Raw genomic sequence first — 57,671 nt, forward strand, 5'->3', positions numbered from 1 at the left:
GTCGGTACGGAATATACGCATCTGCCTAATTGGGTCTCCTACTGGGCCAATATCGATAAAACAAATCCGCTCGTCAGCATCGTTGATCTTAACCACGACGGCATCGTACAACTGTCTGAAATCACACTCGATGGCGACATGATCGTATTGGCGACGCCCGAGATTGCCGGATTGCCTTATTTTATTTCCGGTTTGGTCGCCGCTGGCGGATTGGCCGCAGCGCTGTCGACTGCAGATGGCTTATTGTTGACGATCTCAAACGCGTTGTCGCATGACGTTTATTACAAAATAATCGACCCTGTTGCATCCACGCAAAAGCGGGTGACGATTTCTAAATTACTGCTGTTAGTTGTCGCGTTGCTGGCGGCGTACACGGCCTCGCTGAAGCCTGGGGATATTTTGTCAATGGTGGGCGCGGCCTTTTCGCTGGCCGGCTCGGCGCTGTTCCCAGCCCTCATGCTAGGGGTGTTTTGGAAAAGAGCCAATCAGCAAGGCGCTATTGCGGGAATCGTTGCGGGATTCGGTATCTGCGTGTTTTACATGCTGCATACGCTTCCTGCATTCGGCGGAACGGTCGCAGGTCAATGGTTTCACATTGCCCCGATCTCGGCGGGGGTTTTTGGCGTACCGGCGGGGTTATTGGCGATGGTCGTCGTAAGCCTATTGACGCCACCACCCGATGCGCGAACCATGGCGTTGGTTGATTACATCCGTGCGCCCTGACGGCAATCAGAACTCCACGTAAAGTCGCCGAAATGGAAAAAAAGCCAAAAGATCATCGAGCCTTGTCGTTATTGCCTTATAAAATTTCAAGCTACTTCGTTGCGGACAAACGCTAAAAATCATATTCCATTTCACAGCGCGAGATTGGCACGACAATTGCTTCAGTAAATGATATAAATTCTCTTCTGTGTGCCGATATTTCGCCTACCGCACGAGGCCGAATCAGGAGTAGAGTTAAGACATATTTTGCGCGTATGCGTTGTATGTAGCTGTTAAGTCTCTCGGAAACAGTCCATGCGACCAATTTATCCAGGTTGTTAAACCTGAACGTTGTCATGGGGTGTTTATTTCGTATTTTGCATGAAAGGAAAATGCAATGGATGCGCAAAACACTAATGACCAACTCGTCTCAAAAAACGCGTTTTCACACATACGCGAAGGCGACACCGCATTTGAAACCGGCGGTCTTCGGGATTTTTTTCAATATCGCGACCTCGGTATAAGCGCCGCTACCGGCGGACAGGTCGTCGCCCAGTTGGTGAAGGCCAATCGCGCACCAGAAGAGGGCACCGGCTGGCATCGGCATGAGGCGAATTTCCACATCGTGTATATGCTCAAAGGCTGGGCCCGCTTTATGTACGAAGATCAGTTAACGCTGGTCTGCGCGGGCGATTGTGTGCACCAGCGCCCCGGAATAGTGCACTTTTTGTTTGATTACTCCCCAGATATGGAATATCTGGAAGTCGCCGGCCCCGCCAACTTCACTTCTATAGACGCCCCTGCTCCATGCGCGGTCCCTAAACCCACGCCTTGGTATACAGAGCTAACGGCGACCTCCCCCATCAATAGCGAGTAACGTCGCATGGCCAAACGTCGCGACACCTTAAATGGTGCAAGGTGGTTGCTACGCAGTATGAATAATGCTATTTTGATAAAACTAAAACTAAACCATATAGATGAAGAGTCAACGCAATTTGTTGCTCTTTTGACATTTACGTCCCAAACTACGACGAAGTAAGGTTATGGCAAAATTTTTCAATGAAATGTACACGGACGGCGGCGATGTCGCACGTCCTCATTATGATGAATTTTCTAATTGGCTCGGACAGCAATCTGCTGAAACCATTGCTAGAAAACGCGTCGAAGCGGATGTCATTTTCCGACGTGTTGGAATTACCTTCGCGGTGTATGGCAACGATGCGGGCACCGAACGCCTGATTCCTTTCGACATTATTCCGCGCATCATTCATGCGGCAGAATGGTCGGTACTGGAAGCGGGACTTATCCAGCGCGTCAAAGCGCTAAATATGTTCATTCACGATATCTATCACGATCAGAACATCATCAAAGCAGGCGTGATCCCGGCTGAACAAATCTACCGCAACGCCCAGTACCGGCCAGAAATGCAGGGCATTTCCGTCGCGTCAGATATCTACGCGCATATTGCGGGCGTCGACATTGTGCGTGCCGGTCAAGGTGAGTTTTACGTACTGGAAGACAATTTGCGGGTGCCATCCGGCGTGTCTTATATGCTGGAAGACCGCAAGATGATGATGCGCCTGTTTCCTGAATTGTTCACCCGCCATAAAATTGCCCCGGTTGATCACTATCCCGACATGTTGCTCGACAATCTGCGCTCGGTTGCGCCAGTGGGCGTCACCGATCCAACCGTCGTGATCATGACACCCGGCATGTATAACTCAGCCTATTTTGAGCACGCGTTCCTGGCCCAGCAAATGGGCGTGGAACTGGTCGAAGGCAAAGACTTGTTTGTTGACGACAACGCGGTCTATATGCGCACTACACGCGGCCCAAAACGGGTGGACGTGATTTATCGCCGAATCGATGATGACTATCTTGATCCTCTGGCCTTCCGCCCGGATTCCACTCTAGGCGTACCCGGTTTGCTGTCTGTATATCGGGCCGGTGGCGTAACGCTGGCAAACGCTATCGGTACCGGCGTCGCTGACGATAAATCAATTTATCCTTACGTGCCCGACATGATCAAGTTTTATATGGCGGAGAAACCCATTCTAAACAATGTTCCAACATTTCAGTGCCGCAAAAAAGACGACCTGGCATATACGCTGGCGAACCTGAAGGATCTGGTAGTCAAGGAAGTCCACGGCGCTGGCGGCTATGGTATGTTGGTAGGTCCGGCATCCACCAAGCAAGAAATCGAAGACTTCCGCGCACGCGTCATCGCTAATCCAGAAGGCTACATCGCGCAGCCAACGCTGGCGCTTTCGGCCTGCCCGACCTATGTCGACGCAGGTATTGCCCCGCGCCATATCGACCTGCGCCCGTTCGTTCTCTCGGGCAAAAGCGTTTCAATGGTGCGTGGCGGCCTTACCCGTGTGGCACTTAAAGAAGGTTCGCTCGTAGTCAACTCCTCCCAAGGCGGCGGCACCAAAGATACCTGGATACTGGAGAAATAGCATGTTAAGCCGCACCGCAGATCACCTGTTCTGGATGGCCCGTTATACCGAACGCGCCGAAAACATTGCACGCATGCTAGATGTCCATCTGCAAACCGGCATGTTGCCGCAGCCGGCAGAAGACGTAGAACAAGGCTGGCGCGCGCTGTTGGGTATTTCCGAATTGCAGGAAGCTTATGACAAACGGCATAAAACGCTGACACCAAAAAATGTCATCGATTTTATGGTGCGCGATCCTGAAAATTCATCATCTGTTTCCGCTTGCCTTACGCAAGCCCGGGAAAACGCGCGCGCTGTCCGCGGAGCGTTGACTACCGAGGCGTGGGAAATTCAGAACGCCACCTGGCTCAAAATGCAGACGTATCTAAAAACCAATTCACTGGAACAAAATCCGGCTGAATTTTTTGAATGGGTAAAACATCGTTCACACCTCTCGCGAGGCGTCACTATCGGTACGATGCTGAAGGATGAAGCATTTCATTTCATCCGCCTGGGTACTTTTTTAGAACGCGCCGACAATACCGCACGAATCATCGACGTCAGGTTTCATAACGCCAAAGATAAGCACCAAAAACAAGCGCAATCACAAACCCAGACGCTAGCTCAGATGCAAGCTCAGATGCAAGATACAGCGCCAGATCTCAATCTGGATCAAGATCCAGAACAAACACGGGAACAAGCACCTACACTAGACGCTAAAGCCGAGCCGCAAATTGACTTTTACTATTGGGCCGCAATTTTGCGATCCGTGTCAGCGTTTGAAATTTACCGCAAAGTGTATCGCGATGTCATCACGCCCGCCCGCGTCGCCGATTTGCTGATTTTGCGCACCGATATGCCGCGTTCGCTAGCAGCTTGTCTTGAAGAGGTGGTCAATAATCTGCGGCACGTTAGTAATAATGCTTCGGCCGATACCGAGCGATTCGCAGGCAAACTTCACGCAGAACTAAAGTTCAGCAGCATTGACGAAATTCTCGATGCAGGCCTGCACGATTATCTGACATTGTTTTTTGATCGTATCTTTGACTTGGGCAACCGGATCAGTCGGGACTTTCTGGTTCCCCTGGCGGCCTGACCAATATGCTCCTGACCATCAGGCACGAGACGATTTATCGCTACACTGAAGAACTGACTTATACAATTCAACAGTTGCGGCTAACGCCGCGTGCCGAAGCGCATCAGCGCACCATTGACTGGCATATCACTAGCACAGGTGCACGCCATCCGTTTGTCGATGCCTTCGGCAATCTGAGTCATATGTTGACGATTACAATTCCACATACCTACGTCCGCATCGTGGCAGAGGGCACTGTCGCGGTCACCCCCTTATTTTTGGGAAGGCTGCCGCAACAGGGGACTTTTTCACCGTTCGTATTCACGGTTGCATCGCCCCTCACACAGCCGACATCAGCGATTATCGCGTTTGCTCACAAGCATCTCATCAAAGGCGCAAACAGCAATCAATTACTTGCGCTGGCACAGGCCATTTGCGGCACCGTGGCCTACCAGAGCGGTAGCACGCTTGTCACAAGCAGCGCGGATGATGCGTTGCGACTAGGCCGAGGCGTGTGTCAGGACCACGCCCACTTATTCCTGGCTTGCTGCCATGTGGTCGGGATACCGGCTTGCTACGTTTCCGGTTATATCGATCCCGGCAATAGCGATCACGCCGAAAGCCATGCGTGGGTCGATGCGTGGGTCGAGCAGGCCGATTTCACAGGATGGATTAGTATCGACGTCACCCATGCGTGCTTTGCGAGCAATGCTTATTGCCGGCTGGCAATAGGACGCGATTACGAATCGGCCGCACCAGTTCGGGGCGTACGCCGCGGCGGAGGTGCAGAAACATTGAGCGTAAACGTCAACGTAATAGCAACAACATAAAGCGCATTATTTGTCACAAAATGTCTCATAAGAAATAATTGTGTAAATAATAAACTGCACACTTTTTGGGAAGTTGAGATCGGTTTTTAGATTAGATGATCGGGATTAAATCGCTATGCTGTAGAATCAATTTTTTTGCATTCCGAGCATTACATCATGACTTATTGCGTTGCTATGCGCCTCAAAACCGGACTGGTTTTTTTGTCTGATTCCCGTACCAATGCGGGTGTTGATCACGTCAGCACTTTTCGTAAGATGAGTGTATTTGAGAATTCGGGAGATCGATTGCTGGTCATGATGACCGCGGGCAACTTATCCATTTCCCAATCGATCAAACAGATTATCTCGGAACACGTCAATCCCGATGGGAAGACTATCTGGAACGCCGAATCGATGTTCGAGGCCGCACAGATCGTAGGAGCGGCCATTCGCTCAGTGTATGAGCGTGACGCCAGCGCGCTTCAGAACTTTGGTATCGACTTCAACGTCGGCGTCATTTTTGGCGGCCAGATCAAAGGTGAGCGATGCCGTTTATTTCAGATCTATTCGGCCGGTAATTTCATCGAAGCGCATGATGAAAACCCGTACTTCCAGATTGGCGAATCCAAGTACGGCAAACCGATTATTGATCGCGTGCTCGCAGGCTCCGAAATCACACTGGACCAGGCTGCCAAGTGTGCATTGATATCAATGGATTCGACCTTGCGCTCTAACTTATCGGTGGGCTTGCCCCTCGACTTGCTGGTGTATGAAAGCGAACAGCTTGCGCTGACCCGCTTCGTTACCATCGACTCAAAAAATGAATATTTCAAGTCCATCTCAAGCGGCTGGTCCAGTCGTTTGAGAGAAGTATTTGATGAAATCGAAGATCCGGTTTGGTACACCACAGCGACCATCGCAGAGTTAGCGTTAGCGCCATTAAAACCCGACTTGCGTCAGGCTTTGGTATCGATGCCGAAAGCCGGCTTCCGGGACAAAACAATGGCTGCACTCCAAACGCTGGCGCAAAGCGAAGCAACCGCGCAAAAATAGCGCTTGCATCATTCGCGTCGCCTGCGAGGGTGCCGGCTTTGCCTCTGAGCTCTTATCTCTGATCTCCCGCCTTGGCCTCTGCCGCCCCCGGTCAGAGGATTCTGTAGCAGCGATGCATCTCCCAGATCGATAACCGTATCGGCTATCTCAATCAACTCGTGGCGATGACTCACAACCACCATCGTCTCGACACGACCCCTGATTCTTTCAATTATTCTGCCGGCCCTGGCAGAGTCGATCGCCGACGTAGGCTCATCCATTAGCAGTATCTTGGTTTGCCTGACCAGCGCCCTTCCAATCGCGATACGCTGCTTCTCCCCGCCGGATAATGCCTTGCCCTGAATGCCAAGATCCAACGCCAAAACGTCGCTGCCATTGCAGCCGCCCAACTCGGTGATTTCTACCAGCGCGGCAATCTCCAGCAACGCATGATCGGGCACCGCCCGCTGCGTCCCGTATAACAGGTTCTCCCGCAAAGTACCGGAGAGGATGATCGGGTGTTGCAGGACGACCGACACTTCAGCGAACAGCGCGTTCTTTTCGACCGAACCGAGTGATTTACCTTCGAAAAAAATCTCCCCCTTTGATGGCTGAATGAACCCGATCAGCATCTTTATCAAGGTCGACTTTCCTGCGCCGGAAGGCCCACGGATAACGGTGAGCTGCTGGCTCTTAATGGTTAAAGAAAAATTTTCCAATATTCTGTTGCCGTCAAATTCCGTCACCACATTCTTCAGGACGAAAAGATCAGTTTTTTGCTCGTGATTTTGCTCATGACTTTGCTCGTGACTCTGCGCGTTTCGCTGTCCCTCAGCGGAGAGCGGCACGCTGTTTGCACCGCCGCAAGCAATTTCGATGGGCAATTGCAGATACGCTAGCGCGGCCCCTAATTGCACAAAATCTTTCCTGATATTGATAAATGACGACGACAAATAGGCCATCGGCAAAGTCAACTGAACGATATAGCCCGTCATCATAATAAAATCGCCTGCGCTTAAATTACCGACAAGATTTTGCTGGACCGTATAAAGCACGAACACGATAAGAATCGCACCGATTCCTAGCGATTGGATCACCATCAACATGCCGATTTGCCGGTTCCCTTGTGTGACCGCGCGTACATATCCAAGTAACTTATTGCGGATGATTTCATCTTCTTTGGGGTAGGCGTTATTCGCCTTCATCTCTTCGATAAAGTGTATTTTTTCGATCAGATGCGAGCTAAGATCGTTGCTCGCTCTCATTGTCAACGCGTGCGACGCCTGACTCTTCTTAGCCAGGAAGAAAGCCAGTCCCAAAATCGCCAGCAGAAGGATCAAAAATAATACGGCAGCACCTACTGAAATCAATTTCGCTAAAATCGAAAATACAAACACCAACTCGATAAAAACCGGAAATAACACCCAAAAAACTGAAAATGTAATCGCACTAAAACTGCCGCAACTGCGCGACATATCCGCAATGAACACACCAGGATCAAGCTTGTTGATCGTTCCCATAGGAAGGTGAATAAAATGCGTAAAAATGGATTTATGAAAACCGGCATCGCACCTGGCCAACACTGCCGCAGAAATAATATTTTTTACCCACTCCATCATCTTGGCAACGGTCCAGCAAATACCGTACGCACTGGCGATCATATAAATCATGAAAACGGTTTTGTGCGGCGCAGTGATCGCATTGGTAGTTTCCCGAAGCAGCAACGGCACCGCGGCGTTCAGTAACGCAATCAGGACGAGAAGTATCGAGGCAGACCCAAAGTGCCGGATGAATTTTGGGTAATTACTTTTGGTAAGCTGCAGTGCGTGGAGATAATTTTTTATGAGCATATTTAATATTATTTTAAAATAAATTATTAAGCGCTAGATTCTATTATCGTGATAACTAAACTCGAATTATTTCCGCTAAGTTTGTTTTTAAACTTTGCACATCTCCGCAAACCACGTTTTCTATTTCAACCCAAGCATGGGCTATGAAGTCATACTTCTGAACTCCTATTACAAATTCAGCAGTTATCTTATTTTTAAGTAATAATAAAAATAACGCAGTTGATATCTCCAAGCAATAGAATTGCCTTGTGAAAAATTTCTCAGCAATGAATATAGAAGAAAGTAACGAATCGACGGCATATCGCGAACTCTCTGCACTATTTAAATGTAATATCTTTATTTTCTCTTTACGCATCATTGTTAGCAAACCACCAACTCCCTTGGCATCTTTTTTGCGTTTTATTTTATAGAGAAAAATGAGAGTTTTTAATAACTGAAGAAAATTTATTTTTTTAGTCACTGGTTTAAACTGATTAGTTAATCTCCACTCATAATTATCCATTCCAATAGCTTGTTCTTTACGCACTATTATTTGTTTTTTCTTTTCCCCCGTATACGATCACGCCATTCGCTATTAGATTTTTTACTACAGATGAATCCATGTGCGTATCGCTATTCATAGCCGCAAGCAATATTATACTTTCATTTTTTCCCAATAAAATATATTGATTTTTAGCTTCAATCAAAATTATAAATTCGTCTTCAAGTAACATATGGTGACAAAAACTAGAAAAAATTAAATAGTTGTTCATTTAAATTTTCTTTCTGAAATCCGTCTATCCCAACTTTTAACAAACAACTCAAACGCGATAATCTTCATAAAATCATAAGGTATTCCGCCTAAACCAATCGACGAAGATATTAGTGTAGATTCAAATTTATCCAAGTCTAAAATTTCATGCTCATATAAATATCCGTTATAAACTAAATCCCTGATCTTTTCCCTTTTAGCATATAGTGACTTTTGAAAGACTCCTGTAACATGCCCCTTAGTTCTACGAAAGATAGCAGCGGAATTACATCTTGCGAATATTTCTTCTCTAAAAACAAGTCGATCTTGTGTAGAGTTAAATAAATCGTATACGGGAATATCCCGCGCATATGAAATAACTGGTGAGCTTGTCAGCGGAAAACTGAGGTGACAATTTTCAAATCGATTTTTTGAGTTACTATTTTCACATAGTGCTTGCTCTATACTATGATTCCTAAATTCTTCCCCATTTCCAAAGTGACCGTATTTCGTGCTGTGTTTATCAAAATATGCAGCACAAATTGAGGGTTTAATATAGCGATTTTTAACGTAACTCGTTTCCGACTTTCTTTGTAGATATTCTTTGATTACTTGAACTAGGCCGACCCGACGATAGCAGGACAACTCAAGCGATTTTTTTAGAAAAAAAGCTAATCCTTTGTCTTTCAAAGCTTCTCTCAGCATGTGAACCGTAGGCGAGGCGTAGAAAACATGATCGCCGCCATGCCCGTTCAATATAAGTGGATATTTGACATTCAGTTTTTCTATTGATTTCTGTATAAAACTGCGTCTAAATTTTTCGAAACAAATAGCTACGGAGGGATTATCTGGATATTTATCAACAGTAATTACTTCGAACAACATGTCAGGGTCAATATCAAATATCACATGCTCAATTCCTAAGCTAAGTGCTATTTTTGCCCCATGATTAACGTCATCATTTGAACTGCACCCATTTGATGCCCATGTTGCAGCCAGAATTTTTTTATCATTGATAGCTGCTACCTCATGAGCCGCGTACATCAAGGTTGTTGAGTCTAGTCCACCTGAAAATTCGATAATAATGCCGTCACATTCGTTGGCATTTTTTCGTATTTCTGCCGCTATTACCGCGTACAGATTAGAACACGGCGACCGGATTTCGTCTAAAAGAAATGTTGTGCTCACGTCCAATTTTTTGGAGGAATAGTCAATCGTTATGGAAGTACCGGGCGGTACTATTGAAACCCCTTTCCAAATCGTATTTAATCGATTGACTTCCCCCAAAAAAATAAAATTAAGTGCACAACTAATATCTATTTCTGGGGCGCAACCTAAAATTTTCGTTAAGTCACTCGAAAATATTATCTGGTCTTCCAAGGTCGAAATATAAAAGCTGCGTGTAGATTCCAGCCCATTTTTGATGATTAACTTCGACTCGTAAATCTCCATATTAAACGAGGTATTTTCATCATATAAGAAGTAGGACAGATTTCTAAAATTTCCATCCGGGGTCGTCAATCTGATCTGAGTATCCTGATAAGACTTGGGATAATTCAAATTATGAATTTCGAATTCATTTGCTATAATTTTTTTCATATTTTCGAGCTTCCAAAATATATTTAGGAAGCTCTATCTGACTCTCGTTCAAGTTCTTATGCAAAAGATCTCACAAAATAAGCTCCCTCAAGTATTGCCCCCCCAGGCGTGCCTTTCGTGTTTTGTGCTGCATCGATAACTACGATGCTGTCCTCGAATTTTTTTTCTTCCTTATTATTTATAGCATCGTCACGTTCAGTCACCAATAAAATATTTAACATAATAAAATATCCTTCTAGTTAGGTTTAAACGGCAAATTTAAAAAAGGCCCATGTATGCGCAATAATGTGCAGCGGTTATCTTCCCAGTGTCCAACCACTAATGAGTTAATTGGAAGCGCAACCAAATTCAAATTCAGAAATTTCCCTCTAAATTCAAATCACAAAGCCTGATAAACACAGTACGCGTTAAATGCAGAAATTAATACCCAGAATTATCTGAAAATAGCCAAGAATTATCTGTACTTAAACTAAGAATAGTCTTGGTTACGCTTGCAAAAATTGGGCAGTCATAGGAGAAGGAGAGATGCGTGCAAGCGCGATGTATAGCGTCAATTTATTTGATAACGCTCAAATACAGAGGAAGCGAGGAGCCCAGATTTGCGTGCAAGTCATGGATAAGGGAGCACTTCGTCCGGAGAGATGCGTAAGGCCTGTAACTTTTTCGAGGCGACTAACAGGCGCGCGAAGCGCGCTGTAAGTTTTTCGATGTGCTTAAGAAGCGCGCGAAACGCGGCGTGCGGAAACTTTAAAGTGTCGGCTGAATTTGAATGGTCGCATGACACTCAGGCGCTCCGAAATGCAGGACGCGCTAAAAACCGGCTTATCCAATAGCTCAATATTCCAGCGCGTATCATTCATGAATAAAAAAGAAATCGTGTTTGGGCCACTTAACGTCAAGTCTGCAAACGAGGCGGCGCCTTTGCCCGATCAAATGCAGGCTGAGTTTTGTAAGATAAATTGCTTATTTAGGAGGAGGATATCCAGAAAGTCTTCGGATCGATAGCTATCAGATGTGATGATCAAATAGTAGTCTTTCCAACCAACCGCTGCCTCGACGGTGCCGACCGGGATACGTTGTCCGGTAGCCTGGCCATTTATCCATATCTCGCTTTTCGGCGCGCCGACGCCTTCACTGCCCCAAATATATTTGATGCAAAATTCGTTAATGGTAAGTGTTCGCATAATTATTTTTATTAAGAAAGCTGACGCGGCGATGAGGGTGCAATGTGGATCGTTACTAATTGATGCACCACCGGCTAACGCGCCGCAACACTTAGCGGCCATGGGCACCAACACAATTGGAGATCGGTAGATTAACAGTGGCATGCGCTACTTGATATGAGATAGCACTGAAAATTACACAGACTTTTCTGTTGTTAGCCGAGATAATTCTATTTTTTTATGGCGAACGTTACCAAGAGAACGACCGGCAGACCAGTCGGTCTGACGTAACCGAAAATGCTACGAGAAGAAAGCGTAGCCAGCACCACCTGGATGTGCGCGGGATGGGGCAAGGCGAATAGCCAGCGGATGTCGCTCTTAACGATCTGAGCGATCTGAGCGATTACGGAGGCAAGCTGACTTAAAAACGGGCCTGCGAAAAAAAGGCCACCGAAATATCGGCAGCCATTTTGACATCAACCTGCTTAACCTGCATAAGCGAATTTACAACACGATTGTTTGCGCTTCGCCTTCTGCCCGGATACGGATTTCACCGATTTTGAATACCGTTTCGCCCGCTGATTGCAGTTGCGCAAATGCCGCGTCTGCATTTTCTTTGGCGACGATTACCGCCATGCCGATACCGCAGTTGAAGACGCGATGCATCTCGTCGTCAGCAACGCCGCCATGCTGTTGCAGCCACGAGAACAGTGGCGGCATGGTCCAACCGTCGCGATGCAGTTCAGCAGTAAGGTGGTCTTGCAACACACGCGGAATATTTTCGACCAGGCCGCCGCCGGTGATATGCACCATGCCTTTGACTTCCATCGATTCCATCAGGGCCAGTAATGGCTTGACGTAAATGCGGGTGGGTGCCATCAGCACATCTGCCAGTGGGCGACCGTGGAAATCGGCATTCAGGTCCGGATTCGCGACTGTCAGAATTTTGCGGACCAATGAGTAGCCGTTAGAATGCGCACCCGACGATGCCAGCCCCAGAATGACGTCACCGGGCGTAATTTTGGTGCCATCGATCAATTTCGATTTTTCTACTGCGCCCACTGCAAAACCGGCCAGATCGTACTCGCCATCCGGATACATACTTGGCATTTCTGCGGTTTCGCCGCCGATAAGCGCGCAACCGGCTTGCTCGCAACCTTGGGCGATGCCTTTGATGACATCGGTGGCACTGGCTACGTCAAGTTTTCCGCAGGCGAAATAATCCAGGAAAAATAGCGGTTCGGCACCTTGCACCAAAATGTCGTTGACGCTCATGGCGACCAGATCGATACCGACGGTGTCATGGCGATTCAGCATAAAAGCGAGTTTTAACTTGGTGCCGACGCCATCGGTGCCGGAGACCAGTACTGGCTCCTTAAATTTTTTGCTAATCTCGAATAATGCACCGAAGCCGCCGATGCCGCCCATGACGCCTTCACGCATAGTGCGCTTGGCAAATGGCTTGATGGCCTCGACTAAAGCGTCGCCGGCGTCCATATCGACACCGGCGTCGCGATAAGAAAGTGAAACATTGGATGTTGAAGTCATGATGTGATTGCCAGCATAGGCGGTAAAATAGAAGAATTCGTCCGCGCATAACAAAATAACCATAAGTATTCACTCTATTAGTGTGCCTACTTTGTCTTGTTACCGCGATAAATACGCTATTTTATCAAACCGATTCAACTATCCCCCAATTACATGCCATTTTCTTTTACCGACGAACAAAAACAAACAATGTTGTGGTTAGTTGTGGGGACGTTGCTCATAGCGCTATTTGTGGCGTTGGGGCCGATCATGGCTCCCTTTGTGGCCTCCGCTATCCTGGCCTACGCTTTGAACCCGGGCGTAGACTGGCTGGCACGGCGACGTATTGGGAAGTTCCACTTACCAAGGGCCATGGCTGTTTTGATTGTGATGTTGATTTTACTGCTTGCTGTTTTGGCAATTATTCTGATCGTAATTCCCGTTTTGCGGACTGAGTTTCCTTTGCTGCAAAGTCAAATTCCAAGCTTTTTGACTAAGCTTGATAATGTGATCGGTCCTCATCTGGAGGACTTTGGCATTCATTTCCGACTTAGTAGCAGCGGTATCAAAGAGATGCTGGCCAAGCAAATGGCGACCAGCGGCGACGAGATATGGGCGGCGGTACTGGCCTCGGCCAAGGTCGGGGGTACGGCAGTGCTTGGCTGGATCACAACACTATTGCTGGTACCGATCGTGTTATTTTATTTGCTACTGGACTGGCACATTTTTCTGGCAAAAGTGGGCAAGCTGGTACCGATGCGCTGGCATGCAAAAACCAACGATATGGCCCGGGAAGTCGATGGTTTATTGGCGCAATACTTCCGCGGTCAATTACTGGTCATGCTGGTGCTGGCGATCTATTATTCTGCCGGGCTGGCGATCGCCGGCTTTGACGTGGCGCTGCCGGTGGGTATCATCACGGGTCTGCTCGTTTTTATCCCTTACGTTGGTTTTGGGTTAGGTCTGATCCTGGCGCTAATTGCAGCAATGTTGCAGTTTAGCGGTTTTCACGGTCTGATTGCCGTAGCGATTGTGTACGGGTTGGGTCAGGTGCTGGAGAGTTTTTTTCTAACGCCACGACTAGTGGGAGAGCGGATTGGACTGCATCCGCTAGTTGTTATTTTTGCATTAATGGCGTTTGGACAGCTATTTGGTTTTGTCGGAGTCTTGCTGGCGTTACCAACTTCGGCGATTATGTCGGTAATCGTCAAACATGTCCGCATGCATTATCTTAGTAGCAGCTTTTATAATATGTAAAATAGACATCTTTCGGATTCTGTAGTGCCTGGCGAATGTGGCGAAGGATGTTAGTCCATTCTTCCGCCGATCTGCATGTGCAAAAACCAATCCCGTTGCTACAGTTTATGCACTTTGAGCGTTTGACCTTCGCAATGCTGCTTACGATGCGGAAGAGTCTGACGTCCTTACGATATCGATCAACGTAATAATGAAAAAGTAGCTAAAGTAGTAACTAAGTAGCAATTAAGTATGAGAAACTCAGCATGAGGCAGTTATTACTCGATATCACGACCGACGACGCTCAGACCCTCGATACTTTTGTCGTTGGCAACAATGCCGAGGTGTTGCAATTTTTACAACAACTGACAGCGCCGTCCGCTTCCGCGATCACTGCCCGCGGAGATCGCTTTGTGTATCTGTGGGGCCAATCCGGCGCTGGCAAAAGCCATTTGCTGCAGGCCTTTGCGCGCGCTACCAACGCGCACCTGATTAGTGCTGCCGACTTAAACGCACATCATGTGGCCCATGCGACCGAATACAATGAGGCCTACAGTGCAGGTTTATTTCACTTTTCGCCCGAAGACACCGGTTATCTGATCGATGATTGCGACAAGTTATGCGCTGACGACCAGATTCTGGCATTTGCGCTGTTTAACCAAATTCGTGAACATGGTGGCTGGCTAATTACGAGCGGCGCGCAACCGCCGGCAGAATTAACGCATACGGTGCGTGAAGACTTGCGCACCCGACTTGGCTGGGGACTGATCTATCAATTGCATGGCTTAAGCGACGAAGAAAAAATCTCTACACTATCCCAGGCAGCGCAAGCCCGAGGTCTTACCCTGTCGAGTGGCGTGCTACCCTATCTCATTACACATTTTCGACGCGATATGCGTTCGTTAATGGAAAAGCTGGATGAACTTGATCGTTATTCGCTGGAAACCAAGCGCCCTATAACCCTGCCGTTATTACGCAGCCTGTTACAACTCGAATCTGAAGAAAAATCACTATGAATCTGGCCCTTTTCGACCTAGACCACACCTTGCTGCCGATTGACTCGGATTTTGAATGGGGTCAGTTTTTGATCCGTATCGGTGCCGTCGATGCCGACCTATTCCAAAAAAGCAATGCAGAGTGGTTTGCACACTATCAGGCGGGGACGCTTGACCCGGTAAAGTATCTCGAGTTCACCTTCGGTACGCTATCGACCTTTCCGCGCAAGCAACTGGATGCATGGCACGCGCAGTTTATGAAAGAAGTCATCCTGCCGAGGATCACACCACAGGCACTGGATCTGCTGCAACAACATCATGATGCGGGCGATCTGGTGGCTATCGTGACCGCTACCAATAGTTTTGTAACCGAACCGATTGCCAAGGCACTGGGCGTCGATTTTCTGATTGCGTCCGATCCAGAGACCACCGATGAAGGCGAAATCACAGGTAAACTGCTAGATACGCCGACCTACGGACCTGGCAAGGTTATTCATACGCATGCCTGGCTGGCGACCATGGATATGACGTTAGCGAGCTTTCCCCGTACTTTTTTCTATAGCGATTCGCATAACGACTTGCCACTACTTTTGCTGGTCACCGATCCGATCGCGACCAACCCGAACGCTCAGCTTAAAGCGCATGCCGACGCCCATGGCTGGTCGATATTGCAATTATTCGACGAATAGAGATAACACTAAAACTAAACACCGCATAAAACCACCCGCAATTGCCTCGGTATGTATGATGCTGCAAACCCGCAGGGTTTGTAATGATGCCGACCAGCGTCGCCTATTTAGCATTTGTAGACGCGGGGCATGTGGGGTGTTTTTTTCGAGGTCGTCTCCCGTCGAGACGACGCCAGGCCAACAACTACTCTAAGCACAATGATCAAAAAGCTGATTCGCTCCATTCTGGGACCCAAAAAAAAGGCGAACGACCATACCAAGCCAGTGGTATTAAGCCCCAAGCAACATGGTATTGACCCGCAACTGGTGTCGCCAAATGCGATACGGGTCACTAGTACGTTGCAAGAGGCCGGTTTTAAGGCATTCATCGTCGGTGGTGCGGTGCGCGATCTGCTACTGGGCGTCAAGCCAAAAGATTTCGATGTCGCTACCAACGCCACGCCCGAACAGGTCAAGCGCTTGTTCCGGCGCGCTTTTCTGATCGGTAAGCGATTTCAGATCGTCCACGTGATGTTTGGTCAGGAGTTGATCGAAGTAACGACCTTTCGCGGTGCCTCTTCAACGGGAGCGCCAAAGGATGAGCACGGGCGCGTGCTACGCGACAATACCTTCGGCGAGCAACATGAGGACGCCGTGCGTCGCGACTTTACGATTAACGCCATGTATTACGATCCGAGTAGCCAAAGCGTCCTTGATTACCATGGCGGCATTGCCGACATTCGCGCTAAAACCTTGCGCATCATTGGTGTTCCCGAGGCCCGCTACCGTGAAGATCCGGTGCGGATGTTGCGCATCGTCCGCTTTGCCGCCAAGCTCAACTTCACCATCGAGCCCGAAACCCGTGCGCCCATTCCTGTCATGGCCACGCTAATCAACAACGTACCGACCGCACGCGTGTTCGATGAAATGCTGAAGCTATTGATGAGCGGTCATGCGCTGGCTTGTTTGCAACAACTCCGAAAAGAAGGTTTGCATCACGGTTTGCTGCCCTTACTGGACGTGGTGCTAGAACAGCCAATGGGGGAAAAGTTTGTCACCCTGGCGCTCGCCAATACCGACCAGCGCGTACTGCAAGGCAAACCGGTATCTCCCGGCTTCCTTTTCGCATCGTTGCTATGGCATCAGGTGCTGGAAAAATGGACGGCCTATCAGGCGACGGGAGAATTTCCTATTCCTGCATTGCACTTAGCGGCGGACGACGTGCTTAACGCACAAACCGACAAGTTGGCACTGCAACGCAAAATTGCGTCGGACATGCGCGATATCTGGGCCATGCAGCCGCGCTTTGAGCGCCGCGTCGGCAAAGCGCCCTACAAGTTGCTGGAGCATATCCGACTGCGTGCCGGTTATGACTTTCTGCTGTTACGTTGCGCCTCGGGCGAACTGAATAGCGAACTCGGCGAATGGTGGACCGCTTTTATGGAAGCCGACGGCAGCGGTCGCGAGCTTTTGCTGGCACAGAAGCCAAAACTGGCCAACGAAGGGCCGCCGCCAAAAAAACGTGCGCGTCGGCGTAGCCCGCGTAGCACCAGTGGCCCCGGTACCAGTGGCAACAGCAACGACACACAAGATGGCGCGTAACGATGGTTGAGGCACCAAGCGTCACCGCCTATATCGGTATCGGTGCGAATTTAGGCGATGCACAGGGACAAGTAATCAGTGCAATAGTGCAACTTGGCGCGTTACCGCAAACCACATTAAGCGCCCAGTCCAGCCTGTTTCGCACTGCGCCGATTGCGTCCAGCGGCGATGATTATGTCAACGCGGTAGTGCGTCTCGACACCCAACTTGGGCCCCATGCGCTGCTGCAAGCACTGCAAGATATCGAACAACGGTTTGGCCGGGAACGTCCCTATCCCAATGCGCCGCGCACACTGGATCTTGACCTGTTGTTATACGGGACGATGACGATAGACGATGCTACATTGACCGTACCGCACCCGCGCATGATGCTACGCGCGTTTGTATTAATTCCGTTGCTACAGATCGATCCGTTTATTACCGTTCCCGGACAGGGCGATGCGCATCAATTTGTCCCGCAAATAGACGATCAGGCAATCGCTAAAATATAACAATTTTTCTTTTAGGCAACCTTTGCACACAATTCGCATCGATATAAAGCCTATGCCGGAAAGCGTTTACACTACGATCAGCGTTAATATTTTTTCGTGATTGCAGAATTTTCGCACCCGACGCGCTCCGCGATTATGGCGTGAGGATGAAGGCTTTAACATTGATGCCGCTCAGCAACGTTACCTGCGAATTGCCCCTTAATCGAAACCACTTTATCGTCCGACTATGAATCTACATAATTACAGGTACGTCGTTGTTGAAGGCCCTATCGGGGTCGGCAAAACAACCTTGACCCAAAAAATAGCTACGCATATGGGCGCGCAGGTGTTGCTGGAACAGCCGGAAAGTAACCCTTTTCTGGAGAAGTTCTATGCCGACCCGGCGCGCTATGCGCTATCGACGCAGATGTTTTTCCTATTAAAGCGCATCAATCAATTGCGCAGTCTGGCGCAAGGCGAAATGTTCGAGGCAACAACTGCGGTTGCGGCAGATTTCTTGCTCGATAAAGATCCGATCTTCGCGAACCTGACGCTCGCAAATGACGAGCTTAAATTGTATCAACAACTTTACGATCAGTTGCGACCCCAAGTGCTGTCACCGGACCTGGTGATTTATCTGCAGGCTGAGCCCGGAACGCTCCTGGAGCGTATCAAAAAACGCGGCATCCCGATGGAAGCTGGAATTACCCCAGAGTATCTGAAGCGCTTATGTGAAAGCTATAGTCGGTTCTTTTACGACTACGAAGCCGCGCCGTTACTGATCGTGAATAACGAACATATGGATTTATCCGGCAGCGATGCCGATTTTGACTTACTACTGGCGCGCATTGATAGCATGCGCGGCAAGCGTGAATTTTTTAATCGCGGAGAATAAAGATGGCAGGTTATTTGCAGGGAGACACACCTCCAGCGTCGCAGGTACGCACCAAACCGGTCACGATCCCGGCGTTGCAGACCATGCGTACAAAAGGTGAAAAAATTACCATGCTGACTTGCTACGATGCTAGTTTTACGGCATTGCTGGACCGTTGCGGCATCGACACAATATTGGTGGGCGATTCACTCGGGATGGTATGTCAGGGGCATTCTTCAACGCTTCCGGTATCGGTGCAGGACATCGCCTATCACACCGCCAGTGTCAGTCGCGCTAAACCCACCGCTTTGATACTCGCCGATTTACCGTTCGGGAGCTATGGCACCCCGGAGATGGCATTTACCAACGCAGTGCAACTGATGCAGGCTGGCGCACAAATGGTCAAACTGGAAGGCGGTGCCTGGTTGGCACCCACCGTTCGGTTTTTGATTGAACGCGGGATTCCGATATGCGCGCATCTGGGCCTCACTCCGCAATCGGTGCATCAGTTGGGCGGGTACAAAGTACAAGGTAAAACTACCGAGGCAGTCGAGCAAATTAAAGCGGACGCGTTGGCTTTGCAGGCGGCCGGTGCCAGCATGGTGGTGCTGGAAGCCATTCCTGCCACGCTGGGCAAAGAACTGACCGCGCTGTTGACGATGCTTACTATCGGTATCGGCGCAGGGCCTGACTGCGCTGGACAGGTATTAGTGCTGCACGACTTGCTGGGAGTTTTTCCAGGGCACAAGGCCCGTTTCGTCAAAGATTTTATGGAAGGCAAACCAAACATTGACGCCGCTATCAAAGCTTATATTGCGGCGGTGAAGGACACATCGTTTCCTGGGCCGGAACATTGCTTCTAAAGACGACGTTTCAACATCATCCTAAAAACAAAAATCCCCAATGGCTTCTGACCGATTGGGGATTTTTTGCCATCATCAGAGATATAAAGTAACAGGTGGACCGAACCGATATCCCCGGAAGTAGATTAGAAAGCCTTCCAGGTTCTTGGGGCACCATTTTTAGCCGACGACACCTCGTGCATCCGGCGTACTCTATCGGCAATCAACTTTAGTCGTAACGCTTAAGACTGCAAGCCATCGCTTTTGGCAAATCATCCGGTTTGCTGGCGGTTACCCCTAAATCGCGCAACAAGCCATCCTGCAAGCCGTAAACCCAACTATGGATAGTCAGTTCCTGCCCGCGTTCCCATGCATCCTGCACGATTGTAGTTTGGCAGATGTTCGACACCTGTTCCATCGAGTTAAGTTCGCACAAGCGATCATGGCGTATCTGTTCGGACAACGCTTCTCCGAGATACCGCTCATGCTTTTGATGAACGTCCTGCACATGGCGCAACCAGTTGTCAGCCAGCCCGACGCGGCGTTTAGTGAGCGCAGCATGCACGCCCGAGCAGCCATAATGACCGACGACAAATACATGCTTCACTTTCAATACATCGACTGCAAATTGCAGGACTGACAAACAGTTCAAATCGCTATGTGCCACAACGTTGGCAATATTCCGATGCACGAATAATTCACCGGGTCGCAGACCCAGTAATTCGTTTGCAGGAACCCGACTATCAGAACAACCGATCCAGAAATAATCTGGAGATTGTTGTGCCGCCAGAGTCTTAAAAAACGTAGGTTCCCGTGCCGTCATCGCGGCAGCCCATTTTCGGTTGCTTTCAAAAAGCTGTTCCCGGGTCAGGACATTTTTGTGCTCTATCATTGTTTTCCATTCAGAGAAGCGCGCAATCGCCATGATTATATTAATAGCTCATGTAAATCCGCATGAACGCCATTTTATCTAAAATGCGGTTGGATTTTTATTTTTTTCATATTGGCAAGCATCATTGAGACGAGAAACCTCGGTCAAGACATTATAAGCCCCATAAAAAAGCCGCGGATCAGTCTCGATCAGCGGCTTTTGTCGATTTGGCAACATCTACAATTTAACGCACGATTTTTCTGGCTCGTGCTTAATCGAAGAATTCCTTAACCTTATCTTTCCACGATTTGCTTTGCGGATTGTGTTTAGCACCACCTTCGGTCGTCAACTCGTCAAATTCGCGCAAAAGATCCTTTTGACGCTCGCTCAATTTAACGGGTGTTTCGACCACTACATGGCAAAACAAGTCGCCAGCGTAGCCTGAACGTACGCCTTTTATCCCCTTGCTGCGCAAACGGAACGTCTTGCTGGACTGCGTGCCTTCCGGAATCGTAAACGAGACTTTGCCATTGAGCGTCGGTACCTCAATTTCGCCACCTAAAGCCGCCTTGGCAAATGAGATCGGCATTTCGCAATGCAAATCGTCACCATCACGCTGAAATACACCGTGTTGCTTGATGTGAATTTCAACGTATAAGTCGCCCGGAGGGCCGCCGTTGGTGCCCGGCTCGCCGTTACCGGAGGACCGAATGCGCATACCGTCGTCAATCCCTTCAGGTATTTTTACCTCAAGCGTCTTGTTACGTTTGATGCGTCCTGCGCCCGCGCAAGTTGCACAGGCCTCGGCAATTACTTTACCGCTTCCATGACACTTAGGGCATGTTTGCTGGATACTGAAAAATCCTTGCTGCATCCGCACCTGCCCATGACCGCCACAAGTCGAGCAGGTGACCGGCTCAGTGCCGGGCTTGGCACCACTGCCATGACACGGTTCACACGCATCCCACGAAGGCACCCGAATAGTGGTGTCGAAGCCGTGCGCTGCCTGCTCCAGTGTAATTTCAAGGTTGTAGCGCAAGTCCGCGCCGCGATACACCTGAGGACCAGCACCACGACCGCCGCGTGCCGCGCCGCCGCCTCCAAATATGTCCCCAAAGATGTCGCCAAAAGCATCGGCAAAACCGCCGCCATTGCTACCGCCACCGCCGCCGCCCATGTTTGGATCAACACCGGCATGACCGTAACGGTCATAGGCCTCACGTTTTTGGGGGTCCGATAGCATCTCGTAGGCTTCTTTGCCTTCTTTGAATTTATCTTCCGCACCTTTACTATCCGGATTACGGTCCGGATGGTGCTTCATCGCGAGTTTGCGGTACGACTTCTTGATTTCTTCATCAGAAGCGTTTTTCGCAACTCCCAGAATTTCGTAAAAATCACGTTTCGCCATGTTTTGGCACCTAACTTATTGTATAAGAACACGTTTGCCGAATGCTACGCGTTGCGGTTAATCGGTTACTAACCAGTGCGGTTTATGACCAGACCAGACCAGACCAGAGCCAGGGCCAGCGCCAGCGCTTAACTTTTGCGCCTGACCCCTTTGCCTTTACGCCCCTGAAATAACTTTCTCAGCGCTCTCGTCCTTACATCATCGATCATTTGACGACCCGGATATTCCGGTCCGACTACGCAACCCCGGGACCAAAATAACCCTCCGCATGCAGCGACACGGCATTTTGTTCTAAGCGAAAACGCCGAACAGAGCTAAAAGCTTTGTCCGGCGCGTCAATGCAGCACTTTGGAAAAAGTCCAAGGCACTGCCCGGACGGGTTTTACTTATCTTTTACTTCTTTAAAGTCGGCATCAACGACGTCGTCTTCTTTCGGCTTGCTTTCCGATGCACCAGGCGCGGCGCTTTCAGCACCGCCGGCAGCGGCTTGCTTCGCTTGCATGTCGGCATACATCTTTTCACCAAGCTTTTGCGCTGCGGTGCTTAATGCTGCTGATTTATTGTCGATGGCGGCTTTATCGCTGCCCTTCAACACTTCTTCCAGCTCCTTGATCGCCGCTTCGATACTTTCTTTCTCAGCCGCTTCCAGCTTATCGCCGTATTCAGCCAGTGACTTGCGAGTTGAATGGACTAACGCGTCACCCTGGTTATGCGTTTCGGCTAGTTCTTTCAAGCGCTTGTCGTCTTCCGCGTTCAATTCCGCATCGCGCACCATTTTTTGGATCTCATCTTCGGTCAAACCAGAGTTTGCCTTAATGGTGATCTTGTTTTCTTTGCCTGTTGCTTTGTCTTTAGCGCCGACGTGCAAGATACCGTTTGCGTCGATATCAAAGGTGACTTCGATCTGCGGTGTACCGCGTGATGCTGGCGGGATACCTTCAAGATTGAACTCGCCCAAGCCTTTATTACCGGCTGCCATCTCGCGCTCGCCCTGAAACACTTTGATCGTCACGGCTGGCTGATTATCATCGGCAGTCGAGAATACCTGGCTGAACTTGGTAGGAATAGTCGTGTTTTTCTTGATCATCTTGGTCATCACGCCACCCATCGTCTCGATACCGAGCGACAGAGGAGTAACGTCTAGCAGCAACAAGTCCTTACGATCGCCGGACAAGACCGAGCCCTGAATCGCTGCACCGACGGCAACCGCTTCGTCCGGATTGACGTCTTTACGTGCATCTTTGCCGAAGAATTCTTTAACCTTTTCTTGTACCTTAGGCATACGTGTCATACCGCCGACCAAAATGATGTCGTCAATGTCGGTAACTTTAACGCCAGCATCCTGAATCGCGATACGGCATGGTGCGATGGTCTTCTCGATCAATTCTTCGACCAAAGACTCTAGCTTGGCGCGTGTCATCTTCATTGTCAGATGCACGGGTGCGCCGTTGGCCATGGCAATGTACGGCTCGTTGATTTCAGTCTGTTGCGACGACGACAATTCAATCTTGGCGCGCTCCGCAGAGGCTTTGATACGTTGCAACGCAATCGCATCTTTACCCAGGTCGATACCGTTAACTTTCTTAAATTCTTCCAGGATGTAATCGATCATGCGTTGGTCGAAATCTTCACCGCCCAGGAATGTATCACCGTTAGTCGACAACACTTCAAATTGCATTTCGCCATCGACATCAGCGATTTCAATGATAGAGATGTCGAAAGTACCGCCACCCAAGTCATAGACAGCAATCTTGCGATCGCCTTTTTCAGTCTTGTCCAGGCCGAACGCCAACGCTGCTGCGGTTGGCTCGTTAATGATACGTTTAACGTCCAGACCGGCGATACGGCCAGCGTCTTTGGTTGCCTGACGTTGGGCGTCATTAAAGTACGCAGGAACGGTAATGACTGCTTCTGTGACTTCTTCGCCGAGGTAGTCTTCAGCGGTCTTCTTCATTTTGCGCAATACTTCTGCAGCGATTTGTTGCGGGGCCAGTTTTTTGTCGCGCACGGCAATCCATGCGTCGCCGTTGTCGGCTTTAGTGATCTCGTAAGGCATCAATGAGATGTCTTTTTGTACTTCTTTTTCGTCGAATTTGCGACCGATCAGACGCTTGGTTGCGTATAGCGTGTTTTTTGGGTTAGTAACGGCCTGACGTTTAGCAGGCGCGCCAACCAAGATCTCGCCATCTTCCTGATAAGCAATAACGGATGGTGTGGTGCGCACGCCTTCCGAATTTTCGATAACCTTAGGCTTGCCGCCTTCCATGATGGAAACGCAAGAATTGGTGGTACCGAGATCAATACCGATAATTTTACCCATGATGCAGTCCTTTACTAAATTTGTTTAATTTTGATATGCTAAATATTGGGAGAAAAATCACGCTTTCAAGCCTTTTCAGGTGTAAATAAGCATCTATTTTTTGATTTTCACGCTGTTTTAATGCTCATTCAGCTTTCATTTACCCACTCTGGCTTGTGACACCTTACTTGCTCTGCGCGACCGTCACCAATGCTGGACGTAACAAACGGTCCGAAATCATATAGCCTTTTTGTAAAACGCTGACAACCGTATTGGCTTCTTGCTCTGCTGGCACCATCGAAATCGCTTGATGCTTCATCGGATCCAGGCGCTCGCCCGATGCTGGTGCGATTTCTAATAAACGGTTCTTGTCAAACGCGGCTACCAATTGCTTCAACGTCATTTCTACGCCTTCTTTCAATGACTCAATCGATGGCGTTTCTAGCTTTATGGCGATTTCCAGACTATCTTTGACCGGGACCATTGCTTCAGCAAAATTCTCAATCGCAAATTTGCTGGCACGGGCGATATCTTCTTGCGCTCTGCGACGCACGTTCTCGGTGTCTGCCTTAGCGCGCAGGTATGCATCCTGCAGTTCCGCGATCTTGGCTTGCGCTTGCGCCAGTTCGATTTCCAGAGGTGACTCGGGTATCACCGCAGCTTGTTCCTGGGCGACGGTGCTCTCGTTTTCAACTTGTGCGGTCTGCTTTTCCATATCTTCCATTCCAAAATCTCCAGCAAAAAATTAATGTCTAAATAAGGTTTTTAACTATTTCGGGCGATTATATTGCGTTGCATTAATAACACCAATGAATGCCGCGAATCAATGCACACGACCCGACCATCGTGCGAGCGCAAGCTACGGGCGAGGTCCTGCGAATTGTTGCGTAGATAATACACAGGTTAAAACACTGGTAACTTACGATTCATAGATCTTATCGAGGCTATTCCTGTCTATGTTTAGCCAAATGGGGATATCCCCTACATTTACAAGGGGTTTACTCGACGTCCAAACACGCGCAGCAACAATTTGTTTCATATTTTACCGCTTAAGGTTTGCTGCAACGCGGCACGAGATTTATGATTTGCTTACTGCTTTAATTTATAAAAATTTAAGACGGTTTAATAACCTTAAGGATTTTATAGGTGATCATCATGAAACTGTCTCTTATTTCCGCCCTTACGCTGGTATATATCACTCTAGCCGCTGGATGGATCAGTTATTCCCATTTGGTAGCCCTGTACTAATATACTTAGCCGCCAGAGAGCCGCGAACACGATGGAAGATAGCTTGTAGCGAAATCTATCTGTTCGCGCCCGACCAATCTCGGGAGCGCAGTTTTCTCGCCATTTACAATACGTTCGTTATATTAGAGGTGACGATTTTTGTTGCCGCGTCACCCCCTCACCGAACTTAATCAACTCCTTTATTGCATCTACGCTTGGATGTGCGTCGCATTTGCTTCGATTCAGCCCTTACACCGTTGCTCCCACCCGCATAGCCTCTTCCTTCTGTACTTTTTCCTGTAATTTTTGCTCTGCAACGTCGCTTGGACTCAAAAGTGTCGGCCAGCCGATTAGTTGCTCCTCTACCACAGTGGAAAGTCCTTTGATCCAATCCACAGACTCGTTCAAGCATGGAATCAGATAAAACTCCTTGCCGCCGGCCTTCAGGAAATCGGCCTTTGCTTCCATTCCAATTTCTTCCAGCGTTTCCAGGCAATCACTGGTAAAGCCCGGGCACATCACGTCCACCCGAGCGACGCCTTGTTTAGCCAGTTTTTCCAGAGTGGGCGCGGTGTAAGGTTGCAGCCATTCTGCTTTACCAAAACGGGACTGAAACGTGACCATGTATTGTTCCTGCGACAGGTCGAGAGCGTGCGCAAGCAAGCGTGCCGTTTTATAACATTCGCAGTGATATGGATCACCTAGCAACAGAGTGCGCTTGGGCACACCATGAAAGCTCATCACTAACTTATCCGGCATGCCGTTCATTGACCAGTGCGCCAATACTGACTCTTTTAATGCCTCGATATAAGCTCGATGATCGTGATAATGCTTTATCAGGCGCAATTCCGGGACATTGCGCACCGCGGCAAAATGGCTAAAAACCGCATCAAAAATAGAGGCGGTCGTGGTCGCCGAATACTGCGGATAAGCGGGCACTATCAGCACGCGATCACAACCATCTGTTTTTAATTGATCCAGCACAGACGACACCGACGGGTTGCCATACCGCATGGCGTAGACCACCTGCACCTTATGACCGCGATGCCCCAGATAACCGCGTAATAACGTAGCCTGCTTTTCAGTATGCACTTTGAGCGGCGAACCTTCATTGGTCCAGATCGCCGCGTATTTTTGCGCAGACTTGCCGGAGCGAAACGGCAGAATGATCAAATGCAGAATCAGCCACCAGATCGCTCGCGGAATCTCCACCACGCGGGTATCCGAAAGAAACTCTTTCAGATAGCGGCGCACGGCGCTGGAGGTTGGCGCGTCCGGCGTTCCCAGGTTAACAAGTACAACCGCCGTTTTGGGCGTGGTGCCATGTACGAAAGGCGGCTCTTTACGAAAGCTCATGCGAAGTTCCTAAAAAATAATCGCGACATGCGGATGCACGCGATTTTGACAGTTCAAGGTGCCGGGTGGTGCAAGGCCGACCATCCGGTAGTGCGGCATGTCCAGCGGCTTGTCCGGCCCGGCATAAAAGTAAAGTAAAAAATGTCCGATAAGCGGATTATTCGTGTCCTCGACGGATCGTGGTAACTTAGGAGCAACTTGATGCAATTAGCGGCAACTTAACAGTGTAATAGTGGTGAAACTCCAGGGGGTTTCTGGTGTTGCATTTTATGATGCGAGCAACTCGCGTGCGTGCTTGCGGGTCGTCGCTGTAATTTCCAGTCCGCCCAGCATTCGGGCGATTTCTTCCACACGGCCTTTAGTATCCAACCCATCAATTGCCGACACCGTTTTGTTTGCCACGCTTTGTTTACTGACCTGAAAATGCTGATTTGCCTGACTGGCGACCTGTGCCAAATGGGTCACGCACAATACCTGCCGGGCTTGGCCGAGACGTTTGAGCAAACGCCCCACTACCTCTGCAACACCACCGCCAATACCGCTATCAACCTCATCAAAAATCAACGTAGGTGTGGCGGTCGCGCTAGAGGTAATCACCGAGATTGCCAGCGCGATCCGCGCCAGTTCACCGCCCGAAGCCACTTTTGCCAATGGCCGCGGCGCTACCCCAGCATGACCTGCGACCAAAAATTCAACCTGCTCGATCCCATATATGGCCGGATCACAAGGATTTAAGGCGACCACAAAACGACCGCCGCTCATACTCAGCTCTTGCATTGCTGCGGTGACGAGATTAGTCAGGCCTTTGGCTGCCTTAAGACGGGCCTTTGAGAGTTTTTGCGCCAGTCCGAGATAGATCGCCTTCAGCTTTTCTTCTTGCGCACGCAACGCGTCCAGATCACTGGCATCGGCCAACTGCTGTAATTGGGCTGAGAGTGTCAACAATTCACGTGGGATAGCGTCAGGCTCCAACCGAAACTTGCGCGAAGCTGAGTGAATCGCCTCTAACCTGCGATCCACTTCATGCAACCGTGCGGGATCCAGTTCGACCCGGCTTAAATAGTCATTCAGGGCGTACACGGCCTCTTGCAGCTGAATGCGCGCGGGTTCCAATGCTTCAAGAACCGGCTTCAAATTAGCATCTACGTCAACTAATTTACCGATCTTGATATTCAAACTCGATAGCTGCGATAACATCGGCGCGTCCGCTTCAGAGATCAGATTTAACGCTTCCTGCGCGCCTTCGATCAGGCTTGCTGCATGCGACAAGCGACTATGCTCGTTGGTAATCTCGTCCCACTCGCCGGGTTTCACGGCAAGCTTTTCCAGTTCGCTAACCTGCCACTCAAGACGCTCCCGTTCCAGCAATACATTTTTGGCATTAGTCTCAAACTCTTGGCGCTGGCGCGATAATGCGCGCCAATTTTTATACGCTGCGCCAACGGCCTGCAAATCTTCCTGCAAACCCGCTTGCCCGTCCAATAATAAGCGTTGCGAGTCTGCCTTTAGCAAAGATTGGTGCGCATGCTGTCCATGAATATCGACCAGCATTTCGCCTAGCTCGCGCAATTGTCCGGCGGTTGCGGCGATGCCGTTGATATAGGCCTTGGAGCGCCCTGCATTATCGATTACCCGCCGCAAAAGCACGGCACCGTCTTCGCTGTCGAACTCGTTTCCGGTCAGCCATGCCCTGACCGCTTCGCTGGTATCGATCGGACTGCCTTCGTAGCGATTGGATACTGAAAATTCAGCACTGATATCCGCTTTTGCCGCACCTTCGCGCACCACACTGGCGTCGCCCCGACCGCCCAAGGCCAATGCCAGTGCGTCGATAAGGATGGATTTGCCGGCACCGGTCTCACCAGTGAAAACAGTAAAGCCAGAGGCCAAATCAAGCTCAATGGCATCAACGATAACAAAATCGCGAATGGAAAGGGTGCGCAGCATGGTCGAATGAATTTAGGTGATGGGAAAAATAATCGGTTACAAAGAAAGCGAACACTGAATTGATCGCCTAAGCGCCTGACGAAGTGGCTGAAGCGCAGTGTACTGCAATTGCTCAATGAGGACGCAGGATCGGGGCCCTCGCACTAAGGAGGACTTACGCAAAACCGTCCTCGTAACGGGCTTGCCAATCCTGCCGACGCAGACAGTACGCTAGTACCGGGCCGCGTAAGGTGGCAAGGAAAGCACAACGCCGCCAGGCCAATTTTGCGTAAGTCCTCCTATCGCAAGTGACCGTCTGCGGAGGGATACTCATTCCAATGTAACTTCTGGCGTAGTGTTTCATAGTAACTCCAGCCCGAGGGATGTAAAAAAGTAATAGTATGCTCGGAACGCTGAATGACAATGCGGTCACCCACTTGCAAACTAGTGAGAGACTGCATATCAAAATTAACATTAATTTCACGTCCGTTGACGATCTCAATCACGATTTCACTCGTATCCGGGACCACAATTGGCCGATTTGACAATGCATGCGGCGCAATCGGTACTAACAAAATGCCAGTCAGCGACGGATGCAGTAACGGGCCGCCAGCTGATAGCGCGTAGGCGGTAGACCCGGTCGGCGTCGATACGATCAGGCCATCTGAGCGCTGGTTATACATAAAGCGACCATCAACATCTACCCGCAACTCTGCCATGCCGGAGGTTCCCCCCCGTGAGACGACGATGTCGTTAAACGCAAGGGCACTAAAAATAACCACGTCGTCGCGCTTAACCACACCTTGCAATAAAGTACGACGCTCGGACTCGGCGTTGCCGTCCAGCATTTCGGCCAGGACCGGCAGCATCCGCTCCAGAGAAATATCGGTCATGAATCCAAGACGGCCTTGATTGATACCAATGAGAGGCACGTTATAGGGTGCCAAATGTCGGGCGATTCCCAACATAGTACCGTCACCGCCGACAATAATCGCGGCGTCAGCCTGCTCGCCGATCTGCTCCGGCGTCATGGCCTCAAACCCCTTCAGCGCAATGTTTTGGGCCGTCTCGGCCTCGAACACCACCTTGTGTCCGCGCACTTGCAGAAAGTCGGCAACCTCAGTTAATGACTCATCAATACCGACGGCAAAGTACTTGCCCACAATCGCGATGGTTTTGGGCAAACACGGTTGATTCTTTGAACGAGATAAATTTATAGGCCACATGCTGGCGATTAGACCATAATTTAGGTGTCCATTACAGTTTCTCAAGAGTATACCCGTCGATTGCCATGAATAATTTTGCCAGCCATCCCCGTTCGCCTACCGCTAACCCCGTCAAAGCCGTTCTGTTTGATCTGGACGATACTCTCTGGCCCATCATGCCGGTATTAATCCGCGCCGAGCAATTGCTCTTCGAATGGCTGGGTCAACACGCGCCCGCCGTCTCCCAAAATTTCAGCATTGATAGTCTGCGTCAACGGCGGCAGGCATTGCGCCAGACCAATCCGCTCTTCATAATCGATCTGTCCGCTTTGCGCCGTGCCGGACTAACCGAAGCGTTTAATAGTGTTGGTGAAGATTGCAGCAAAATCGATGCCGCGATGGCGCTGTTTGCCGAGGCCAGGCACGCTGTGACGCCGTTTGAGGATGTCAGCCCGGTGTTGTCACGACTCAAACAGCATTTCTTGCTTGGCTCAGTATCAAACGGTTTTGCAGACTTGGACACCATCGGTCTGTCTCACCATTTTAAAGTGTCCATCGCGGCACATAGTTTCGGCTACGCTAAGCCTGATCCCTGCATTTTCCACGCGGCCTGCAAGATGCTTCATGTCCAACCTGAAGAAGCAGTTTATGTGGGCGACGATCCGTTGCTAGACGTGGTCGCTGCCCGGGAGGCAGGCTTGCGCAGCGTGTGGATTAACCGATTTAATCGGGTGTTACCGCCAGGCATAACCCCCGACACGCAGTGCACCAATTTGCATGAACTCGAAACTTGGCTGCATTTGCAAGCGGCACAGGTGTAACTCATTGCACTCAAATAGCTGAAAGCGCAGAAAATTAGCGCAAACCCGGTGCGTTCGTGCGATTTAGCGAGCGGATACGGGTAGAAATGATAACGCCTGTGTAGGCGCGATGCGATTTAACAGTGTATAAATACATTTATAAAAGGCCAGCAAACGTGTCGGCCTTTGCAAAACCAAACCCCATGCATCTTGATACCCGTGCTCAAACTCTTCTAAAAGCTCTCGTCGAGCGTTATATCGCTGACGGTCAGCCCGTAGGATCGCGCGCTCTGTCTAAAATTTCCGGACTGGAATTATCACCCGCGACTATTCGCAATATTATGGCGGACCTAGAAGCCATGGGTTTTGTTGCCAGCCCCCATACCTCTGCCGGTCGCGTGCCTACGCCGCGCGGATATCGCGTTTTTGTCGATACCTTGTTGACCGTGCAGCCAATAGATGAGGGCGCGCTTGAGTCCAGAATGCAATCACGCCTGCAGAGTAACTCTCCGCAAAAAATTATTGCCAATGCGGCGCAGGTGCTGTCATCGCTGTCTCAATTTGCGGGAGTGGTGCTGACGCCGCGCCGTGAATCGATATTTCAGCAAATTGAGTTTTTGCGACTATCTGAAAAACGGATTCTGTTAGTCATCGTCAGTCCTGGTGGGGATGTGCAAAATCGGTTATTGCTTACCGATGTTGATTACACGCCATCACAGTTGATACAGGCGGCTAATTTTATTAATCAAAATTACGGCGGTCATAGTATCGACGACGTTCGACTCAGATTGCAGACTGAAGTGCATAAATTACGAGATGATATGAATCGCTTGATGCTTGCGGCGGTTGAGCTCGGGAGTGAGGCAATGACGGATGATGCGGACGGTGTGGTTATTTCAGGCGAACGGAATCTGCTTAGCGTTACTGATCTGTCGTCGAATATGACTTCGCTGCGCAAGTTGTTTGAGATGTTTGAGCAAAAAACTACTTTGATGCGGTTGCTGGATATTTCTGGTAAAGCGACGGGTGTGCAAATTTTTATTGGCGGGGAGTCGCAGTTGGTGCCGATGGAGGAGATGAGTGTTGTTACTGCCCCGTATGAGGTGAATGGGAAGATTGTTGGGACGCTTGGGGTTATTGGGCCTACGCGGATGGCATATCAGAGGGTGATTCCGATTGTGGATATTACTGCTAAGTTGTTGTCTAACGCTTTGAGTCAGAGTTGATTTATGGATCTATTAGGTGATAATTAATCCTATTAAATTAGCTTCTTAGTAAGTTTTATCGGGATGGTTCGGTTGATCGATAACTGACCCTGTTACTGCTCCGTGGATGCTGGTCGGGGGCGGCCCGACACCCGGTCGCTTTCTTTGCTTGGCTAGGCGCCCCCCCAAAAAAGTAACCAAAAAAGGCGACCGCAGAGACGTTGCCCCCCGTTGACGGGTCCCCGATTATTTTGACTATCAGTCGGGTCGAAATAGCAACCCGCCTTCGGCTCAGACATGTATTCCGACAATTCCCGACTGACAGCCGAAACAACCCGCAACGCCTATGACGGGGTAGGTCAACTTCAACGGCAGTTTCAACAGGAAGGTCAAGGTCAAGTGCAACTGCAACTGCAACTGCGTTGATGGTTGTGCCGGATTTAGTTTTGAACGAGCGCCGTGTGCAACGCTCATTTCACGAGCCGTTCATGTTTTATGTGATCCGGTCACGCTAAAAGTAAACTGCCTTATTTTTTTATGCAGTTCCGGCAATGACCGTACAACGCTAACGCGTGGTCCGCTATCTCGAAACCGCGTTCGATTGCTACGGCTTTTTGGCGCACTTCAATTTCTTCGTCGTAAAATTCTTCGACCAGACCGCATACCAGGCACACTAAATGGTCGTGGTGGGAGCCTTCGTTTAGCTCAAAGACGGCCTTGCCGGTTTCAAAATGATTACGTTGTAGCAGGCCAGCTTGCTCGAATTGGGTTAGTACGCGGTAGACGGTTGCTAAACCGACATCAAGACTTTCGGAAAGCAAAATTTTGTACACGTCCTCTGCGCTGAGATGGCGAACCTCGCTATTCTGGAAAATTTCGAGAATTTTAAGGCGGGGCAAGGTGGCTTTTAGGCCGCTGGCTTTTAGTTCGGATGGATTGTTAGGCATGTTTACGTCGCAAATGGATGATCTGCTTTATCATATAGCGTTTTAGCACAATTGCTCAATCAATTGAGATCCTTATGCGAATGTTGCTCTCCTGTACTACACGCACTACCGCTCTGACGGTTGCCGCTTTATCCGTGGCATTGCTGGCCGGTTGTGCGTCTAAAAATCCCCTTATCGATGGTTTGCCCGCCGCTACCGGCACGGACAAACCCTACGCCACCACTACCATGCCGACGTCTGCCACGCCGGACGCCGGTGTTCAAACGGTAAAAAATCCGCGTTTTTTCGGTATCTTTTCCCCTTACCGGATCAACATACAGCAGGGTAATTTTGTTTCTAAAGAAATGATCTCCCAAGTGAAGGTTGGCATGACCACTGAGCAAGTCTCCTTTGCTCTTGGCACACCTTTAGTGGCGGATATATTCCACGCGAATCGCTGGGATTATGTATTTCGTTTGCAAAAAGGCAATGGCGAAGTCACATCGAGCCGTGTCAGTGTTTTCTTCAAGGACAATCTTGTGACGCAAGTTGACGGTGGCGACCTGCCAACGGAAGCTGATTATCTGGCACGTATTTCTGGCGGAAAAAAAGAAGCCAAAAAAGCCACGAATGATAGCGGCATTGCGAAGGATGCGCCTTCACCTCCGGCTGCGGCCCCGACAAAATAATCCGCCTGTCTTTTCCGTCTTTCTTTTTCGTCTTTCTTAACCGTCTAAATTGCTAACATTGAATCAAATACGATGAATCAAATGAAAATTGCCGTCGCTGGCGCGTCCGGTCGCATGGGCCATATGCTGATTGAAGCCATTCAAAACGCTGAAGACGCCGTTTTGACCGGCGCTCTGGATGTTCCGACTGCGCCGGGCGTGGGCACTGATGCCGCCGCTTTTTTGGGTAAGCCCGCTGGCGTGACAATCACATCCGATCTGACCGCAGCCCTGGCCGATGCCGACTATCTGATTGATTTTACCCGGCCCGAAGGCACGCTCAAGCATGTCGCATATTGTGCCGAACATGGTATCAAGGTCATCATCGGCACCACCGGCTTTGACGACGAAGGTAAGGCAGCCATCGCTGAAGCCGCAAAAAAAACCGCCATTCTGTTCGCACCGAACATGAGTGTTGGTGTCAATGTCACCATGAAATTGCTGGAAATGGCTGCGAAGAGTTTCTCTCAAGGCTATGACATTGAAATCATCGAAGCCCATCATCGCCATAAAGTGGACGCGCCCTCCGGCACCGCCCTCAAGATGGGAGAAGTGATTGCCGACGCACTGGGTCGCAAGCTTGCCGACGTTGCGGTATTTTCGCGGGAAGGCGTTACCGGCGTACGCGATCCATCTTCCATCGGCTTTGCGACAATCCGGGGCGGTGATATTGTCGGCGACCATACGGTGCTGTTTGCAGGCGACGGTGAACGGGTTGAAATCACGCACAAGTCGTCCAGTCGCGTAACCTACGCCCACGGCAGTATGCGTGCGGCACGCTTCCTCAGCGATAAAGCTACCGGCCTGTACGACATGCAGGATGTGCTGGGCTTAAGCTGAATTAGCGACATTCGATTAGCGGAATATTTTATAAATCAGGACGGTCAGCACCGGGTGCTGAATGCTCGCGGTCGTATCTGCGCCGCGCAGCAGGTTCCGAAAGAAGTCTAATGTAATAAATTGTTGCTGATTAATGATCTGGGCCTAAAGATCGTTATGCTGCCCTCTCACACTCCGGATCAATGACATGAATGACAACCTCGGGTTCGCCCACTACTGGTCGCAAGGCGACGCTGTCTCACATGCCGTCGCTTATATGCTATTGCTAATGTCCCTGATTAGCTGGTATTACATCCTCTCTAAAAGCTTGAGTTCCTGGCGCATTCGGCGCAGTTCCTCCGCGTTGGACGGCTTTTGGCAAGCGCCCACATTGAATGATGCGATCGCCGTCATTAAGCCCCTCGATACCGAAAACGTCTATGCACCATTGGCCATTCAGGCAGCCGATGCCGCGGGAATCAGGTCTCCGATGGCTAGCAAACAAGCGTCTTCGCTCAATGCCGGAACCGACCTTGGCGAACTCATCACACGGACGTTACGACGCGAGATCAATCGCGTTTCATCACGACTTGAAAGCGGATTGACATTGCTGGCCTCGGTTGGCTCGACCGCCCCTTTTGTCGGTTTATTTGGTACCGTCTGGGGTATTTATCACGCGCTGATGGCGGTTTCCGCTTCGGGCACGGTGCAAATCGACAAAGTGGCCGGACCGGTTGGGGAAGCGTTGATCATGACCGCGCTGGGCTTGGTCGTCGCCATTCCTGCGGTGCTTTCGTACAATGCATTCACCCGCGTCAATCGGGTTACACTGGCGGAACTGGACGCATTCGCCCATGACTTGCACGCCTATTTAACGACTGGTAGTCGGGTCGGCAAATAACCAGGCCGAAAAACCTTACCTATGTATCTTTATTTAAGTAGGTTACTTTACTGTAGATGACGTATTCGGTATTTCACTCGCGTGACTTTTTTAAGCAATTTACCTCAACGCACTTTTAAAGCCGGAAACCAACATGTCATTTGGTGGATTTAACGACAATCAGCATTCAGCGCCGATGGCGGATATCAACATCACCCCGATGGTCGACGTGATGCTGGTGCTGCTGGTGATCTTTATCATCACGGCACCGCTATTTACGCACGCGGTCAAGGTAAACCTGCCGACCGCGCAATCGGCCCCGGCGCCAGAAAAGCCGGAGACCGTTTCGCTCTCCATCGATCGTGCCGGAAAAATGTTCTGGAATGACGCGCCGGTGGCCGAAGCCGAGTTAACCAGTCGCATCATAGAAGCATCAAAGCAACGACCACAGCCCGAAATACAGTTGCGCGCAGATAAAGACACCCGCTATCAGGTGTTGGCCCAAGTGATGGCGCTGGCGCAAAATAACGGTCTGACCAAACTGGGTTTTGTCACAGATCCAAAAACTACCTCGGCCAAATAAACCTGGCCCCGCACAAGCGCGCTTGGTTCAAGCAGGTCCGCTGACGCAAGTTAGGCCCGATTTAGGCTCCCATAGTTAGATGCGCTGAGTGCTTTTAAAAGTTACCTCGGGGTGTCGCCGGGATTTAGCGACGGGGAAAAGTACGTTTGCCGCCTCTGCGTTCTCCTTGGGTGGCATGCACAAGGCGTACATACGACTCAATATGGCCCGCAATCATTCACTAAATAGCCGCATCGCGGGGCGCATGCAAGTCCGCTGTCGTATGGGGCCACCCGAACCAGTATAATCAACGGTTCGGGGTGGATACACCCATGCTTTCTCACCTTCACCTATTTAGTCCGAACACGCCATGCAAGAAAAATACAACCCGACCGACGTCGAAAAATCGACCCAAGACCATTGGCGCGCCATCGATGCCTATAAGGTCGTTGAACACGCAAAAGACCAGAACGGCGAAGATAAAAAGAAGTTTTACGCCTGTTCCATGCTGCCCTACCCGTCGGGCAAACTGCATATGGGTCACGTCCGCAATTACACCATTAATGACGTGATGTATCGCTACCTGCGCATGAATAACTACAACGTGTTGATGCCGATGGGATGGGATGCGTTCGGGATGCCTGCGGAAAACGCGGCGATGGCCAATAACGTGCCGCCGGCGCAATGGACGTACAGCAATATCGAGCACATGAAAACGCAGATGCAATCAATGGGGCTTGCCATTGACTGGTCGCGCGAGATGACGGCCTGCAAACCCGAGTATTACAAATGGAACCAGTGGATGTTCCTGAAAATGCTCGAAAAAGGCATCATTTACAAAAAAACCGGTACCGTTAACTGGGATCCGATCGATCAGACCGTATTGGCAAATGAACAAGTCATCGATGGTCGCGGCTGGCGTTCGGGCGCGCTGATTGAGAAGCGCGAAATCCCGATGTATTACGCCAAAATCACCGATTACGCTGAAGAACTGCTGGACCACGTTGAAACAAAATTGCCAGGTTGGCCCGAGCGCGTGCGCCTGATGCAAGCCAACTGGATCGGCAAATCGACCGGGGTTCGGTTTGCGTTTCCGCATAAGATTGAAGAAGACGGCAAGCTGATACAAGACGGCAAGCTGTGGGTCTTTACCACCCGCGTGGATACCATCAAAGGCGTCACTTTTTGCGTGGTAGCGCCAGAGCATGCCTTGGCGACATTCGCTGCAAAAACCAATCCTGAACTGGTCGAATTCATCGCCGAGTGCAAAAAAGGCGGCGTTGCCGAAGCCGATATGGCGGTCATGGAAAAGAAAGGTATGCCAACCGGCCTCTACGTTTCTCACCCGTTGACCGGGCAACTGGTTGAGGTATGGGTCGGCAATTACGTGCTGATCACCTACGGCGACGGTGCCGTGATGGGCGTGCCTGCACATGACGAGCGCGACTTCGCTTTCGCGCAAAAATACGTGCTGCCGATTCGCCCGGTCATCTCAGTGGAAGGCAAAACGTACTCGACCGAGACCTGGCATGACTGGTACGCAGACAAACAAAACGGCGTTTGCGTTGACTCCGGCAAATACGATGGCATGCATTTTCAGCAAGCGGTTGATGCCATCGCTGCCGATCTGGACGCGCACGGCCTCGGCGAAAAGAAAATCACCTATCGCTTGCGCGACTGGGGCATCTCGCGCCAACGCTATTGGGGCACACCGATCCCGATCATCCATTGCGAAGACTGCGGCGACGTGCCGGTCCCGGAAAAAGATTTACCCGTGCTGTTACCCGAAGATTGCGTCCCGGATGGCAGCGGCAATCCACTTAACAAGCACGAAAAGTTTCTGCACGTAGATTGCCCGACTTGCGGCAAACCTGCGCGCCGTGAAACCGACACGATGGATACCTTTGTCGATTCGTCCTGGTATTACATGAAATACACCTCGCCCGCTTCTACTGACGCTTCTACCGACGCCATGATCGATGCGCGCAATGATTATTGGATGCCGATGGATCAATACATCGGCGGCATTGAGCATGCGGTATTGCATCTGCTGTACGCGCGCTTCTGGACCAAGGTCATGCGTAATTTTGGCCTGGTTAAGTTTGATGAGCCGTTTACCAATCTGCTGACGCAAGGCATGGTGCTCAACGAGACTTACTATCGCGAAGAAGCCAACGGCAAAAAAATCTGGCATAACCCGGAAGACGTGACATTAACCTTTGATGAAAAGGGCCGTCCGGAAGCCGCGATCCTGAAGACCGACGGCAAGCCGGTGATCATCGGCGGCACTGAAAAAATGTCGAAATCAAAGAATAACGGCATCGATCCGCAAGCCCAGATCGATCAATACGGTGCCGATACTGCGCGCCTATTTACGATGTTTGCGTCGCCACCGGAACAAACATTGGAATGGTCAAACGCTGGCGTCGAAGGTGCCAATCGCTTTTTGCGTCGGGTTTGGAGCTTCAGCCACGCGCAAGCATCGCACATCATTCCGGGGGCGAGTACGCAATTCGGCGATTTGGCTGCGCCTCTCAAAACCTTGCGGCGCGACGTCCACAAGATTTTGCAGCAGGCCGACCATGACTTGAAGCGTATCCAATACAACACCGTGGTTTCTGCCTGCATGAAAATGCTCAACACGCTGGAGGCAGCGAAAGTAGAAACGTCGGCCACCGGCAACGCGGTGTTGACTGAATGCGTATCGATTTTCTTGCGCGTCCTTAATCCTGTGGCACCGCATATTACGCATACACTGTGGCAAGAACTCGGCTTTGCCCAAGTGTACGGTGACATTCTTGACGCCACCTGGCCGCAAGTCGATGCTAAAGCACTGGAACAAAGCGAAATCGAAATGATGATTCAGGTTAACGGCAAACTACGCGGCAGTATCATCGTTGCCAAGGATGCCGATAAAGTCACCGTCGAAGCGCTTGCCCTTGCCCATGAAAATGTGCAAAAGTACCTCGAAGGTGCGCCGAAAAAAGTAATCGTTGTGCCCGGCAAGCTGATTAATATCGTTGCTTAAACTGCGTGTTGAACGGAATCGGCTGTGTTGCAACAGGTTTTTTGCAGCCGATTTTGTCTTGAATTTTGAAACAAGGAATATCTGTATGACGCAAGTTTCCATAAGCCGCCACCCGTTTGTTCGCTGGTCGCTGATCATTGCCCTGACCGCAGTGCTGGCAGCATGCGGCTTTCACCTGCGCGGCTCTGCCAATCTTCCGTTCAAGAAAATCTATCTTGGCAGCGCTACCGGCACAGCTCTTGGGATCGAGCTGAAACGTAATATTCAGGCCAGCGGCACCACTGAAGTTGTCGCTAATGAAAAAGACGCGGACGCGATTATGGACGTGCTGTCACAGACGCAGGAAAAGGTCATTTTGACCTTGAATAGCCAGGGTCGCGCACGTGAATACATGCTTTACTCGCGCTTCTCTTTCCGCCTGAGGGATGCATCACAAAAAGAATTGATGCCAACGACGTTGATTACCCTGAAGCGCGATATCAGCTACAACGAATCGCAAGAGTTGTCCAAAGTAGCTGAAGAAGCACTACTGTATCGCGACATGCAAACGGATCTGGTCCGTCAAATCTTGCGCCGTATGAGTGCGATCAAGCCGTCCTCAACCAGCGATACGACGACCGGGTTGGCACCAGCCATTGAGTCATACCCCTCACCAGCGCCAGCCCAGTCGGTTCCATCGACCAAACCAGCGCAATAACGAGGACTGGCAATGCAACTGCGGATTGACGCGCTTGACACACATCTGGCTAAAACGGTCGCTCCACTGTATGTCATCACCAGTGATGAGCATCTGCTGGCGCTCGAAGCTGCGGATAAAATCCGTAAAAGCGCGCGCGCTAACGGTTGCACCGAGCGCGATGTGCTGACCGTTGATCGAAGCTTTAAATGGGGGGAATTGCAGGCGTCCAATCAGTCGCAATCTCTTTTTGGCGACAAAAAACTGATTGAGCTGCATATTCCAACGGGTAAGCCCGGCAAAGATGGCGGTCAGGCGTTACAGCAATATGCGACGACATTAAACCCGGACAACGTCACCATTATCACGCTGCCCAAGCTTGATTGGGCGACCCAAAAAGCAGCTTGGGTTGGCTCACTCCAGCAAACCGGCGTGTATATTGATATTCCGTTAGTAGAGCGGTCGCAGTTACCAAACTGGATCGGTGTACGCATGGCAGGACAGCAACAAAGCACTGATCGGCAATCGCTTGATTTTATTGCGGATCGGGTCGAGGGCAACCTGCTGGCAGCCCATCAGGAAATCCAGAAACTGGCGTTATTGCATCCCCCGGGCAGACTCACCTTTGAGCAAATTCACGATGCGGTGCTTAATGTTGCACGCTACGATGTATTCAAGTTAAATGAAGCGATGCTGGCCGGCGATGTCGCGCGTCTGGTGCGAATGATTGATGGCCTGAAGGGCGAAGGCGAAGCGCTACCTCTGGTACTCTGGGCTATCGCGGAAGAATGCCGCATTTTATTGAAACTCAAATCAGGCATGGCGCAAGGCCGACCACTGAATGCGTTACTAAAAGAGTATCGTATCTGGGGGCCGCGTGAGCGTTTGATGGAGCCAGCTCTGCGCCGTTTATCGTTGCCTACGCTGGAGGCGGCATTGCAGCAAGCCGCGCAGATAGACAAAATGGTCAAAGGTTTGCGGGCCAAAAAGTTCGCTGGCGATGCCTGGGATGCACTATTGCAATTGGGACTGACGGTCGCACGTTCTTAGCGCTTATCCAAACGACGGTTTTGTTCACTTGAACTTTGAATCTTTTAGCGTGTAACCCTGATTACCTTTCACCGGATCAGACAAACTATAAACATGGATATCCAACAATACATTACCGATGTCGGTCAACGTGCAAGGATTGCATCACGCTTGATGGCGCGCGCCGAAACAGCGACCAAAAACCGGGCATTGACCTTGATCGCTGAAGCAATCCGCCGCGATGCACCTGCGCTGCGTCTGGCAAATCAAAAAGATCTGGATGCCGCCCGCGCTAACGGTCTGGAAGAAGCGATGCTGGATCGTCTGACGCTATCGGATCAGGCCATCGCGACCATGATTGAGGGACTGCAACAGATTGTGACATTAGCTGATCCAATTGGTGAGATTTCAAACATGAAATATCGTCCGACTGGCATTCAGGTTGGACAAATGCGGGTTCCGTTAGGCGTCATCGGGATTATTTATGAAGCGCGTCCGAACGTCACGATTGATGCTGCTGGTCTTTGTATCAAGAGCGGCAATGCAACAATTTTACGCGGCGGTTCCGAGGCGATTCATTGTAATCAGGCGTTGGCAAAACTGGTCAAAGAAGGCCTGAAAGGGGCGGGTTTACCAGCCGATGCAGTCCAGGTTATCGAGACTACTGACCGGGCAGCAGTCGGCGCGCTGATCAGCATGCCGGAATATGTCGATGTCATCATTCCGCGCGGCGGCAAAGGCTTGATCGAGCGTCTGATCAAAGAATCCAAAGTACCGATGATCAAACATCTGGATGGCATTTGCCACGTGTATATCGATGACCAGGCCGATCCCGAAAAAGCGGTGAAGATCGCCTTTAATGCCAAATGTCATCGGTATGGCACCTGCAACACGATGGAGACGTTATTGATCGCGCGGGCAATCGCGCCACAGGTATTACCGGAACTGGCATTACTATACCGTACCAAAGACGTCGAACTCCGGGCGGATGACGAGGCTGGCAAGATATTGCGGGGCTGCGACTATCCCCACGTGACTGCGGCCACGGAAGAAGACTGGAGCACTGAATATCTGGCAGCGATCCTGGCGGTGAAAATCGTCGACGACATGGACGCGGCAATCGACCATATTAACCACTATTCATCGCATCACACCGATAGTATTGTCACCGAAAACTACACTCGTACCATGCGGTTTTTGCGGGAGGTCGATTCGGCCTCTGTCATGGTTAACGCGTCGACCAGATTTGCTGATGGGTTTGAATTTGGATTAGGTGCCGAGATCGGTATCTCCAACGACAAATTGCACGCTCGCGGGCCCGTCGGACTTGATGGTTTGACATCTGTTAAATATGTGGTGTTCGGTCACGGCGAGGTGCGTAGCTAACCCTCCGGCGTGCACTTCAGTATCAAACTTAAGTAGCGCTCAAGAATTTATTGTGAATAGAAGGAGAGTCTGGTCAGATGCGCTGCAAGCAATGGGCAAGGCCGCTGAGCGCCGACCAGGGTGGCCAGATATCACAAGAAATTATGGGGCTGCTTAGTATCAAATTTTTCATCGTCTCGACTCAAATGCTGTTCCCGGATTTATCTACAAGGAAATTTTCATGCTCTGGATTAAAGCGCTACACATTGTCTTCATCGTCTCGTGGTTTGCAGGCTTGTTTTATTTGCCCCGGATTCTTATCAACCTGGCACAAGAAACCGAACCCGTCGCGACCCAGCGCTTATTGCTGATGGCACGCAAACTGTACCGCTTCATGCTACCGCTGGCGATAGGTACGATCGTATTTGGTGCCTGGCTTTGGCTCGGTTACGGGATCGGAAAAGGTCCGGGCAACGGCTGGTTGCACGCCAAGTTATTCCTCGTCATCCTACTGATTGGTTACCATCACGCCACCGGCAGCATGCTCAAAAAATTCGAACTGGGCACCAACAAGCGCAGTCATGTATGGTTACGCTGGTTTAATGAAGTTCCTGCCATTTTATTGCTAGCCATCGTTATACTGGTAGTGGTCAAACCATTCTAAATAACCCCTAGCGTCAGGAGTCGGCATGAGCAAAATCTGTGAGTATTACTTCGTGCCTCATTCGCCTTTTGCCTATCTTGGGCATGCCAAATTGGTATCGTTAGCCCAACAATATGGCGTCCAAATTATTCTGAAACCCTTCGATCTATCGAAGATTTTCGCTATTTCGGGTGGCTTACCATTGGCTAAGCGATCACCACAGAGGCAGGCCTATCGGCTTTTGGATCTTCAGCGTTGGAAAGACTATTTGAATCTGCCGATGAACGTGCAGCCGACCTACTTTCCGGTCCACAGTGACGATGCGGCCAAACTGATCATTGCCACGCAACTCGCGCATGGCACCGCGGCCGCACTGGCGCTGACTGGCGCAATCATGCAGGCGGTATGGGAGGAGGAGAAAAATATCGCTGATACCGACACGCTGATCGGTATAGCCACGGCACGTGGGCATGATGGCAAAACCTTGTTAAAATCTGCCGAAACCGTCAGCGTCGACGCAGAATTTGTTCGCTTCACTGAAGAGGCTACCGCGGCCAACGTCTTTGGCGCGCCATGGTATGTCGTTGACGGCGAAGGCTATTGGGGCCAGGATCGACTGGATTTTGTCGAACGCGCCTTTGCAAAATAAAGCTTCGATCAAGGGCAGGATGCAACAAATTTGTGAGCGATCATTGGTCCCAAACAGGGCGCCGTGCCCCATAACAATGCAATATTTTTGTAATATGGTATTACGCTGGCTATTGGCGGTTTTCCGTAAATAGCCTTTTCACCACTACATCAATGTCGATGTAGTTAACGGATCAAGAGACCCCCAAGATTAAGAGAACCCTTATGGCACAAGCAATCACCGCACAATCAGCAAGCTCCAAACACTCGTACTTTTGTCCCTGTCCACGTGGACTAGAGATTGCTCTGGCGGAAGAAATCAATGAAATTGCGCAGTTATCCGCGCCGAACGTCACGCTCCGCGTACATAATCAGGTGCCCGGTGGGGTCCATTGCTCGGGCCTGCTAAGCGATGCGTGGCTGGTCAATTTGCACTCCCGCATTGCCAGTCGCGTTCTCATGCGTCTCGCGCACGGTGCTTATAAAACTGAAAATGATATTTACGATACCGCACTGGAACAAGAATGGGAGAACTGGTTCCGGGTTGACCACACTATCCGAGTCGATATCACCGCGATCAAATCGCCTTTACGCAGTCTTGAGTTCACCACACTGAAAATCAAGGACGCGATCTGCGACCGCTTCCGCGATATCTGCGACGAACGGCCATCGGTCGATACCCACACACCCGATATGCGTATCGTCGGATTTTTAGACGCGCATAGCTTTACGTTATATCTGGACACCTCAGGCGAAGCGCTGTTCAAACGCGGCTGGCGTGCTGAAACCGGCGATGCACCACTGCGTGAAAACTTGGCCGCCGGACTATTACGCACAGCAGGCTGGAAGCCCGGAACGGTCCTGTTCGACCCAATGTGCGGTTCCGGCACTATTTTGATCGAGGCCGCGCAGATTCTGGCGGGCATTCCTGCGGGCGCGCGGCGTGAGTTCGCTTTCGAAAAATTTCACGGCTTTGAGGTCGGGCAGTGGCAAGCAATAAAAGGGGCGATTAAACCCAATCCAATGCCGCTGACACCGACCATTTTCGGTAGCGATATTTCGGGCGATATGGTCGCCATGACCGCAGAAAACCTACGTAATGCTGGCATTCTTTTTGAAGTTCCTTTGAAGCAAATTGAGGCCCAGGAAGTCCGTCCACCTAACGAACTCAGCGCCAGTGGTGGCATCATACTGACCAATCCGCCTTATGGAGAACGGATTGGCGTGCGCGGTGACAGTACGCTCGCAACCGACGATTTATTCAACGCATTCTTTAATGCTTTCGGTAATACGCTCAAGCAACGCTTTGCGGGCTGGACGGTTTTTCTGTTCACAGCGGACCTGACTTTGCCAAAATTGCTGCGGCTGAAGGAGGCGCGTAAAACGCCTTTCTTTAATGGCGCGCTGGAATGTCGATTGTTCCGCTTTGACATGGTGGCGGGCTTTAATCGCCGCGAAGCCGCCAAACCGAAAGAGTAAATATCGCGCAATATTACCAGTGGCATTAAGTCAGTCTTTAAAGGGTCATCACATTGCGTTGATGGCCCTTTTTTTATTCGCCAATCAATGTTCGGGAGGTCATCTGTTGCCCGCCACAAGGGCCCTCGCAGCAAAGGTGATGGGATTAAGTAAAAAATCAACATCAAATAATAATGATTCTTATTTCATGGTATAAATGTGGGATGCGGTTAACCCCCGAGTTTAGTCCCACATGATGCCCTATTATTGTAATTTTGATCATTAAGTACATTTCCTAAAAGAAATAAATTTAATACATGCAGTGAAAGCACTTGCAATCCCGTCTTAAATAGAGAATAATCTAAATACGAATTGTTCTCATTTACATAAAGGACTATCATGGGTCACTCGATACCGCACACAACGGATTTTTCAGAGTCTGAAAAATCCATTTCAGGCGCCACTAAAGTTACACCAGCAATCAAGCGCATCACCAGCCGCGATTTGTTTAAACAAATGCGTGAGCTTGAAATTGATCATGGCGGAAGAATTTACAAGTTACGACTGACGCAGCTGAATAAATTAATTTTGACGGCTTAAAGCATTACCCGGATATCTTTGCCGGCAACTTAGGGACAGTTAGCAACATGTACTTGCAAGTAGTCCTAAAGCTATAAGACCGGATGTTTGCAATACCAGCCAGCCAGAACGCTCAGCCCGCGAGTCACTGACAAGGAGCATTAGATGGTTACCGACGATATGGAGAGCGCGTTCATGGCACCAAACGAAGCACCGGCGCAGCCTGAGTTGCTGGTCTCTGCTGTATTGCATCTTATGTCGCATTACACGGCACATCAACAGACCCATCAGCCAGAGGCCCGCAGTTGCACTAAGCTGGCTTCAGTAATAGAAAGACATTTGAAGGCACTGGCAGCGCTGCCTGATTTAGCGCCGGTATTGCGTACGACCTGCCAGCAACTGTCTGGCCAGTGGGCCACATTAGTCGAACGTAGCATGCCTCGGCAGGAAAAATATAATTTGTTTGCGCGCTTAGTGTCCAGCAATCGCACGCATTGAGCAGTAATTGGTGAAGTAATTAGTGAAGCAATAGGCGCTTGTTTATCCTTTGCTTATTAATCTTTTATTAGTCTTTAGGTGAAAAATGATTGTCTGTGTTTGCAACAACATCTCTGAACGCAATATAGTCCAGGCTGTCAATTCTGGCATGTCAACCATGCGGGAATTGCGCGAGAATCTTGGTGTCGCTACCTGCTGCGGCAAATGTCACACGTGCGCCAAAAATGTATTGCGCGAGTGCCTCGATAATAATGTTCCTACTGCAAACAGGCATCTCCATGCTATGGTGTTTCAGGCAATGCCAAGTACAGCAACCGCTGCGTAAAAAGTCGTATCATCAATGAGTGCAAGAATGTCGTCTCCATCGCAGCTTCCGTCTACATTTGTGTGGAATCAGGTTAAACGTATCGGACCTCTCGGCGCGATTATTTTATTGCATGCAGGATTTTTCATCGCCCTTAAAAGTGGCCTGATCCATACTGTTGCGCAAGCGATGCCGAAAGAGGTGTTCGCCACCTTCATCACGCCCGAACGCGCGCCCGAACCTACACCACCAAAACCGCAACCGGCTCCGCCCAAAACGGTGCATGTGGTGAAAAAAAGCATCGCGCCGCCGCGTCCTGCTCCCGTCATCGTCAACAATACCCCTTCAGAACAAGCTATTTCTGTACCGGTCACCGTACAGCCACCGCAAAAAGAAGAGTACTCCCCGCCGGCTCCCGCGCCAGTCGCCGCGCCAGCAGCGCCCGCGGCACCTCGTACGATTAGTACCGGCGTTGAGTACATCCGGGCGCCGAGTCCAGAATATCCTGCCGCAGCCAAACGCATGGGTGAAGAAGGTAAAGTCATCCTGCGCGTCCTAATTAATGAAAAGGGTCGGGCAGAGCACGTAGAAATTCAGAAAAGCTCCGGTTCAGGGCGCCTGGATGAAGCGGCCAGACAAGCTCTGCAGCGCGCGCTTTTCAAGCCTTACATGGAAGATGGCAAGGCACTACCGGTCTATGCCATCGTGCCTATCAATTTTCAGCTTTCCAACTAAGCAACTTATTGGGGCCGGGCTATGGAGATCGTTGGGCAGGTTACACTACACACGAAAAATTCATTCCAAAGGACCGGGAGTAGCAGATGAATTTATTGCATTGAATTAGCGTGTCCACCTAATCAAAAGTTTTCGGGCCGGGCCGTCGAAGTGAAAAACGGGTAATGTGAGGGGGCAGGTTTGATCGGAATCATAATGCCAATAGCGCGCTATTGATCAAGAGGCCAACCAAAGCATGGACCGACTAAATTTTTTTCGCACAGGAATACCCTTCGGTCTGACAAACTCGTGCCCAGATTAACGATAACACTCACAGATTAAGGAATTATCATGGAAGTCAGCCCGTACGGTTTAGAAGCACTTTGGTTACAGGGTGACATTGTCATCAAATTTGTCGCCGTTTTATTGGTCGTAATGTCTATCTCATCGTGGTACGTCATTCTGACCAAGGCAATACAGATTATTCGCTTACAGCGCGCAGCCCGTGCAGCCGGACACCAATTCTGGGATACCACCAACCTCCCTGAAGGTATTGCGACGTTAGGCACGGAAAATCCGTTCGCAGATGTCGCTCAGGCTGGCGTCGTATCAATGCGTCATCACACCGCTCATAGCGGACATTTACACGATCAATTGTCCACCAGCGACTGGGTTACATTATCGTTACGTCAAGCGATCGATGAAGCCTCTGGCAAGTTGCAAACAGGTATGGCGGTCCTCGCATCGGTCGGCTCTACTGCGCCTTTCGTCGGTCTATTTGGGACCGTATGGGGGATTTATCATGCCTTGGTTGCTATCGGTACCTCAGGCCAGGCCAGTATTGATAAAGTCGCCGGTCCGGTCGGCGAGTCACTCATCATGACAGCGCTTGGTCTTGCAGTTGCCATCCCCGCTACTTTTGGCTACAACGCGCTAGTGCGTGGTAACAAAACCATTATTGCCAAGCTCAATAAATTCGGCTTTGACCTGCATGCATTATTCGTCACGGGTGCACGCACAGATGCTAACAAAATCATTAATGGCACAAGCACGGAAGCCACTTCCAAGCTCGTTGCTGTGAAAGGCTTATGATATGGCAATGGGCTCCCTGTCCGATTCGGACGATGACTTCAATCCTGAAATTAACACCACCCCGTTAGTAGACGTGATGCTGGTCTTGTTAATCATCTTTATCATGACGATTCCCGTGATGAATCACGCCGTCAAAATCGACTTGCCGCGTGCCACCAATCAACCCGATCAGGTAAAACCAGAAAGCATTAACTTATCCCTTGACGCTGCTGGCAAGGTTTACTGGAATGACGAAATTGTCGATCGCGATGGGTTGCAAGTAAAGATAGCCGCTGCAGCCAAGAAAGAACCGCAACCGGAATTGCATTTGCGCGCGGAGCGCACCACGGAATACGAAAAAATAGCGCAGGTAATGGCGGCAGCACAATCTGGGGGACTAGGAAAGATCGGGTTTGTTACCGATCCCGATGCTAAGGCCAAGTAAGGCCACTGCTATTACTACTATTGCTGATATGAGCTGCGATGGTTGATGGCTGAAATGCTTTTGATAGGCGCAAAAGCATCATGTTTATAAAAATTGCATCCTTGCCGCATTTGTCGTAATTGTCATCAACAAAGCCTTTGCAGACTAACCTGCAGAGGCTTTTTGCATATCATTGATTCCATTGATAGCTTGATCGTAAAGGTCGGGGTCAAAGTCAATTTTGGAGGCAACATTTATCAAACATGTAGAGCCGTAATAATGCAGTCTTTCAGCGCGCTTTGACGGCCGGAATAGGACTGCGAATGATTCACGCTAATGAATGATGAAAAAGCGCAGGACCTGGGCTATCATTGCTGCTTTCCGGTAGTCACGGCGATTTATGAGTTGTAACTTCTCCGTTTCCTCGCGGTCAAGTATCTTTAGAGAGGCATTCATGCAAGGCGACAAAAACATCATCAAACTGCTCAACGCACAGTTGACTAACGAACTTAGCGCAGTAAATCAGTATTTTTTACATGCTCGGATGTACAAGCATTGGGGCCTGGAAAAGCTCGGCAAGAAAGAATATGAAGAGTCGATCGGCGAAATGAAACATGCAGATCGCTTGATTGACCGCATTCTGATGCTGGATGGTTTGCCAAATCTGCAGGCTTTACACAAGCTGATGATCGGCGAAAATACGCCAGAAATGCTGGCTTGCGATTTGAAACTGGAACAAGCTGCTCAAAATACAGTAAAGGAAGGTATTGCTGCCTCTGAAGCAGTGGGTGACTACATCTCACGCGAACTGTTCAAAGACATTCTGGACGACACCGAAGAGCACATCGACTGGCTAGAAACCCAGCTCGACCTGATCGATAAAGTCGGTATCCAAAACTATCTGCAAACGCAGATGGGAAGCTAAGCCAGACCTCGCAATTAGGAGGGCAATCAACAGAGATGTAGTAATTGCCCACAAATCACGGGGCAAGCACGTGCCAAATAAGTAGCCTGCACCCAGCAACGGGGCAGTAGTAGGTCAGTCACGTTTAGCCTGCGACCATAATGGTGCAAAAACCCATTTAAGGTCGTCGGCCACCCTAACTTTCGGTACCCCATTCTTTTCTATCGTAGAGAGAAGCTTCACACCGTACCGACTCACTGCAGAAACTTTACATTAAAAGTTTATGCTCAATTTTACGTTAACGCATGGCCACTGAAGGCCTGTAACACACTAGAACGCGTTATAACGGTCACCACACGACCGAGCGGACATACGCGTGGTGCATTGTTTCGGCAGCGGATAAAGGCAGTAACGCAGCAAATTTGCCGCCCCTGAGCCGCCCTATCTATCAATTCACGCAGGTGATCGCTTAAACCCCAAAGTCGACCATAAAAACCTACCATCCAGCGCTCGCTTTAGCGCCTCTGGTACCTGCCGCCCTATAGCGCCCCGATTAACGAGATCAAAAGCTGATGCACTACACGCAACAAAATCAAAGCAACCAGGGGGGACAGATCAACACTGCCCAGCAAAGGAATGATCCGTCTCAACGGATCGAGAATAGGCGCATTTAAGGTACGCACAAAAGGCGCCAGCGGTGCTTGCGGATTTACCCAACTAAAAATGGCTTCGATAATCAGCAATCCGATCAGACCATAAAAAACCCATTGAAGAAACAACAGTGCAGCCATCACCAATAAGAGCGACGCACTGAACACTGAAGCAACCGCAAGTTGAAGCGCTACGCAGACACCCGCCACCACCAGCGCACCAACAAAACTGGCCCAATCATAACCACTAGCGCCCGGCAACATTTTACGCAGGGGCAGCACCATCCAGTTGGAAACGGTAAAAACGAATTGGGCAACTTGTGGGGGAGGACGTACGCGGACGACTTGTATCCAGAAGCGCAGTAACAGCACGCCGCCTAAAACACTACCGGCAGTTTCGATAATCAATGAAAAAATATTCTGTAGCACGAGGTTCTCTCTTTCCAGATGAAGCGCGACTGCCAATCGCCTCAAGTCAATTCGGTGTAACTACTTTGAACGCGACAAACATTATTACCGGGTATATCTAATCTTAGGATGGTACTTGAAAAATCCATTGCTCTACGGAATGGCGCGCAAATAACTGCATAGCCAAGGCACAGCAACGCTCAGGCCGCAACAAGAAAAAACCCGCTGATAGCACGAAGCCATACAGCGGGTAGTGCGCCTAAAACTAACCAGGCTCTCTCTAACACCCGAACAATTACGGACGGGTGCCAGTAGGAAACGGCCATGCCGCAGCAGGACTAAGCATAGTCTGTGCTGCATCTGGCGCTGGCTTAGCCGCTGCTTTTTTTGCTGCTGGCTTCTTTCCGGCTGGTTTAGCTGCCGCTTTGGCCGCTGGCTTAGCGGCTGGTTTTGCTGCTGCTTTAGGTACTGGCTTGGCTGCCGGTTTGGCTGTGGATTTAGCTTTAGCCGCAGGTTTAGCCGCTTTGGCTGGCTTAGCCGCAGGTTTAGCAGGTTTAGCCGCTTTAGCTGCAGGTTTAGCCGCTGGCTTCGCTGCTTTGGCTGCAGGTTTCGCTGCCGCTTTAGCCGCTGGCTTCGCTGCTTTGGCCGCAGGTTTCGCTGCCGCTTTAGCCGCTGGCTTCGCTGCTTTGGCTGCAGGTTTCGCTGCCGCTTTTGCCGCTGGCTTCGCTGCTTTGGCTGCAGGTTTCGCTGCCGCTTTTGCCGCTGGCTTCGCTGCTTTGGCCGCAGGTTTCGCTGCCGCTTTTGCCGCTGGCTTCGTTGCCTTAGCTACAGGCTTGGCTGCTTTAGCCGCAGGTTTTGCTGCCGCTTTTGCGGCTGGCTTAGCTGCTTTAGCTACTGGCTTGGCTGCTTTAGCAACCGGCTTTGCTGCGGCTTTAGCGACCGGCTTCTTGGCTGCAGGTTTCACTGCTGCTTTAGCTACCGGTTTTGCTGCTGCTTTGGCTGCCGGCTTTTTAGCGGCTACGGGTTTTTTCGCTGCTACTGGCTTTGCGGCCGGAGCGGCTTTCTTCACAACGGGTTTCTTCGCTGCGGATTTTTTTGTTGCTGTTGCCATTTTGTTTCTCCTTCACGTGATGGAAAAAATCAAGCTCTAAGTTGGAAACCCGACGGCCCATCGCGATGGTCCGGCGGATTATTCATCGGCGCAATCAAGTCTCTGCTTGCGCTAATGAATTCGGCACCAGCTGAACTGCTCCATCCCCTCATTGATGCAGCACTTCAGCCATAGTCGGCCAGGGACATATTCCGCAATCAATGATCGGGTGGAACATATCGTCGCAACGCCTTACGGCTGCGAACCTAGCCAAAAAACGCCAGCAATTACGCCAGCGCAGGAATTCGTTTAATTCTTTTATAAAAAAGCTTTCGGAATTTCCAAAGAAAAAGCCGCCATTCCCGATTTAGTCGGGATGAGCGGCGACGACAGATAAGATCTTTGCGGTCTTTGACTGTTCATTTATTTGAATTGCTACCTTTGGTTATGCAGCGTTTTTTATATACTGATCGCTGCATCTTTCCGTCCACCTCATAATTCTTGTCGGAGATTCCAGACCCGCTATTCCCAGTTCAGAGCACCGCCGGTTTGATACTCGATGACCCGTGTCTCAAAAAAGTTGCGCTCTTTTTTCAGATCGATCATTTCGCTCATCCAGGGGAAGGGATTTTCTTCCTGAGGGAACATTGGGTCTAATCCGATTTGCTGCGCGCGGCGATTAGCGATGAACCGCAAATAACCTTTGAACATTGGCGCATTCAAACCGAGCACTCCACGCGGCATTGTATCCTCTGCGTAGCGATATTCCAACTCTACTGCGCTTAAAAACAACGATTTAATTTCGTCGCGGAATTCGGAGGTCCACAAATGCGGATTTTCCATCTTGATTGTGTTGATTAAATCGATACCGAAGTTACAGTGCATTGATTCATCACGCAAAATATATTGATACTGCTCTGCTGCGCCCATCATTTTATTTTGACGGCCTAGCGCCAGAATCTGGGTGAATCCAACATAGAAGAAAAGACCTTCCATGATGCAGGCAAACACAATTAATGAGCGCAATAATTTCTGATCGTTCTCGGTGGTGCCGGTCTTGAATTCAGGGTCAGTCAACGTATTAATAAACGGAATCAGAAACTCATCCTTGTCGCGTATCGATTTGACTTCGTGATAAGCGTTAAAAATTTCTGCTTCGTCCAAGCCTAGCGATTCGACGATGTACTGATAAGCGTGTGTATGTATCGCTTCTTCGAATGCCTGACGCAACAAATACTGGCGGCATTCTGGCGCAGTGATGTGGCGATAAGTACCAAGTACGATATTGTTGGCGGCCAGCGAATCGGCAGTAACGAAAAAGCCCAGATTGCGTTTGACCAGACGACGCTCGTCATCGGTCAAGCCGTTTGGACTCTTCCATAATTCGATATCGCGCTGCATGTTGATTTCTTGCGGCATCCAGTGATTAGCACAACCGGCCAAATACTTGTCCCACGCCCATTTATACTTAAACGGGACCAACTGATTGACGTCGGTGTGACCATTAATAATGCGTTTGTCCGCAGCGTTCACCCGATGTGTCGTATCCACGGCAGCCTCTGTCGGCTGCACCGGTGGCATCACACGCGAGGCGGGTGTTGAACTGGTTTGTTCATCCCAAGAGAGCATATTTCTTCCTTCACTTTATTTTATGATTAGCGTGCGTGGTTTTAGTTCAGCCAACGCAACATATCGTGTCTAAAACTGTTATGACCGGCACGTCCGTGGACTGTCCGCACGTGCCTTAATACCTGATTAGTGTCAGCTTACCGGGAATTTACCGGCAGCTTATTGGCAGCTTATTGGCAGCTTTCGCACTCTTCAAAACCGGCATCGCCCGGACGCATTGTGCACGCAGGACCATCCAGTTCCAGTTCGTCCGAGACAACCGGCTTCGCTGCGTAATTTGCCATCGCACCGCCACTTGCAGCCCCATCGACCGACACTGCATTCAACGCACCGGTTTTGGTGGTCGATTTTTCGGTGTGGGTAGCGCCGATTGTGCGCAGATAATACGTGGTTTTCAGGCCGCGCAACCATGCCAGTTTGTAAGTCTCGTCGAGTTTTTTGCCCGATGCACCGGCCATATAAATGTTTAGTGACTGCGCCTGATCAATCCATTTCTGACGACGCGATGCAGCTTCTACTAGCCATGAGGGCTCGACTTCGAACGCAGTGGCGTAAATAGCGCGCAAATCTTGCGGAATACGATCAATTTTGGCCAGGCTACCATCAAAATACTTCAGGTCCGAGATCATGACTTCATCCCACAAGTTACGGGCCTTCAGGTCACGAACCAGGTATGCGTTGATTTCAGTGAACTCGCCGGACAGGTTCGACTTTACATACAGGTTTTGATAGGTCGGTTCGATACACGCCGATACGCCAATGATGTTCGAAATGGTGGCGGTCGGTGCGATCGCTACACAGTTCGAATTACGCATGCCGAATTCTTTGATGCGGGCACGTAGTGGCGTCCAGTCCAAAGTCTCGGACATATCCGTTTCGAGATAGCCGCCACGCTCTTCAGCCAGCAACTTCAGCGAATCCTGCGGAAGAATGCCACGGTCCCACAACGATCCGCGGAATGAGCTATAACGACCGCGCTCTTCTGCCAAAACAGTCGAGGCCCAGTATGCGTTGTAGCACACGAGTTCCATCGAGCGATCAGCAAATTCAACTGCTTCTTGCGATGCATAAGGAATCCGCATCATGTGCAGGCAATCCTGAAAACCCATGATGCCCAGACCGACCGGACGGTGACGCAAATTAGAATCACGCGCCTTCTTCACTGCGTAGTAGTTAATATCAATCACATTGTCTAGCATCCGCATGGCAGTGCTAATGGTTTTTTGCAATTTGGCTGAATCAAGCCTGCCGTCTTTCATGTGCGCTGGCAAATTGACCGAGCCCAGATTGCAGACAGCGATTTCAGTTTCGTTGGTGTTCAACGTGATTTCGGTACATAGGTTGGAGCTATGGACCATGCCGACATGTTGCTGTGGCGAACGAATATTGCAAGGGTCCTTGAACGTGATCCATGGATGACCGGTCTCGAACAGCATCGATAGCATCTTGCGCCATAGATCCAGTGCGTGCAACTTCTTGGTGGTGCGCAGTTCACCGCGCGCGGCCTTGGCTTCATAACCCAGATAAGCGGTTTCGAACGCTTTGCCGACTTTGTCATGCAAGTCCGGCGCATCACTTGGCGAGAATAATGTCCACTCGCCTTTTTCCATCACGCGCTTCATGAACAGATCAGGAATCCAGTTAGCCGTGTTCATGTCATGCGTACGGCGACGGTCATCGCCGGTATTTTTGCGCAGGTCGAGGAATTCCTCGATGTCCATGTGCCAGGTTTCCAGATAGGCGCAGACCGCACCTTTGCGTTTACCGCCTTGATTGACAGCAACGGCAGTGTCGTTCACCACTTTCAGGAACGGCACCACACCTTGCGATTTACCGTTAGTGCCTTTAATGTGCGCGCCGAGGGAGCGCACTGGCGTCCAGTCGTTGCCCAGACCGCCAGCGTATTTCGCCAGCAAAGCGTTTTCTTTGATCGCGTCGTAGATGCCTTCAAGATCATCCGACACGGTCGTCAGATAGCATGATGACAGTTGTGAGCGCAGCGTCCCGGAATTGAACAGGGTTGGCGTGGAGCTCATGAAATCAAAGCTGGACAGCAGATTGTAGAACTCGATCGCGCGTTCTTCACGGTTGATTTCGTTCAGTGACAAACCCATCGCCACGCGCATGTAAAACGCTTGCGGCATTTCAATACGGACATCCTGGATGTGCAGGAAATAACGGTCATACAGCGTTTGCAATCCAATGTAGGCAAATTGCAGATCGCGTTCCGGTTGTAGTGCGTCGGCCAGCTTCTTCAGGTCAAACTGCGCCAACTTGCTGTCTAACAGGTCAGCCTCAATCCCTTTTTTAATATACTTTGGGAAATAATCAAGGTACTGCGCTGGCGCATCCGCTTGCGTGACTTCTTTACCGAAAACTTCTTTACGGATCGTGTGCATCAGCAAACGCGCAGTAACAGTACTGTAAGCAGGATCTTTTTCCATCAAAGCGCGTGCTGCCAGAATCGCTGACTTGTGCAGCTCTTCAACTGGTACGCCGTCATACAGGTTTTTGACGGCTTCGTGCAGAATCGCTTCGGCGTCGACGTGCTTTTCCAGACCGATGCAAGCGGCCGAAATCAAATCGCGCACTTGACCCATGTCGAGGACGCGACGCTGACCGTCTTCTGTTACATATAGCTCGGTTGACGGGGCGACTGCGCTAGTGGTCTGCAATTGCGCACGCTCTTCCATGCGCTTTGCACGATACAGCACGTAGGCGCGGGCGACGTCGTGCTCGCCCGAACGCATTAGGGACAATTCAACCTGGTCCTGAATGTCTTCAATGTGAAAAGTGCCGCCGGTTGGCTGACGACGTACCAGCGCGTTGACGACGTTGAGCGTCAGTTGCTCTACCAACTCGCGCACGCGGGCCGAAGCGGCGCCTTGACCGCCATTGACCGCGAGAAAAGCCTTGGTGACCGCGATCGAAATTTTGGATGGTTCAAAGCCGACTACGGAACCGTTACGGCGGATGATGCGGTAATCGCCAAAGCTGACCGGCGCATGCGTGGGAGCTGCGCTTTTACCAGACTGCGACGACGCGCCACCGAATTCGGACGAAGATTTAACGGAAATTTCTTGAGTAGATTGCACTGAGCCTCCCGAGCTGAGTTTGATAGACGCGTGGATTGCGCCCATCGTTGTTAACTAATAATAAAAAACCGCAGAAATCCGGTTCTCTGAATACCAAATACTATTGCCGCCGCTGTCAACGACCTTACAAGCCAGCAGAAAACCGCGGTTCGCTGCAGAGGTGATACAGATAGCAAAGACTGCATAGGCCGCAACGCAGACAGAACCCAAGGTCTATCTTGACGCTTACGTCAAACTTGATCAATTCAAGCGAGGGGGCTGCATCGGGCCCATCCAACATGTGTACCAAAATCTTCTTACCTGGCACCTGTTTACGATCTCACTGCACGGGCTTGATTGGATGCTAGCTGGTACTGAAATCCTCATGGTCTCAAGACCACTCCGGTTTCTCCGCGCCACTTATCACCAATTGACGCCCGCTCGTTACAGATATTGAACGGGTACTTAATAAGACATGTAGATAACGAAAATAGGACAAGTAGATCAGACACCCGAAACAGCTAAAAGACTTTTTTCTGAATTTACTGCACGTGGTAGATACTGCCGCCAACATTTGGTACGCAATGCGCACGCTCCTCGCGGGCTGAAGCCCCTCGTGGTTGCTGCGGTTTGCGCGTCTGGTCTTCACGAACGCGGGCTACGGCGCAGAAAGAAGTTGGTGGATAAGTTGCGCTTCACCAAAAACACTACATATAGTCTTTTGTATCGTTGTTTGCACTAATTGTAGTACTTGGGCCAAGGAGATGCAATGTTTAACCGCCCCGATTGATAGAATCTTTTTTTGAAGAAAAGTCAAAATAGGGTTGACTTTTCTAACCCTCAATCGGGAAGCCAAGCCGAGGGGTGGTAAGCACTTGCGCTCGGCGATCCACCACGGCCTGCTGGTATTGTACCCAGTCAAAAAATGGCCCAGGATCGGTTTTTCGGCCGGGGGCAATATCGCTATGTCCGCACACCGCAGTGAGACCATGGCGCTTTAGCAATGCATGGGTCAGCGCGTATAACGCGACATATTGCGGCGAAGTAAAGGGCTCATAATCGGTGCCTTCCAGTTCGATACCGATCGAAAAATCATTACACCGCTCACGCGCGCCAAATGATGACACGCCAGCGTGCCATGCCCGTTGCGTGGTCGCTACAAACTGCACAACGCCGCCGTCTCTCCGAATCAGAAAGTGCGCCGACACCCTGAGGGGTCGCAGTTGCTCGAAATAGGGATCGGCGTCGTAATTCAGACGATTACAAAATAAATCCGCAATAAAGGGCGTGTTGAATTTTCCGGGCGGCAAACTGATGTTGTGAATTACCAGTAATTCCACGCTGATGCCCTGGGGCCGTGGATCACAATTGGGCGAGGGCTCATGGCGCACCTCCGGCACGTTTAGCAGCTCCGGCAAATCTGGCATATTTAACGTTGCAGGTATTCGCTGGCTCTGCGCAGTACACCAACCGTCTTCACCGATCAGAAACGTCGGTGAACTGATTGGCGTGCTTGCAGTATGAGCAAGCGTTACCGGAACGGTCATTGTGACTTTATCCATCATTAAGACGCTAAATTATTCCTATTTATGACTGTTTGTTCCTGCTTATTCCTGTTTTTTTGCCTATAAATCCCGTATGGGCTTGCGCGTGCCTGCTTAATCCTGCTCGTGTAT

The 57,671-nt window shown here is 50.2% G+C and carries 55 protein-coding genes (2 of these 55 running past the window's edge); 34 read left to right on the plus strand and 21 right to left on the minus strand.

Annotated elements, in window-relative coordinates:
• The 6 genes from HAV38_RS06945 to HAV38_RS06970 form a co-directional block, all read left to right on the plus strand.
• Window positions 1-723: the 3' portion of a sodium:solute symporter family protein gene (locus HAV38_RS06945; RefSeq protein ID WP_168053818.1), read on the plus strand. Its footprint begins 1,329 nt before the window's first position; the window shows 723 of its 2,052 coding nt (coding positions 1,330-2,052); the start codon falls outside the window, past its left edge; it ends in the stop codon at window positions 721-723.
• Between the two features lie 376 nt (window positions 724-1,099).
• On the plus strand, window positions 1,100-1,579 hold the full coding sequence (locus HAV38_RS06950) for a cupin domain-containing protein (protein ID WP_168053819.1): 480 nt from the start codon (window positions 1,100-1,102) through the stop codon (window positions 1,577-1,579).
• A gap of 166 nt (window positions 1,580-1,745) precedes the next feature.
• Window positions 1,746-3,161 (plus strand): circularly permuted type 2 ATP-grasp protein, encoded by a 1,416-nt coding sequence (locus HAV38_RS06955; RefSeq protein WP_168053821.1) that lies wholly within the window; start codon window positions 1,746-1,748, stop codon window positions 3,159-3,161.
• Window position 3,162: 1 nt separating this feature from the next.
• Entirely contained in the window at window positions 3,163-4,236 is a 1,074-nt protein-coding gene (locus tag HAV38_RS06960; RefSeq protein ID WP_168053823.1) for an alpha-E domain-containing protein, read from the plus strand.
• A gap of 5 nt (window positions 4,237-4,241) precedes the next feature.
• Window positions 4,242-5,045: a transglutaminase family protein gene (locus tag HAV38_RS06965; protein WP_168053825.1), complete on the plus strand. Its 804-nt coding sequence runs from the start codon at window positions 4,242-4,244 to the stop codon at window positions 5,043-5,045.
• Window positions 5,046-5,201: 156 nt separating this feature from the next.
• Window positions 5,202-6,077 carry a proteasome-type protease gene (locus HAV38_RS06970; protein WP_168053827.1) on the plus strand — a complete coding sequence of 292 codons (876 nt, stop codon included), beginning with the start codon at window positions 5,202-5,204 and terminating at the stop codon, window positions 6,075-6,077.
• An 8-nt stretch (window positions 6,078-6,085) separates the two neighbouring features.
• On the opposite strand, the gene HAV38_RS06975 is transcribed toward HAV38_RS06970, so the two are convergent.
• From HAV38_RS06975 to purM, 7 genes are all read right to left on the minus strand, one after another.
• Window positions 6,086-7,906, minus strand: a complete 1,821-nt coding sequence (locus HAV38_RS06975; protein ID WP_168053829.1) for an ATP-binding cassette domain-containing protein — start codon at window positions 7,904-7,906, stop codon at window positions 6,086-6,088.
• A 55-nt stretch (window positions 7,907-7,961) separates the two neighbouring features.
• Complete coding sequence (locus tag HAV38_RS06980; RefSeq protein WP_168053831.1) at window positions 7,962-8,432, minus strand: lasso peptide biosynthesis B2 protein; 471 nt, start codon at window positions 8,430-8,432, stop codon at window positions 7,962-7,964.
• A complete protein-coding gene (locus HAV38_RS06985; protein ID WP_168053833.1) occupies window positions 8,425-8,658 on the minus strand; it encodes a hypothetical protein in 234 nt (77 codons plus the stop codon). The genes HAV38_RS06980 and HAV38_RS06985 overlap by 8 nt, the downstream gene beginning before the upstream one ends.
• Window positions 8,655-10,235 (minus strand): asparagine synthase-related protein, encoded by a 1,581-nt coding sequence (locus HAV38_RS06990; protein ID WP_168053835.1) that lies wholly within the window; start codon window positions 10,233-10,235, stop codon window positions 8,655-8,657. The genes HAV38_RS06985 and HAV38_RS06990 overlap by 4 nt, the downstream gene beginning before the upstream one ends.
• 56 nt (window positions 10,236-10,291) lie before the next feature.
• A complete protein-coding gene (locus HAV38_RS06995; protein ID WP_168053837.1) occupies window positions 10,292-10,456 on the minus strand; it encodes a hypothetical protein in 165 nt (54 codons plus the stop codon).
• Between the two features lie 708 nt (window positions 10,457-11,164).
• On the minus strand, window positions 11,165-11,419 hold the full coding sequence (locus HAV38_RS07000; protein ID WP_168053839.1) for a hypothetical protein: 255 nt from the start codon (window positions 11,417-11,419) through the stop codon (window positions 11,165-11,167).
• A 483-nt stretch (window positions 11,420-11,902) separates the two neighbouring features.
• Window positions 11,903-12,946: a phosphoribosylformylglycinamidine cyclo-ligase gene (gene purM, locus HAV38_RS07005; protein ID WP_168053841.1), complete on the minus strand. Its 1,044-nt coding sequence runs from the start codon at window positions 12,944-12,946 to the stop codon at window positions 11,903-11,905.
• A 153-nt stretch (window positions 12,947-13,099) separates the two neighbouring features.
• On the opposite strand from purM, the gene HAV38_RS07010 reads away from it, so the two are divergent.
• The 7 genes from HAV38_RS07010 (at window position 13,100) to panB (ending at window position 19,633) form a co-directional block, all read left to right on the plus strand.
• Entirely contained in the window at window positions 13,100-14,182 is a 1,083-nt protein-coding gene (locus tag HAV38_RS07010; RefSeq protein ID WP_168053843.1) for an AI-2E family transporter, read from the plus strand.
• Between the two features lie 245 nt (window positions 14,183-14,427).
• Window positions 14,428-15,177, plus strand: a complete 750-nt coding sequence (gene hda / locus HAV38_RS07015) for a DnaA regulatory inactivator Hda (protein WP_168053845.1) — start codon at window positions 14,428-14,430, stop codon at window positions 15,175-15,177.
• On the plus strand, window positions 15,174-15,845 hold the full coding sequence (locus tag HAV38_RS07020) for a histidinol-phosphatase (RefSeq protein ID WP_168053847.1): 672 nt from the start codon (window positions 15,174-15,176) through the stop codon (window positions 15,843-15,845). Before hda ends, HAV38_RS07020 begins: the two co-directional genes overlap by 4 nt.
• 198 nt (window positions 15,846-16,043) lie before the next feature.
• Window positions 16,044-17,426, plus strand: a complete 1,383-nt coding sequence (gene pcnB, locus HAV38_RS07025) for a polynucleotide adenylyltransferase PcnB (protein WP_168053849.1) — start codon at window positions 16,044-16,046, stop codon at window positions 17,424-17,426.
• Between the two features lie 2 nt (window positions 17,427-17,428).
• On the plus strand, window positions 17,429-17,917 hold the full coding sequence (gene folK / locus HAV38_RS07030; RefSeq protein WP_168053851.1) for a 2-amino-4-hydroxy-6-hydroxymethyldihydropteridine diphosphokinase: 489 nt from the start codon (window positions 17,429-17,431) through the stop codon (window positions 17,915-17,917).
• 226 nt (window positions 17,918-18,143) lie between these two features.
• Window positions 18,144-18,791, plus strand: a complete 648-nt coding sequence (locus HAV38_RS07035; protein ID WP_168053853.1) for a deoxynucleoside kinase — start codon at window positions 18,144-18,146, stop codon at window positions 18,789-18,791.
• 2 nt (window positions 18,792-18,793) lie between these two features.
• A complete protein-coding gene (gene panB, locus HAV38_RS07040) occupies window positions 18,794-19,633 on the plus strand; it encodes a 3-methyl-2-oxobutanoate hydroxymethyltransferase (RefSeq protein ID WP_168053855.1) in 840 nt (279 codons plus the stop codon).
• Between the two features lie 208 nt (window positions 19,634-19,841).
• Here the strand turns inward: panB and can are convergent, their stop codons facing one another.
• The 7 genes from can to HAV38_RS07075 form a co-directional block, all read right to left on the minus strand.
• A complete protein-coding gene (gene can / locus HAV38_RS07045; protein WP_168053857.1) occupies window positions 19,842-20,504 on the minus strand; it encodes a carbonate dehydratase in 663 nt (220 codons plus the stop codon).
• Between the two features lie 250 nt (window positions 20,505-20,754).
• The gene (gene dnaJ / locus HAV38_RS07050) at window positions 20,755-21,891 is read right to left on the minus strand and encodes a molecular chaperone DnaJ (protein WP_168053859.1); all 1,137 of its coding nucleotides are present in this window, start codon (window positions 21,889-21,891) and stop codon (window positions 20,755-20,757) included.
• A 382-nt stretch (window positions 21,892-22,273) separates the two neighbouring features.
• Window positions 22,274-24,211 carry a molecular chaperone DnaK gene (dnaK, locus tag HAV38_RS07055; RefSeq protein ID WP_168053861.1) on the minus strand — a complete coding sequence of 646 codons (1,938 nt, stop codon included), beginning with the start codon at window positions 24,209-24,211 and terminating at the stop codon, window positions 22,274-22,276.
• A 163-nt stretch (window positions 24,212-24,374) separates the two neighbouring features.
• Window positions 24,375-24,914, minus strand: a complete 540-nt coding sequence (grpE, locus tag HAV38_RS07060; protein ID WP_168053863.1) for a nucleotide exchange factor GrpE — start codon at window positions 24,912-24,914, stop codon at window positions 24,375-24,377.
• A gap of 752 nt (window positions 24,915-25,666) precedes the next feature.
• Window positions 25,667-26,773, minus strand: coding sequence for a ferrochelatase (gene hemH / locus HAV38_RS07065; RefSeq protein WP_168053865.1), 1,107 nt, complete (start codon window positions 26,771-26,773; stop codon window positions 25,667-25,669).
• Between the two features lie 267 nt (window positions 26,774-27,040).
• The gene (gene recN, locus HAV38_RS07070; protein ID WP_168053867.1) at window positions 27,041-28,720 is read right to left on the minus strand and encodes a DNA repair protein RecN; all 1,680 of its coding nucleotides are present in this window, start codon (window positions 28,718-28,720) and stop codon (window positions 27,041-27,043) included.
• Between the two features lie 278 nt (window positions 28,721-28,998).
• Entirely contained in the window at window positions 28,999-29,925 is a 927-nt protein-coding gene (locus tag HAV38_RS07075) for an NAD kinase (protein ID WP_168053869.1), read from the minus strand.
• 65 nt (window positions 29,926-29,990) lie between these two features.
• Here HAV38_RS07075 and HAV38_RS07080 point away from each other — a divergent pair, with 65 nt between their 5' ends.
• The 3 genes from HAV38_RS07080 to HAV38_RS22090 all read left to right on the plus strand — a co-directional run bounded on the left by HAV38_RS07080 (window position 29,991) and on the right by HAV38_RS22090 (window position 32,335).
• Window positions 29,991-30,725 (plus strand): HAD family hydrolase, encoded by a 735-nt coding sequence (locus tag HAV38_RS07080; RefSeq protein WP_168053871.1) that lies wholly within the window; start codon window positions 29,991-29,993, stop codon window positions 30,723-30,725.
• A gap of 182 nt (window positions 30,726-30,907) precedes the next feature.
• The gene (gene hrcA, locus HAV38_RS07085) at window positions 30,908-31,930 is read left to right on the plus strand and encodes a heat-inducible transcriptional repressor HrcA (RefSeq protein ID WP_168053873.1); all 1,023 of its coding nucleotides are present in this window, start codon (window positions 30,908-30,910) and stop codon (window positions 31,928-31,930) included.
• Window positions 31,931-32,206: 276 nt separating this feature from the next.
• Window positions 32,207-32,335 carry a hypothetical protein gene (locus tag HAV38_RS22090; RefSeq protein ID WP_260326455.1) on the plus strand — a complete coding sequence of 43 codons (129 nt, stop codon included), beginning with the start codon at window positions 32,207-32,209 and terminating at the stop codon, window positions 32,333-32,335.
• 101 nt (window positions 32,336-32,436) lie between these two features.
• On the opposite strand, the gene fur is transcribed toward HAV38_RS22090, so the two are convergent.
• Window positions 32,437-32,856, minus strand: a complete 420-nt coding sequence (gene fur / locus HAV38_RS07090; RefSeq protein WP_168053875.1) for a ferric iron uptake transcriptional regulator — start codon at window positions 32,854-32,856, stop codon at window positions 32,437-32,439.
• Between the two features lie 74 nt (window positions 32,857-32,930).
• On the opposite strand from fur, the gene HAV38_RS07095 reads away from it, so the two are divergent.
• The 18 genes from HAV38_RS07095 (at window position 32,931) to bfr (ending at window position 49,165) form a co-directional block, all read left to right on the plus strand.
• Window positions 32,931-33,524 carry an outer membrane protein assembly factor BamE gene (locus HAV38_RS07095; RefSeq protein ID WP_168053877.1) on the plus strand — a complete coding sequence of 198 codons (594 nt, stop codon included), beginning with the start codon at window positions 32,931-32,933 and terminating at the stop codon, window positions 33,522-33,524.
• A 72-nt stretch (window positions 33,525-33,596) separates the two neighbouring features.
• On the plus strand, window positions 33,597-34,403 hold the full coding sequence (gene dapB / locus HAV38_RS07100; protein WP_168053879.1) for a 4-hydroxy-tetrahydrodipicolinate reductase: 807 nt from the start codon (window positions 33,597-33,599) through the stop codon (window positions 34,401-34,403).
• A 187-nt stretch (window positions 34,404-34,590) separates the two neighbouring features.
• Complete coding sequence (locus tag HAV38_RS07105) at window positions 34,591-35,283, plus strand: MotA/TolQ/ExbB proton channel family protein (RefSeq protein ID WP_168053881.1); 693 nt, start codon at window positions 34,591-34,593, stop codon at window positions 35,281-35,283.
• Between the two features lie 133 nt (window positions 35,284-35,416).
• Window positions 35,417-35,845: an ExbD/TolR family protein gene (locus HAV38_RS07110; protein ID WP_168053883.1), complete on the plus strand. Its 429-nt coding sequence runs from the start codon at window positions 35,417-35,419 to the stop codon at window positions 35,843-35,845.
• Window positions 35,846-36,194: 349 nt separating this feature from the next.
• Window positions 36,195-38,852 (plus strand): leucine--tRNA ligase, encoded by a 2,658-nt coding sequence (gene leuS / locus HAV38_RS07115; RefSeq protein ID WP_168053885.1) that lies wholly within the window; start codon window positions 36,195-36,197, stop codon window positions 38,850-38,852.
• A gap of 85 nt (window positions 38,853-38,937) precedes the next feature.
• On the plus strand, window positions 38,938-39,549 hold the full coding sequence (locus tag HAV38_RS07120; RefSeq protein WP_168053887.1) for an LPS-assembly lipoprotein LptE: 612 nt from the start codon (window positions 38,938-38,940) through the stop codon (window positions 39,547-39,549).
• A gap of 12 nt (window positions 39,550-39,561) precedes the next feature.
• Complete coding sequence (gene holA, locus HAV38_RS07125) at window positions 39,562-40,578, plus strand: DNA polymerase III subunit delta (protein WP_168053889.1); 1,017 nt, start codon at window positions 39,562-39,564, stop codon at window positions 40,576-40,578.
• Window positions 40,579-40,671: 93 nt separating this feature from the next.
• Window positions 40,672-41,943: a glutamate-5-semialdehyde dehydrogenase gene (locus tag HAV38_RS07130; protein ID WP_168053891.1), complete on the plus strand. Its 1,272-nt coding sequence runs from the start codon at window positions 40,672-40,674 to the stop codon at window positions 41,941-41,943.
• Window positions 41,944-42,163: 220 nt separating this feature from the next.
• Window positions 42,164-42,586, plus strand: coding sequence for a CopD family protein (locus HAV38_RS07135; RefSeq protein WP_168053893.1), 423 nt, complete (start codon window positions 42,164-42,166; stop codon window positions 42,584-42,586).
• Between the two features lie 25 nt (window positions 42,587-42,611).
• Entirely contained in the window at window positions 42,612-43,214 is a 603-nt protein-coding gene (locus tag HAV38_RS07140; RefSeq protein ID WP_168053895.1) for a 2-hydroxychromene-2-carboxylate isomerase, read from the plus strand.
• Window positions 43,215-43,417: 203 nt separating this feature from the next.
• Window positions 43,418-44,671, plus strand: coding sequence for a THUMP domain-containing class I SAM-dependent RNA methyltransferase (locus HAV38_RS07145; RefSeq protein WP_168053897.1), 1,254 nt, complete (start codon window positions 43,418-43,420; stop codon window positions 44,669-44,671).
• A gap of 378 nt (window positions 44,672-45,049) precedes the next feature.
• A complete protein-coding gene (gene hemP, locus HAV38_RS07150; protein WP_168053899.1) occupies window positions 45,050-45,250 on the plus strand; it encodes a hemin uptake protein HemP in 201 nt (66 codons plus the stop codon).
• 144 nt (window positions 45,251-45,394) lie between these two features.
• Entirely contained in the window at window positions 45,395-45,727 is a 333-nt protein-coding gene (locus HAV38_RS07155; RefSeq protein ID WP_168053901.1) for a hypothetical protein, read from the plus strand.
• Window positions 45,728-45,812: 85 nt separating this feature from the next.
• Complete coding sequence (locus HAV38_RS07160; protein ID WP_168053903.1) at window positions 45,813-46,052, plus strand: (2Fe-2S)-binding protein; 240 nt, start codon at window positions 45,813-45,815, stop codon at window positions 46,050-46,052.
• 27 nt (window positions 46,053-46,079) lie between these two features.
• Window positions 46,080-46,766: an energy transducer TonB gene (locus HAV38_RS07165; RefSeq protein WP_184013440.1), complete on the plus strand. Its 687-nt coding sequence runs from the start codon at window positions 46,080-46,082 to the stop codon at window positions 46,764-46,766.
• Window positions 46,767-47,096: 330 nt separating this feature from the next.
• A complete protein-coding gene (locus tag HAV38_RS07170) occupies window positions 47,097-47,837 on the plus strand; it encodes a MotA/TolQ/ExbB proton channel family protein (protein ID WP_168053907.1) in 741 nt (246 codons plus the stop codon).
• A 1-nt stretch (window position 47,838) separates the two neighbouring features.
• A complete protein-coding gene (locus tag HAV38_RS07175; protein WP_168053909.1) occupies window positions 47,839-48,261 on the plus strand; it encodes an ExbD/TolR family protein in 423 nt (140 codons plus the stop codon).
• Between the two features lie 433 nt (window positions 48,262-48,694).
• Complete coding sequence (gene bfr, locus HAV38_RS07180; protein WP_168053911.1) at window positions 48,695-49,165, plus strand: bacterioferritin; 471 nt, start codon at window positions 48,695-48,697, stop codon at window positions 49,163-49,165.
• 518 nt (window positions 49,166-49,683) lie between these two features.
• Here the strand turns inward: bfr and HAV38_RS07185 are convergent.
• From HAV38_RS07185 to HAV38_RS07210, 6 genes are all read right to left on the minus strand, one after another.
• A complete protein-coding gene (locus HAV38_RS07185; protein ID WP_168053913.1) occupies window positions 49,684-50,223 on the minus strand; it encodes a YggT family protein in 540 nt (179 codons plus the stop codon).
• A gap of 274 nt (window positions 50,224-50,497) precedes the next feature.
• The gene (locus HAV38_RS07190; protein WP_168053915.1) at window positions 50,498-51,313 is read right to left on the minus strand and encodes a hypothetical protein; all 816 of its coding nucleotides are present in this window, start codon (window positions 51,311-51,313) and stop codon (window positions 50,498-50,500) included.
• Between the two features lie 501 nt (window positions 51,314-51,814).
• On the minus strand, window positions 51,815-52,873 hold the full coding sequence (locus HAV38_RS07195; protein ID WP_245182263.1) for a ribonucleotide-diphosphate reductase subunit beta: 1,059 nt from the start codon (window positions 52,871-52,873) through the stop codon (window positions 51,815-51,817).
• A gap of 218 nt (window positions 52,874-53,091) precedes the next feature.
• Window positions 53,092-56,016 carry a ribonucleoside-diphosphate reductase subunit alpha gene (locus HAV38_RS07200; RefSeq protein ID WP_168053919.1) on the minus strand — a complete coding sequence of 975 codons (2,925 nt, stop codon included), beginning with the start codon at window positions 56,014-56,016 and terminating at the stop codon, window positions 53,092-53,094.
• A gap of 812 nt (window positions 56,017-56,828) precedes the next feature.
• Complete coding sequence (gene ampD, locus HAV38_RS07205) at window positions 56,829-57,422, minus strand: 1,6-anhydro-N-acetylmuramyl-L-alanine amidase AmpD (RefSeq protein WP_168054194.1); 594 nt, start codon at window positions 57,420-57,422, stop codon at window positions 56,829-56,831.
• 231 nt (window positions 57,423-57,653) lie between these two features.
• On the minus strand, window positions 57,654-57,671 hold the final stretch of the coding sequence (locus HAV38_RS07210) for a sigma-54-dependent transcriptional regulator (protein ID WP_168053921.1). 1,512 nt of this gene lie beyond the right edge of the window; only the last 18 of its 1,530 coding nucleotides appear in the window; its start codon lies off the right edge, out of view — the gene reads right to left on this strand; the stop codon is at window positions 57,654-57,656.

Origin of the sequence: Glaciimonas immobilis (assembly GCF_011947285.1) — a bacterium.
Taxonomy (GTDB): domain Bacteria; phylum Pseudomonadota; class Gammaproteobacteria; order Burkholderiales; family Burkholderiaceae_D; genus Glaciimonas; species Glaciimonas immobilis.

What these genes read in the sequence shown, in the direction of transcription:
- HAV38_RS07155 (WP_168053901.1), top strand. Translation starts at nt 45,395, where the DNA reads ATGGTTACCGACGATATGGAGAGCGCGTTCATGGCACCAAACGAAGCA.
- folK (WP_168053851.1), top strand. Translation starts at nt 17,429, where the DNA reads ATGGTTGAGGCACCAAGCGTCACCGCCTATATCGGTATCGGTGCGAAT.
- dapB (WP_168053879.1), top strand. Translation starts at nt 33,597, where the DNA reads ATGAATCAAATGAAAATTGCCGTCGCTGGCGCGTCCGGTCGCATGGGC.
- HAV38_RS06975 (WP_168053829.1), bottom strand. Translation starts at nt 7,906, where the DNA reads ATGCTCATAAAAAATTATCTCCACGCACTGCAGCTTACCAAAAGTAAT.
- bfr (WP_168053911.1), top strand. Translation starts at nt 48,695, where the DNA reads ATGCAAGGCGACAAAAACATCATCAAACTGCTCAACGCACAGTTGACT.
- HAV38_RS06965 (WP_168053825.1), top strand. Translation starts at nt 4,242, where the DNA reads ATGCTCCTGACCATCAGGCACGAGACGATTTATCGCTACACTGAAGAA.
- HAV38_RS07190 (WP_168053915.1), bottom strand. Translation starts at nt 51,313, where the DNA reads ATGGCAACAGCAACAAAAAAATCCGCAGCGAAGAAACCCGTTGTGAAG.
- HAV38_RS07140 (WP_168053895.1), top strand. Translation starts at nt 42,612, where the DNA reads ATGAGCAAAATCTGTGAGTATTACTTCGTGCCTCATTCGCCTTTTGCC.
- can (WP_168053857.1), bottom strand. Translation starts at nt 20,504, where the DNA reads ATGATAGAGCACAAAAATGTCCTGACCCGGGAACAGCTTTTTGAAAGC.
- HAV38_RS07095 (WP_168053877.1), top strand. Translation starts at nt 32,931, where the DNA reads ATGCGAATGTTGCTCTCCTGTACTACACGCACTACCGCTCTGACGGTT.
- dnaK (WP_168053861.1), bottom strand. Translation starts at nt 24,211, where the DNA reads ATGGGTAAAATTATCGGTATTGATCTCGGTACCACCAATTCTTGCGTT.
- HAV38_RS06950 (WP_168053819.1), top strand. Translation starts at nt 1,100, where the DNA reads ATGGATGCGCAAAACACTAATGACCAACTCGTCTCAAAAAACGCGTTT.
- hemH (WP_168053865.1), bottom strand. Translation starts at nt 26,773, where the DNA reads ATGAGCTTTCGTAAAGAGCCGCCTTTCGTACATGGCACCACGCCCAAA.
- HAV38_RS07160 (WP_168053903.1), top strand. Translation starts at nt 45,813, where the DNA reads ATGATTGTCTGTGTTTGCAACAACATCTCTGAACGCAATATAGTCCAG.
- HAV38_RS07165 (WP_184013440.1), top strand. Translation starts at nt 46,080, where the DNA reads ATGTCGTCTCCATCGCAGCTTCCGTCTACATTTGTGTGGAATCAGGTT.
- HAV38_RS07175 (WP_168053909.1), top strand. Translation starts at nt 47,839, where the DNA reads ATGGCAATGGGCTCCCTGTCCGATTCGGACGATGACTTCAATCCTGAA.
- holA (WP_168053889.1), top strand. Translation starts at nt 39,562, where the DNA reads ATGCAACTGCGGATTGACGCGCTTGACACACATCTGGCTAAAACGGTC.
- HAV38_RS07105 (WP_168053881.1), top strand. Translation starts at nt 34,591, where the DNA reads ATGAATGACAACCTCGGGTTCGCCCACTACTGGTCGCAAGGCGACGCT.
- panB (WP_168053855.1), top strand. Translation starts at nt 18,794, where the DNA reads ATGGCAGGTTATTTGCAGGGAGACACACCTCCAGCGTCGCAGGTACGC.
- HAV38_RS07170 (WP_168053907.1), top strand. Translation starts at nt 47,097, where the DNA reads ATGGAAGTCAGCCCGTACGGTTTAGAAGCACTTTGGTTACAGGGTGAC.
- HAV38_RS07120 (WP_168053887.1), top strand. Translation starts at nt 38,938, where the DNA reads ATGACGCAAGTTTCCATAAGCCGCCACCCGTTTGTTCGCTGGTCGCTG.
- HAV38_RS07135 (WP_168053893.1), top strand. Translation starts at nt 42,164, where the DNA reads ATGCTCTGGATTAAAGCGCTACACATTGTCTTCATCGTCTCGTGGTTT.
- HAV38_RS07010 (WP_168053843.1), top strand. Translation starts at nt 13,100, where the DNA reads ATGCCATTTTCTTTTACCGACGAACAAAAACAAACAATGTTGTGGTTA.
- HAV38_RS06960 (WP_168053823.1), top strand. Translation starts at nt 3,163, where the DNA reads ATGTTAAGCCGCACCGCAGATCACCTGTTCTGGATGGCCCGTTATACC.
- HAV38_RS07080 (WP_168053871.1), top strand. Translation starts at nt 29,991, where the DNA reads ATGAATAATTTTGCCAGCCATCCCCGTTCGCCTACCGCTAACCCCGTC.
- dnaJ (WP_168053859.1), bottom strand. Translation starts at nt 21,891, where the DNA reads ATGGCGAAACGTGATTTTTACGAAATTCTGGGAGTTGCGAAAAACGCT.
- leuS (WP_168053885.1), top strand. Translation starts at nt 36,195, where the DNA reads ATGCAAGAAAAATACAACCCGACCGACGTCGAAAAATCGACCCAAGAC.
- HAV38_RS06990 (WP_168053835.1), bottom strand. Translation starts at nt 10,235, where the DNA reads ATGAAAAAAATTATAGCAAATGAATTCGAAATTCATAATTTGAATTAT.
- HAV38_RS07035 (WP_168053853.1), top strand. Translation starts at nt 18,144, where the DNA reads ATGAATCTACATAATTACAGGTACGTCGTTGTTGAAGGCCCTATCGGG.
- recN (WP_168053867.1), bottom strand. Translation starts at nt 28,720, where the DNA reads ATGCTGCGCACCCTTTCCATTCGCGATTTTGTTATCGTTGATGCCATT.
- ampD (WP_168054194.1), bottom strand. Translation starts at nt 57,422, where the DNA reads ATGCCAGATTTGCCGGAGCTGCTAAACGTGCCGGAGGTGCGCCATGAG.
- HAV38_RS07145 (WP_168053897.1), top strand. Translation starts at nt 43,418, where the DNA reads ATGGCACAAGCAATCACCGCACAATCAGCAAGCTCCAAACACTCGTAC.
- purM (WP_168053841.1), bottom strand. Translation starts at nt 12,946, where the DNA reads ATGACTTCAACATCCAATGTTTCACTTTCTTATCGCGACGCCGGTGTC.
- HAV38_RS07075 (WP_168053869.1), bottom strand. Translation starts at nt 29,925, where the DNA reads ATGTGGCCTATAAATTTATCTCGTTCAAAGAATCAACCGTGTTTGCCC.
- pcnB (WP_168053849.1), top strand. Translation starts at nt 16,044, where the DNA reads ATGATCAAAAAGCTGATTCGCTCCATTCTGGGACCCAAAAAAAAGGCG.
- HAV38_RS06995 (WP_168053837.1), bottom strand. Translation starts at nt 10,456, where the DNA reads ATGTTAAATATTTTATTGGTGACTGAACGTGACGATGCTATAAATAAT.
- HAV38_RS06970 (WP_168053827.1), top strand. Translation starts at nt 5,202, where the DNA reads ATGACTTATTGCGTTGCTATGCGCCTCAAAACCGGACTGGTTTTTTTG.
- HAV38_RS06955 (WP_168053821.1), top strand. Translation starts at nt 1,746, where the DNA reads ATGGCAAAATTTTTCAATGAAATGTACACGGACGGCGGCGATGTCGCA.
- hemP (WP_168053899.1), top strand. Translation starts at nt 45,050, where the DNA reads ATGGGTCACTCGATACCGCACACAACGGATTTTTCAGAGTCTGAAAAA.
- HAV38_RS06985 (WP_168053833.1), bottom strand. Translation starts at nt 8,658, where the DNA reads ATGAACAACTATTTAATTTTTTCTAGTTTTTGTCACCATATGTTACTT.
- hrcA (WP_168053873.1), top strand. Translation starts at nt 30,908, where the DNA reads ATGCATCTTGATACCCGTGCTCAAACTCTTCTAAAAGCTCTCGTCGAG.
- fur (WP_168053875.1), bottom strand. Translation starts at nt 32,856, where the DNA reads ATGCCTAACAATCCATCCGAACTAAAAGCCAGCGGCCTAAAAGCCACC.
- HAV38_RS07020 (WP_168053847.1), top strand. Translation starts at nt 15,174, where the DNA reads ATGAATCTGGCCCTTTTCGACCTAGACCACACCTTGCTGCCGATTGAC.
- hda (WP_168053845.1), top strand. Translation starts at nt 14,428, where the DNA reads ATGAGGCAGTTATTACTCGATATCACGACCGACGACGCTCAGACCCTC.
- HAV38_RS07110 (WP_168053883.1), top strand. Translation starts at nt 35,417, where the DNA reads ATGTCATTTGGTGGATTTAACGACAATCAGCATTCAGCGCCGATGGCG.
- HAV38_RS07130 (WP_168053891.1), top strand. Translation starts at nt 40,672, where the DNA reads ATGGATATCCAACAATACATTACCGATGTCGGTCAACGTGCAAGGATT.
- HAV38_RS07195 (WP_245182263.1), bottom strand. Translation starts at nt 52,873, where the DNA reads ATGCCACCGGTGCAGCCGACAGAGGCTGCCGTGGATACGACACATCGG.
- grpE (WP_168053863.1), bottom strand. Translation starts at nt 24,914, where the DNA reads ATGGAAGATATGGAAAAGCAGACCGCACAAGTTGAAAACGAGAGCACC.
- HAV38_RS07000 (WP_168053839.1), bottom strand. Translation starts at nt 11,419, where the DNA reads ATGCGAACACTTACCATTAACGAATTTTGCATCAAATATATTTGGGGC.
- HAV38_RS22090 (WP_260326455.1), top strand. Translation starts at nt 32,207, where the DNA reads ATGTATTCCGACAATTCCCGACTGACAGCCGAAACAACCCGCAACGCC.